The sequence below is a fragment of the Stenotrophomonas maltophilia group sp. Smal13 genome (assembly GCF_030236855.1).
Classification (GTDB): Bacteria; Pseudomonadota; Gammaproteobacteria; order Xanthomonadales; family Xanthomonadaceae; genus Stenotrophomonas; species Stenotrophomonas maltophilia_A.
Window position 1 is genome coordinate 46728 of the sequence record NZ_JASJSQ010000005.1, and the last position, 56063, is coordinate 102790.

At 64.9% G+C, this 56063-nt stretch carries 53 protein-coding genes, 2 tRNA genes and 2 pseudogenes (1 of these 57 only partly in view); 33 read left to right on the top strand and 24 right to left on the bottom strand.

Translation table 11 applies throughout. The features are described from left to right. The 5 genes and pseudogenes from QRO95_RS03210 to QRO95_RS03230 form a co-directional block, all read left to right on the top strand. Nucleotides 1-149 (top strand): annotated as a pseudogene (locus QRO95_RS03210) (ATPase); the annotation flags it as partial. Beyond that, nucleotides 146-409, top strand: a complete 264-nt coding sequence (locus QRO95_RS03215) for a hypothetical protein (RefSeq protein ID WP_033959613.1) — start codon at nucleotides 146-148, stop codon at nucleotides 407-409. The pseudogene QRO95_RS03210 and the gene QRO95_RS03215, both read left to right, overlap by 4 nt. Further along, nucleotides 406-963 carry a DUF2840 domain-containing protein gene (locus tag QRO95_RS03220; RefSeq protein WP_033959591.1) on the top strand — a complete coding sequence of 186 codons (558 nt, stop codon included), beginning with the start codon at nucleotides 406-408 and terminating at the stop codon, nucleotides 961-963. The genes QRO95_RS03215 and QRO95_RS03220 overlap by 4 nt, the downstream gene beginning before the upstream one ends. Further along, nucleotides 960-1559 (top strand): S26 family signal peptidase, encoded by a 600-nt coding sequence (locus QRO95_RS03225; RefSeq protein WP_033959594.1) that lies wholly within the window; start codon nucleotides 960-962, stop codon nucleotides 1557-1559. Before QRO95_RS03220 ends, QRO95_RS03225 begins: the two co-directional genes overlap by 4 nt. A gap of 448 nt (nucleotides 1560-2007) precedes the next feature. Beyond that, nucleotides 2008-4011, top strand: coding sequence for a relaxase/mobilization nuclease and DUF3363 domain-containing protein (locus tag QRO95_RS03230; protein ID WP_000132148.1), 2004 nt, complete (start codon nucleotides 2008-2010; stop codon nucleotides 4009-4011). A 66-nt stretch (nucleotides 4012-4077) separates the two neighbouring features. Here the strand turns inward: QRO95_RS03230 and QRO95_RS03235 are convergent, their stop codons facing one another. The 9 genes from QRO95_RS03235 to QRO95_RS03275 form a co-directional block, all read right to left on the bottom strand. Continuing rightward, nucleotides 4078-4677 (bottom strand): ABC-type transport auxiliary lipoprotein family protein, encoded by a 600-nt coding sequence (locus tag QRO95_RS03235; protein WP_003124411.1) that lies wholly within the window; start codon nucleotides 4675-4677, stop codon nucleotides 4078-4080. Between the two features lie 92 nt (nucleotides 4678-4769). Further along, nucleotides 4770-5699 carry an MlaD family protein gene (locus QRO95_RS03240; RefSeq protein WP_000433686.1) on the bottom strand — a complete coding sequence of 310 codons (930 nt, stop codon included), beginning with the start codon at nucleotides 5697-5699 and terminating at the stop codon, nucleotides 4770-4772. Nucleotides 5700-5790: 91 nt separating this feature from the next. Further along, nucleotides 5791-6612: an ABC transporter ATP-binding protein gene (locus tag QRO95_RS03245; protein WP_023093371.1), complete on the bottom strand. Its 822-nt coding sequence runs from the start codon at nucleotides 6610-6612 to the stop codon at nucleotides 5791-5793. After that, nucleotides 6609-7766, bottom strand: coding sequence for an ABC transporter permease (locus tag QRO95_RS03250; RefSeq protein ID WP_000063629.1), 1158 nt, complete (start codon nucleotides 7764-7766; stop codon nucleotides 6609-6611). The genes QRO95_RS03245 and QRO95_RS03250 overlap by 4 nt, the downstream gene beginning before the upstream one ends. Next, entirely contained in the window at nucleotides 7763-8383 is a 621-nt protein-coding gene (locus QRO95_RS03255) for a DUF3313 family protein (RefSeq protein WP_000837791.1), read from the bottom strand. Before QRO95_RS03255 ends, QRO95_RS03250 begins: the two co-directional genes overlap by 4 nt. 15 nt (nucleotides 8384-8398) lie before the next feature. Then, nucleotides 8399-8746 carry a multidrug efflux SMR transporter gene (locus tag QRO95_RS03260; RefSeq protein WP_038421338.1) on the bottom strand — a complete coding sequence of 116 codons (348 nt, stop codon included), beginning with the start codon at nucleotides 8744-8746 and terminating at the stop codon, nucleotides 8399-8401. An 80-nt stretch (nucleotides 8747-8826) separates the two neighbouring features. Further along, nucleotides 8827-11931, bottom strand: a complete 3105-nt coding sequence (locus QRO95_RS03265) for an efflux RND transporter permease subunit (protein ID WP_003092293.1) — start codon at nucleotides 11929-11931, stop codon at nucleotides 8827-8829. A gap of 24 nt (nucleotides 11932-11955) precedes the next feature. Further along, nucleotides 11956-12987 (bottom strand): efflux RND transporter periplasmic adaptor subunit, encoded by a 1032-nt coding sequence (locus tag QRO95_RS03270; RefSeq protein WP_225984323.1) that lies wholly within the window; start codon nucleotides 12985-12987, stop codon nucleotides 11956-11958. Between the two features lie 131 nt (nucleotides 12988-13118). Continuing rightward, entirely contained in the window at nucleotides 13119-13760 is a 642-nt protein-coding gene (locus tag QRO95_RS03275) for a TetR/AcrR family transcriptional regulator (RefSeq protein ID WP_285301643.1), read from the bottom strand. A gap of 100 nt (nucleotides 13761-13860) precedes the next feature. Here QRO95_RS03275 and QRO95_RS03280 point away from each other — a divergent pair, with 100 nt between their 5' ends. The 4 genes from QRO95_RS03280 to QRO95_RS03295 all read left to right on the top strand — a co-directional run bounded on the left by QRO95_RS03280 (nucleotide 13861) and on the right by QRO95_RS03295 (nucleotide 16935). Beyond that, nucleotides 13861-15264 carry an efflux transporter outer membrane subunit gene (locus tag QRO95_RS03280; protein ID WP_000078291.1) on the top strand — a complete coding sequence of 468 codons (1404 nt, stop codon included), beginning with the start codon at nucleotides 13861-13863 and terminating at the stop codon, nucleotides 15262-15264. 93 nt (nucleotides 15265-15357) lie between these two features. After that, on the top strand, nucleotides 15358-16263 hold the full coding sequence (locus tag QRO95_RS03285) for a LysR family transcriptional regulator (RefSeq protein WP_000405670.1): 906 nt from the start codon (nucleotides 15358-15360) through the stop codon (nucleotides 16261-16263). Nucleotides 16264-16295: 32 nt separating this feature from the next. Beyond that, a complete protein-coding gene (locus QRO95_RS03290) occupies nucleotides 16296-16559 on the top strand; it encodes an EexN family lipoprotein (protein ID WP_000717310.1) in 264 nt (87 codons plus the stop codon). 58 nt (nucleotides 16560-16617) lie between these two features. Further along, complete coding sequence (locus tag QRO95_RS03295; protein WP_000539741.1) at nucleotides 16618-16935, top strand: multidrug efflux SMR transporter; 318 nt, start codon at nucleotides 16618-16620, stop codon at nucleotides 16933-16935. 228 nt (nucleotides 16936-17163) lie between these two features. On the opposite strand, the pseudogene QRO95_RS03300 reads toward QRO95_RS03295, so the two are convergent. The 3 genes and pseudogenes from QRO95_RS03300 to QRO95_RS03310 all read right to left on the bottom strand — a co-directional run. Beyond that, nucleotides 17164-17343, bottom strand: a pseudogene (locus QRO95_RS03300) (integrase core domain-containing protein); the annotation flags it as partial. Between the two features lie 101 nt (nucleotides 17344-17444). Then, complete coding sequence (locus QRO95_RS03305; protein WP_000043569.1) at nucleotides 17445-17975, bottom strand: hypothetical protein; 531 nt, start codon at nucleotides 17973-17975, stop codon at nucleotides 17445-17447. A 281-nt stretch (nucleotides 17976-18256) separates the two neighbouring features. Next, on the bottom strand, nucleotides 18257-19162 hold the full coding sequence (locus QRO95_RS03310; protein WP_023093368.1) for a LysR family transcriptional regulator: 906 nt from the start codon (nucleotides 19160-19162) through the stop codon (nucleotides 18257-18259). Between the two features lie 305 nt (nucleotides 19163-19467). Here QRO95_RS03310 and QRO95_RS03315 point away from each other — a divergent pair, with 305 nt between their 5' ends. The 13 genes from QRO95_RS03315 to QRO95_RS03375 are packed head-to-tail and all read left to right on the top strand — an operon-like array spanning nucleotide 19468 to nucleotide 31797. Next, on the top strand, nucleotides 19468-21465 hold the full coding sequence (locus tag QRO95_RS03315; RefSeq protein WP_001163195.1) for a conjugal transfer protein TraG: 1998 nt from the start codon (nucleotides 19468-19470) through the stop codon (nucleotides 21463-21465). Then, complete coding sequence (locus QRO95_RS03320; RefSeq protein ID WP_000085131.1) at nucleotides 21462-21938, top strand: ribbon-helix-helix protein, CopG family; 477 nt, start codon at nucleotides 21462-21464, stop codon at nucleotides 21936-21938. The genes QRO95_RS03315 and QRO95_RS03320 overlap by 4 nt, the downstream gene beginning before the upstream one ends. Continuing rightward, entirely contained in the window at nucleotides 21935-23005 is a 1071-nt protein-coding gene (trbB, locus tag QRO95_RS03325; RefSeq protein ID WP_023093367.1) for a P-type conjugative transfer ATPase TrbB, read from the top strand. The genes QRO95_RS03320 and trbB overlap by 4 nt, the downstream gene beginning before the upstream one ends. After that, nucleotides 23002-23388: a TrbC/VirB2 family protein gene (locus QRO95_RS03330; protein ID WP_000150010.1), complete on the top strand. Its 387-nt coding sequence runs from the start codon at nucleotides 23002-23004 to the stop codon at nucleotides 23386-23388. The genes trbB and QRO95_RS03330 overlap by 4 nt, the downstream gene beginning before the upstream one ends. Then, entirely contained in the window at nucleotides 23385-23654 is a 270-nt protein-coding gene (locus tag QRO95_RS03335) for a VirB3 family type IV secretion system protein (protein WP_003092280.1), read from the top strand. Before QRO95_RS03330 ends, QRO95_RS03335 begins: the two co-directional genes overlap by 4 nt. A gap of 12 nt (nucleotides 23655-23666) precedes the next feature. After that, nucleotides 23667-26117 (top strand): conjugal transfer protein TrbE, encoded by a 2451-nt coding sequence (trbE, locus tag QRO95_RS03340; protein WP_000933135.1) that lies wholly within the window; start codon nucleotides 23667-23669, stop codon nucleotides 26115-26117. Further along, on the top strand, nucleotides 26114-26857 hold the full coding sequence (trbJ, locus tag QRO95_RS03345) for a P-type conjugative transfer protein TrbJ (protein ID WP_003092277.1): 744 nt from the start codon (nucleotides 26114-26116) through the stop codon (nucleotides 26855-26857). Before trbE ends, trbJ begins: the two co-directional genes overlap by 4 nt. Nucleotides 26858-26869: 12 nt before the next feature. Next, a complete protein-coding gene (locus tag QRO95_RS03350; protein ID WP_014603538.1) occupies nucleotides 26870-27196 on the top strand; it encodes a hypothetical protein in 327 nt (108 codons plus the stop codon). After that, nucleotides 27193-28560 carry a P-type conjugative transfer protein TrbL gene (gene trbL, locus QRO95_RS03355; protein WP_001000746.1) on the top strand — a complete coding sequence of 456 codons (1368 nt, stop codon included), beginning with the start codon at nucleotides 27193-27195 and terminating at the stop codon, nucleotides 28558-28560. Before QRO95_RS03350 ends, trbL begins: the two co-directional genes overlap by 4 nt. Nucleotides 28561-28578: 18 nt before the next feature. Beyond that, nucleotides 28579-29283: a conjugal transfer protein TrbF gene (gene trbF / locus QRO95_RS03360; protein WP_001211312.1), complete on the top strand. Its 705-nt coding sequence runs from the start codon at nucleotides 28579-28581 to the stop codon at nucleotides 29281-29283. Continuing rightward, nucleotides 29280-30272 carry a P-type conjugative transfer protein TrbG gene (gene trbG, locus QRO95_RS03365; protein ID WP_000776560.1) on the top strand — a complete coding sequence of 331 codons (993 nt, stop codon included), beginning with the start codon at nucleotides 29280-29282 and terminating at the stop codon, nucleotides 30270-30272. The genes trbF and trbG overlap by 4 nt, the downstream gene beginning before the upstream one ends. Before the next feature lie 2 nt (nucleotides 30273-30274). Beyond that, nucleotides 30275-31555 carry a TrbI/VirB10 family protein gene (locus QRO95_RS03370; protein WP_003092274.1) on the top strand — a complete coding sequence of 427 codons (1281 nt, stop codon included), beginning with the start codon at nucleotides 30275-30277 and terminating at the stop codon, nucleotides 31553-31555. Continuing rightward, the gene (locus tag QRO95_RS03375) at nucleotides 31552-31797 is read left to right on the top strand and encodes a DUF2274 domain-containing protein (protein ID WP_000108283.1); all 246 of its coding nucleotides are present in this window, start codon (nucleotides 31552-31554) and stop codon (nucleotides 31795-31797) included. Before QRO95_RS03370 ends, QRO95_RS03375 begins: the two co-directional genes overlap by 4 nt. 813 nt (nucleotides 31798-32610) lie before the next feature. Here QRO95_RS03375 and QRO95_RS03380 read toward each other — a convergent pair. The 3 genes from QRO95_RS03380 to cysS are packed head-to-tail and all read right to left on the bottom strand — an operon-like array spanning nucleotide 32611 to nucleotide 35737. Next, on the bottom strand, nucleotides 32611-33858 hold the full coding sequence (locus QRO95_RS03380) for an MFS transporter (RefSeq protein ID WP_032129395.1): 1248 nt from the start codon (nucleotides 33856-33858) through the stop codon (nucleotides 32611-32613). Then, a complete protein-coding gene (locus tag QRO95_RS03385; protein WP_049423936.1) occupies nucleotides 33855-34307 on the bottom strand; it encodes a SufE family protein in 453 nt (150 codons plus the stop codon). The genes QRO95_RS03380 and QRO95_RS03385 overlap by 4 nt, the downstream gene beginning before the upstream one ends. Nucleotides 34308-34360: 53 nt before the next feature. Then, nucleotides 34361-35737 carry a cysteine--tRNA ligase gene (cysS, locus tag QRO95_RS03390; protein ID WP_285301644.1) on the bottom strand — a complete coding sequence of 459 codons (1377 nt, stop codon included), beginning with the start codon at nucleotides 35735-35737 and terminating at the stop codon, nucleotides 34361-34363. A 188-nt stretch (nucleotides 35738-35925) separates the two neighbouring features. Here cysS and QRO95_RS03395 point away from each other — a divergent pair, with 188 nt between their 5' ends. From QRO95_RS03395 to QRO95_RS03445, 11 genes are all read left to right on the top strand, one after another. Then, the gene (locus QRO95_RS03395; protein ID WP_032129397.1) at nucleotides 35926-36495 is read left to right on the top strand and encodes a hypothetical protein; all 570 of its coding nucleotides are present in this window, start codon (nucleotides 35926-35928) and stop codon (nucleotides 36493-36495) included. Between the two features lie 318 nt (nucleotides 36496-36813). Further along, nucleotides 36814-37824: an N-acetylornithine carbamoyltransferase gene (locus tag QRO95_RS03400; protein ID WP_032129398.1), complete on the top strand. Its 1011-nt coding sequence runs from the start codon at nucleotides 36814-36816 to the stop codon at nucleotides 37822-37824. Between the two features lie 119 nt (nucleotides 37825-37943). Then, entirely contained in the window at nucleotides 37944-39140 is a 1197-nt protein-coding gene (locus tag QRO95_RS03405; RefSeq protein WP_285301645.1) for an argininosuccinate synthase, read from the top strand. A 137-nt stretch (nucleotides 39141-39277) separates the two neighbouring features. After that, complete coding sequence (locus tag QRO95_RS03410) at nucleotides 39278-40366, top strand: acetylornithine deacetylase (RefSeq protein ID WP_285301646.1); 1089 nt, start codon at nucleotides 39278-39280, stop codon at nucleotides 40364-40366. Nucleotides 40367-40441: 75 nt separating this feature from the next. After that, nucleotides 40442-41770, top strand: a complete 1329-nt coding sequence (locus tag QRO95_RS03415; protein WP_032129401.1) for an acetylglutamate kinase — start codon at nucleotides 40442-40444, stop codon at nucleotides 41768-41770. A gap of 3 nt (nucleotides 41771-41773) precedes the next feature. After that, the gene (locus tag QRO95_RS03420; protein ID WP_049401159.1) at nucleotides 41774-42376 is read left to right on the top strand and encodes a GNAT family N-acetyltransferase; all 603 of its coding nucleotides are present in this window, start codon (nucleotides 41774-41776) and stop codon (nucleotides 42374-42376) included. Then, entirely contained in the window at nucleotides 42373-43326 is a 954-nt protein-coding gene (gene argC, locus QRO95_RS03425; RefSeq protein ID WP_032129402.1) for an N-acetyl-gamma-glutamyl-phosphate reductase, read from the top strand. Before QRO95_RS03420 ends, argC begins: the two co-directional genes overlap by 4 nt. Before the next feature lie 20 nt (nucleotides 43327-43346). Beyond that, on the top strand, nucleotides 43347-44642 hold the full coding sequence (gene argH, locus QRO95_RS03430; RefSeq protein WP_049461415.1) for an argininosuccinate lyase: 1296 nt from the start codon (nucleotides 43347-43349) through the stop codon (nucleotides 44640-44642). After that, nucleotides 44642-44905 (top strand): YciI family protein, encoded by a 264-nt coding sequence (locus QRO95_RS03435; RefSeq protein WP_032129404.1) that lies wholly within the window; start codon nucleotides 44642-44644, stop codon nucleotides 44903-44905. The genes argH and QRO95_RS03435 overlap by 1 nt, the downstream gene beginning before the upstream one ends. Nucleotides 44906-44916: 11 nt before the next feature. Further along, nucleotides 44917-46074, top strand: a complete 1158-nt coding sequence (proB, locus tag QRO95_RS03440; RefSeq protein WP_285301647.1) for a glutamate 5-kinase — start codon at nucleotides 44917-44919, stop codon at nucleotides 46072-46074. Continuing rightward, on the top strand, nucleotides 46071-47342 hold the full coding sequence (locus tag QRO95_RS03445) for a glutamate-5-semialdehyde dehydrogenase (RefSeq protein ID WP_285301648.1): 1272 nt from the start codon (nucleotides 46071-46073) through the stop codon (nucleotides 47340-47342). The genes proB and QRO95_RS03445 overlap by 4 nt, the downstream gene beginning before the upstream one ends. A gap of 107 nt (nucleotides 47343-47449) precedes the next feature. On the opposite strand, the gene pgaD is transcribed toward QRO95_RS03445, so the two are convergent. The 9 genes from pgaD to cydB form a co-directional block, all read right to left on the bottom strand. Beyond that, nucleotides 47450-47920, bottom strand: a complete 471-nt coding sequence (gene pgaD / locus QRO95_RS03450) for a poly-beta-1,6-N-acetyl-D-glucosamine biosynthesis protein PgaD (protein WP_121505063.1) — start codon at nucleotides 47918-47920, stop codon at nucleotides 47450-47452. Continuing rightward, entirely contained in the window at nucleotides 47917-49173 is a 1257-nt protein-coding gene (pgaC, locus tag QRO95_RS03455; protein WP_285301649.1) for a poly-beta-1,6-N-acetyl-D-glucosamine synthase, read from the bottom strand. Before pgaC ends, pgaD begins: the two co-directional genes overlap by 4 nt. 1 nt (nucleotide 49174) lies before the next feature. Next, a complete protein-coding gene (pgaB, locus tag QRO95_RS03460; protein WP_285301650.1) occupies nucleotides 49175-51061 on the bottom strand; it encodes a poly-beta-1,6-N-acetyl-D-glucosamine N-deacetylase PgaB in 1887 nt (628 codons plus the stop codon). Between the two features lies 1 nt (nucleotide 51062). Further along, nucleotides 51063-53090 (bottom strand): poly-beta-1,6 N-acetyl-D-glucosamine export porin PgaA, encoded by a 2028-nt coding sequence (gene pgaA, locus QRO95_RS03465; RefSeq protein WP_197616052.1) that lies wholly within the window; start codon nucleotides 53088-53090, stop codon nucleotides 51063-51065. 343 nt (nucleotides 53091-53433) lie between these two features. Beyond that, nucleotides 53434-54639, bottom strand: coding sequence for an MFS transporter (locus QRO95_RS03470; protein WP_032129410.1), 1206 nt, complete (start codon nucleotides 54637-54639; stop codon nucleotides 53434-53436). A 222-nt stretch (nucleotides 54640-54861) separates the two neighbouring features. Beyond that, nucleotides 54862-54938, bottom strand: a tRNA-Pro gene (locus QRO95_RS03475). A 140-nt stretch (nucleotides 54939-55078) separates the two neighbouring features. Beyond that, a tRNA-Pro gene (locus QRO95_RS03480) sits at nucleotides 55079-55155 on the bottom strand. 56 nt (nucleotides 55156-55211) lie between these two features. Then, nucleotides 55212-55325 carry a cytochrome bd-I oxidase subunit CydX gene (cydX, locus tag QRO95_RS03485; protein ID WP_032129411.1) on the bottom strand — a complete coding sequence of 38 codons (114 nt, stop codon included), beginning with the start codon at nucleotides 55323-55325 and terminating at the stop codon, nucleotides 55212-55214. A gap of 54 nt (nucleotides 55326-55379) precedes the next feature. Further along, a protein-coding gene (gene cydB, locus QRO95_RS03490; RefSeq protein WP_049401140.1) for a cytochrome d ubiquinol oxidase subunit II crosses the window boundary here: on the bottom strand, nucleotides 55380-56063 show its 3' portion. The gene runs 471 nt beyond the window's last position; the window shows 684 of its 1155 coding nt (coding positions 472-1155); its start codon lies beyond the right edge, outside the window; it ends in the stop codon at nucleotides 55380-55382.

Here is a 56063-nt window from a genome sequence, read left to right on the forward strand (position 1 = left end):
TGTGGGCGCTGCGTTCGTGGGGCCACTAGCGCATCGTCTTCGCCGACAGCGTGGCCGCTGGCCGGCTCGCCCGCGAAACCGCGCCCGACAGCGCCGCCGCCCGCGAGATCGCCGCGCTCACCGATGAACTGCTGCGGTGGCCGACATGAGCGGCCCACGCAGCAAGCGCGTCGGCATCGGCGCGCGTCCGCCCGCGAATCCGCACGCCGAGGCGTGGATTCGCCAGGGCGATGCCGATGCGCTCAACAAAGGCGACCTTTACACGGCTCGCCTGACGCTCGACGTGACGCCCGCGCTGCGCGCGCGCATCAAGATCGCCGCCTTCGGCCAGGGCGTGACCGTGGCCGAACTGTTGCGCGGCCTGCTGGAACGGGAGTTTCCCGACAAGCGCACGGAGAACCTGCCATGAACGTATCCGCCTTGCCTGCCGCTCACGCGGCGACGGCTGCACCGGCCGCTGCGCCGCTGCCTTCGCTTTCGACGCTCGTCGGCCAGGCTGGCAGCGTGCCGCTGACTCGCGTATCGCTCGCCTACATCGAACCGCGCTTCAAGCTCTACCTGCGTTTCGGCGAGCCGGCGCGCACGCTGCGGCTCGACCGCTGGCGGCGCTGCGCGGTGTTCCTGCCGCGTGCAATGTTCTGCCGTGTGCGCTGGGAGGCAAACGACTACGGCACGATCCGCTGGCAGCTCATGGTGATGCAAGCCGCCACGCCGCTGGACGACATGCAGCGCATCCCCGGCGTGCGGCCGGGCGCACGCCTGCTGCTGCACGCCGAAGGCGAAAACGCGGTGCGTGCCGTGCTGGAACGCATCGACGGCATCGAAGGGCAAAGCATCGCCGCCATCGACGTGTCGCCCGCGTACTGGCGTACGCTGGGCAACCGTCTGGCGGCCCGCCTGGCGCTGCCCGAATACACCGCCGAGCGGCACGCCGCCTGGCTGGCCGGAAGGGCGCTGCCATGACGACCCAATCCAACACCACATGCACGCACGAAGCCGCGCCGCATCCTCGCTCGCGCCTGCGCGTTCGCATCGTGCTGGCGGGCTTCGCCGCCGTCGGCCTCGCTGCGCTGGCCTGGGCGGCTTTCGTGTCGCCGCTGCCGCGTCTGACCTACAACCCGTCCGACAGCGTGGCGGTCGGCTGGTATCGCATCGAACCGTTCGACCCGCGCACCGCCTCGCTGCCACGTCCGCTGTCCGTGGACAGCATCGTGCTGGTGCCGCTGCCCGACAGGGCCGCCATGCTGGCTGCGCAGCGCGGCTACCTGCCGACCCGCGTTCCGCTGCTCAAACGTGTGGGCGCGGTCGCGCCGCAACACGTTTGCATCGTCGCCGGGCAGGTACGCATCGACGGCGTGCCTGCGGCCGCCGCGCTGCTTGCCGACCGGCTGGGCCGGCCGCTGCCATCCTTGCAGCTTTGCCGCCGCCTCGAACCGGGCGAGCTGTTCCTGTTGAGCGTGACCAATCCGGCGTCGTTCGACAGCCGCTATTTCGGCCCGGTCAGCGCATCCGCCGTGATCGGCGTCGCGCACCCGGTCTGGCTGGAGGCACGTCCATGATGGCCGCCGATTCGCTGCACGTTGCCGTGCCTCTCATCGTGCCATCGGGCATGCCGTTCCAGTGGCTGCCGCCGTGTCGTCGCGCGTGCAGCGCGGGCGCATTCGCGCCGCGCCTCGCGCAACATCCGGCGCAGCCGTCCAGCGTGCAGGCGTCTTGCCTCGAACGCGCCCGGCCTGCGGCCATTGGCGCGTTCGCCGACGGGCTGGCTGCAAGCAGCGCAACGCCGCCGGGCCGCCGACGCCCGGAGCGACAGCGAGGGGCAAAGGCGGAAGGCAAGACAAAAGGGTTCGGCACTCTGCCGCCCGCAAAGCCAGTCTGCACGTGGGGGTGGCGCGGCACGGCGCGGCTTCGCCGCCGTGCCGCGTGGGGCGCGAGGCACGCGCCGATGCAGGCATGTCCGCGTGCTTCGCACGCTCGGACACGCCGGAGCTTGCAGGGAGCACAGCCATGACCGACCGCGGCGACCATGATTTCTGGGTGCGCCCTGGCGCGCCGAAGAACCGAGGCAAAGGCCAGGGCCAGAGCTTCGTTTCCAAGGTGCTCAAGCAGGCTGGCAAGGCCAGCGGCGGCAAGTCGGCGGTGCGCCGTCCTACCGCTGGCGGGAGCGGCCAGCACGCCGGCCAGCGGCCCGGCTCACGGCTTGGACGCGGCCATACGGCGGCGCGCTTCGCAGGCGCAAAGCTGACCCCTATGTCACGGCGCGTGACCATCAAGACGCTGCTGGTCAACCAGCGCAACGCCAGTCCGCAGTCGCTCGCCAAGCACCTGCGCTACATCGAGCGCGACGGTGCCGGCCGGAACGGCGAGCCGGGCCGTGCCTACGGGCCGCAGACCGACGAAGCCGACCTCGATGCCTTCAAGGAACGCTGCCAGGACGACCGACATCATTTCCGCTTCATCGTCTCACCTGAAGACAGTGCGGAGCTGGACGACCTGCGCACCTACACCCGGCACCTGATGAACCGGATGGAGGCCGACCTGGGGACGCGGCTGGATTGGGTGGCGGTCGATCACTGGAACACCGACAACCCGCACACGCACCTGATCGTGCGCGGACGCGACGATACCGGCAAAGACCTCATCATCGCGGGCGACTACATCGCCCACGGCTTCCGCCATCGCGCCGCCGAGCTGGCGACGGAATGGCTGGGGCCGCGCACCGAACTGGAGATCCAGCAGACCTTGCAGCGCGAGGTGGAGCAAGAGCGGTGGACGAGCCTCGACCGCACGTTGCAGCGCGAGGCCGGCGAGGATGGCCGGGTGCAGATCGAACGCTTCAACGAACCCCGGCTGCAACGCCAGCGCCTGCTGCTGATCGGCCGCCTGCAACACTTGCAGCGCCTGGGCCTGGCCGACGAGGTGCAGCCCGGCACCTGGGCCGTCCATGCGGACGCGGAGAAGACCTTGCGTGCCCTGGGCGAGCGTGGCGACATCATCCGAACGATGCAGCGGGCCATGAGCGGCAAGCCTCGCGAGCTGGCGGTGTTCGAGCCGGGCGACGACGGCCGCACTATCGTCGGTCGCGTGGCTGCTAAGGGTCTGGCCGACGAGCTGCACGACCGCGGCTATCTGGTCATCGACGGGTTGGACGGCAAAGCCCACTACGTCGCGTTGGACGCCCGCGACGAGCTGGCGAACTATCCCATCGGCGCGGTGGTGGAGGTACGCGGTTCCGCCGAGGTGCGGGCGGCCGACAAGAACATCGCCACGCTGGCGAGCAATGGCCTGTACCGCACCGATCACCACCTGGCGATCGAGCAAGGCCGAGCCAAGCCCGGCCGCGACCCGCAAGAGGCTGTGGCGGCCCATATCCGCCGGCTGGAAGCCCTACGGCGGGCCGGCATCGTGGAGCGCGTGGCCGAGGGGTTATGGAAGGTGCCGGACGACTTGGCCGAGCGTGGCCGCCAGTACGACGCGCAGCGGCTGGGCGGCGTGGCGGTCGAACTGAAATCGCATCTGCCGATTGAACGGCAGGCCCGCGTCATCGGCGCGACCTGGCTGGATCAGCAGTTGATCGGCGGCGGCAAGGGACTGGGCGACCTGGGCTTTGGCGGCGATGCTAGGCAAGCCTTGCAGCAGCGCGCCGACTTCCTCGAAGAACAGGGGCTGGCCCAGCGGCGCGGGCAGCGGCTGATTCTCTCCCGGAATCTGCTGGAAACGCTGCGCAATCGGGAGCTGGCGCAGGCCGCCCAGCACATTGCCGCCGATAGCGGATTGGAGCATCGGCACGTCACAGACGGGCAGCGCGTAGCCGGCATCTACCGGCGCTCGGTCATGCTCGCCAGCGGTCGCTATGCGCTGCTCGATGACGGCATGGGATTCAGTCTGGTGCCTTGGCGGCCGATAATCGAGCCACGACTGGGGCAGCAGATCGCCGCGACTGTACGCGGCGGCGGTGTGTCATGGGAGGTTGGACGGCAAAGAGGTCCTGGGATTGGATCGGGGCCGTAGGCTGTCGTACCGAGTTAAGGTGTCGAGCAGCGTTTTGGCCCTAGCTTCTGTGCTCCGTTAAGACGACTAGTCTGTGCTTATCGACGACGCTGTGGGTGCATGGTTGCTTGCCAATTCCGGTGCAACTCGCAAACGCGCTGCCCCGACCTGAACTGCCCATTCAACGATCTGCCCGGCCAATATATCCGTGGCGACACCGAACGCGCTCACCACATCGGCCTCTCGCTTGCTGCCTGTGGCTTGGATTGCTTCGAAGCGTCTACTGGCAATAGCAGTCCGTTTGGCCGGATCGACCAGTTGCACATCGAGCCGAACCGCGGCGATCGCTTCAGTGCCGCGGTATTCGAGCTGGAACGCCCGCAGCGTACTGCGCAACTCCATATCGGCGCTCATTGGGGTGCTATCGGTAATCACGGAAGTCGACCGCCCATCGCGCATGAAGGCTTCGACGATTCGGTCACGCAGCAGCACCGGTGCGGGGTCGGCCCAACGCACTCCTTGCCAAGCCGACAAGCGACCATCGGGCTGCGCAATGAACAGCCGCTCCGAATCCAGGACGCGACTACTCTCAGGGGCGTAGACGCGCAGCGCCCCGGGTCCCGGAACGGCGCGCGGCGTACTCTCCGCCTGGGCGATGTGATAGTCGGGCAATTTGTAGGTGACCATTGGAGCTGCTTTGGGAAGCACACTGCACGCGGACAAGCCGAGTACTAGCGTCATAGTCACGGCAGCGACGGGAATCATCCTGGCGGAAGTGTTCACGGCTTGGTTTCCTCAATGTTCTCTCCACCGAGCAGGTATTGCGCCGGATTGCGATCCAGTCGGCGCAGCACGGTGTTTAGATTGGCCAGCGCCTGCTGGAGTTCGTGCATGGCAGGACCTGTGGCGGCCAAGCCCTGGTTCAGCGATTCCTGATTGTTTTGCAGTAGCGTCTCAACCCTGAAAGCGGCGCGTTCGAGGGATGCCGTTGCATCACGCGTGTTCACCATGATTTGCTTACCATCGTTATTTAGTAGCAGGTTGGCATCGCGAAGAGTGCTATTTGCTTGGCGCACGGCAGCTGTCGATTCTCTGCTTGCTTCGGTCAGATTGCTGATTAACGTCGCGATCTCGGCCCTCTGGTCAGCGACCGCGCCCGTGGTCTGTTCAAGATTCACCAGACTGCGGTGCACAAGAGCCAAATTCTCCTTCGACAGTAACTCCTGCGTGCGCAGCAAGATGCCGTTGAGTGTCGTCATGCTGTTCCCCTCACCGGAGACCAGGGATGCCATCGCCGAACGTGGTGCGAGGATCAACGGTTCCTCGTCCTCTCTCCGATCCAGCAATGGCACGTTTGGCCCACCGTCGCTCAACTCGATCACCGCGTTGCCGGTAATTCCCGTGATGACCAATTCAGCGCGGGTATCCTGCCGGACCGGGATGGTGGCATTGATGCGTACGCGCGCTATCGCCCGCCTTGGGTCTCGCGGTGAAAGAGAAAGTGCAACGACTTCGCCAATCGTGATTCCGCTGTACTGAACCTGGCTGCCGGGCGTAAGCCCGGTCACTGGCTCATCGAACATAATCCGGTAATACTGGTAATCGTGGTCGGAACGTGTGTCGCTGAGCCAAAGCGCGAAGCCAATACCAATCGCACCGAGCAGCACGACGAACAGACCAATGAATACATGATGGGCACGTGGTTCCATGATCAGACCACCTCGTTCTCAGAGTTTAAATATTGCGTGCGCCCAGCCCAATGCGTGCGCGACGGAAGAATGATGCAGATGCGGAGGGGTTTCATGGCTGCGTCTCTTGGCTGGAAGCACCAGTGGCCTGTGCGGCCGCACGGCCACGGGGGCCGTGAAAGTATTCCTGTATCCACGGGTGCTTGAAGCGCTCGACTGCCTCGATGCCGTCGTTGATGAGTACCTTCTGGTTCGCCAGGACCGCGACACGGTCGCATATGGTGTACAGCGTATCGAGGTCGTGGGTTACCAGAAACACCGTGAGGCCCAGTGCATTGCGCAGGGTCAGAATCAATTGGTCGAAAGATGCAGCCCCGATTGGATCCAGTCCTGCGGTGGGTTCGTCAAGAAACAGGATGTTCGCATCAAGCGCCAAGGCTCTCGCCAGTGCTGCTCGTTTCACCATGCCTCCGGACAACGAGGCCGGATACTTGTCTCCCGCTCCGGCAGGCAACCCCACCAAGCCCAGCTTGCTTCTTGCCAAACGCTCGGCAAGAGGCCGCGCCAGACCGACATGCTCGATCAAAGGAAGAGCGACGTTCTCCAAGACGGTCAGCGATGAATACAACGCGCCCTTCTGGAACAGAATGCCGAACCTTCGCTCCATACGCGCGCGCGCAAGCCATTGGGCTCGCAGTAGGTCGCGCCCCCCGATACGGACCACGCCCGAATGCGGCTTCTGCAGCCCGACGACGCTACGCAAGAGCACGGATTTCCCGGTGCCTGACCCTCCCACCACGCCAAGGATTTCCCCGCGCCGCACGTCCAGGTCTAGGTCCTGATGGACCTGCTGGGTTCCAAACCTGTTGTCCAGGCCGCGCACTTCAATAGCGTGTCGCACACCGTTGTCGGTGTCTTGCTTCACCGCGCTCACCAGCCCATCTCCATGAAGAACAGTGCAGCGATGGCGTCTATCAGGATCACCATGAAGATTGATTGCACGACACTAGACGTCGTGTGGTCGCCTACCGACTCAGCGCTACCGGCGACCTTGAACCCTTCATGGCAGCCGATAGCGGCGATCATCACCGCGAAGAGCGGGGACTTGCTCATTCCGACAAGAAAATGGCGCACCTCGATTTTTTCCTGCACGATGGCAAGGAACTGTGCGGGAGGAATTTCCAAGCTCAGTGCGCATACGGTGGCGCCGCCCGCAATGCCAGCCAAGATGCCTACTAAGGTGAGCAGTGGCAAGGACACAAGAAGCGCCAGCACGCGTGGCAGCACCAGTAACTCGATGGGGTCGAGCGCGTTGGAGCGAAGCGCATCGATCTCTTCATTTGCCTTCATCGAACCGATTTGGGCGGTGTACGCGCTTGCGGTACGGCCTGCAATCAATATGGCCGGGAGCAGCACTCCGAACTCGCGCATGAACGAGAAGGCGACCAGATGCACCGAGAAGATGCTCGCACCGAAGTTGGCCAGCACCGTTGCTCCCAGGAACGCCACCACCATTCCTACCATGAAGCTCAGTAGCGCCACGATGGGAATGGCGTCCACCGCTGATCGCTGGATTTGAGCGATCACCGAGGTCGCGCGCCAGCGACGCGGGTGACGAACGGTACGGCTCCATGTTTCGATGATCTGGCCCACGAACCCGGCCAGACCAAGACACGCACGACAGCCCTGTTCCAAGGTCAGGCCTATGCGTCCCAGACCGCGGAGCAGAGGATTCCCGCTCACCGCTGCTTTCTCCGTCTTCTGCTGATCGGTAGCAGCGGCGGCCAGCGCTCTCATTAGGGCGAGGCGATCCGAGGACAGATTTGGAGCTGCCTCCGGCCGGTCGAGTATCGAGTCTGGCCCGAGAATTTCCACCAGCAGAGCCGCGCCGGCGGTGTCCAGTCTCTGGACTTGCGTCCAGTCGAGTAAGGGAGTGGCGTACCCCTCGGCATGACTGATGCGGGCGGCGGACACGGATTTTGCCAGACTGGCGTAGTGCTCTATCGTCCAGTCGCCACCCGCCAGCCATTTGTGATCACCGCCGACCATGGCATCCTGCCGGAGCCAAGCCTGTGAAGCGTTGCTCATGGCTGCGTGTCCCGCCAAGCGCTGTCGATGCGCTCGATGCAGTTCGTGATCGCCGCTTTGGCATGACCCAGCAATGTGTACGAACCGGCGAACTCTTTAATGACGTTGCCGCGCTCGAAGCAACTGGCGGCAGCAACCCGGCGTCCCGTCCTTAAATCGACTGCTTCGAACTCTAGGCTGGCACCACCCGTCGTCACGGGTCCAACCAGCAGGGTCGTCATTGCATTGACTGCCCGATTCGGTGTCTGCAGTTCGGTGACCGCTACACGCACCCGAACCTGTCCCGCGCCACCTGGGGGGGCGGGACTTTTGCCTTCCTGGCGTTTCAGTTCGCTCGTCACATGGTCTAGCACTTCGCGCTGCTGCGCGTCATCGAGCCCATCGATGCGACCCGAGGCGGTCTTGATCTGCGCTTCTTCCACCACGACAGCGGCATAACGCTTGGGCTCGAATCCCGCTGCGCGGTACATCAGTACGTTCTCGTATCGTGTCGGCGATAACTTCTCGTAGTCGCCGAGAAATCCGGAGCGCGTCATGCTGTTGGTCGCGCATCCAGAGAGCGCGCCTGCTACGCAAAAAAAGATGCCGCCGCGGATCAATGCAGTTTTGCTCTTCATAATGGGTCTCCTTGATCAAACGAAACTAAGACAGGCAATGCCTGCTGCGATGAGGGCGGTGCCAGACCAGCGCGTTACCGATGCGACATCGCCTAGTAGGAGGGCGCCGACGCCCAAGTTTCCAAGTAGCCCGATTCCTGCCCAGGCTGCAGAGGCCGCGCTGATCGGAATCCGCTTGAGCGCGAACCACAAAAGTGCGCCGCTGGCCGCCATGCACGTCACTGCCACACAGAGGCCGACCCAGCGCATCGGACCGCCCGCCGTGATGGCCCGCAGGCCCAGTGGATAGCCCGCTCCTAGAACCCCTGCGGCAATGACAATCGACCAGGATTTCCAGATCAGCGGATGGGTGCTGAATCGCATAAGCCTAGCGAGACATACGCATGAAGCGTGGGTGCATACGAATTCTGAGAATGCGCAGCACGCGGCGGCTCGCAAGAGACTCATGAGCGATCTCCATGCGCGGTGGCGACACTCAGGTTCCACGGCCCAATTCGCTTGATTCCAAACAGGACTTCGTAAAGCAGCGGAATCAAGCCCAACGTCACCAGCGTTCCGAGTGCCAGCCCACCGATCATCGCGATCGCCATCCCTTTCCATAATGGTCCGGAGAAGAGCATGAGTGGCACCAGTCCCGAAATGCAGGTGACCTTGGTCATCACGATTGGACGAAGCCGTTGTATCGCGGCCCCAACCAAGGCTTCATGGCGTGGCAGGCCTTCCGCTAGCCCCTGGTCGATGCGTTCCAGCAAGAGCACGGCGTTGTTGACAATGATCCCGAACAGGGCCAGTACGCCGAAGGTCGCCATGAAGCTGAAAGGTGTGCCGGTCAGCTTCAGAGCCAATACCACGCCGATAAGCGTGAAAGGGATCGTCGCGAGGATCACACCGAGCTTGCGGAAAGAATTGAACTGCCATACGAACAGCATCAGCATCGCCAGAAATGCGAGGGGCATGTAGGTCGACAGCGCGGCGTTCGATTCGGCGGCTTCCTCGATCTCGCCGCCAAGTTCAACCGAGTAGCCCGCGGGCAGGTCCAGGGCAGCGACGCTAGGCGCCAGGCGGTTGATGATCTCCTGGGCGGTGTAAGAGGTGTTCTGTCCTTGCACGGTGATCGTGCGGATGAGATTGCGCCGTTGGATGACCGAGGGCTCGCTCGCGAGCGATACGTCTGCGACCTGAGCCAGCGTCACCGCTGGACCGCCGTTGGTGGGATAGATGAGCGTCGCGCCTACGTCTGCCGTGCTGCGACGCTCGCTTACGATACTGCGCAGGACGATCGGGACGGAGGTGTCACCGTCGCGAATAACCGAGATCGATCTGCCGCTGTAGCGGACATCCAGCCCGCCAGCGATGTCTTCAGTCGTCACGCCCGCCCGACGCGCGCGGTCCTGGTCGACCCGTACGTCGATGCGGCCAACGCGCGTATCCCAATCGTTCTTGACGTTGATGGTGCCGGGCAGCTTGCGCAGCGCTGCTTCGATTTTGGACGCGGCCCCCAACAATACCTCCTCATCCGGACCGCTGACGCGATAAATGGCAGTCCCTGACTCGGTCGCACCGAGCGAGAAACGCTTGGGCTCGGCGCGCACGTCGCCATGTGCTTGCGCAAAGTAGCTGCGGGTGCGGGCGAGGACGGCGTCGATGTCGCTCTTCGGCTTCAATGTGACAACGAAGTACGCGATGTTCGATGCCGGCAGTGGTGGATTCAGGCTAAGGATGAAGCGCGGGCCACCATCGGCGACGTAGCCGATGTGATCGGAGACTTCTGGATTGATGTTCGTGTCGCCCAGCCAACCACTGATCTGCTTCACGCGGGCGAGCGTTTCGCGCGAGTCGGTACCGGGGGCGAGCTGCACCGGAATCTGGAACTGAAGCCGGTCGGACTTGGGCATGAAATCGTACGGCAGGGTGGTGAAGCCATACAGCGCAATGGCAAGCGCCGCGATCATCGACGCTACATAGACCGCCTTATGGTGGAGCACCCACTCCAGTACGCGCCGGTAGCCACGGTAGAAGCGGGTGTCATAGGCGTCGCCCTGCTCCTGCTTGTGATGGGGTTTGGCGAAGTGGTAGCACAATAGGGGCGTGACAGTCAGGCACAGCAGCCACGAAGCGAACAACGTCAGTGCCAGCACGACCACGAGATTGTGCAGATACTCGCTCGTGGCGTTCTGGCCAAAAAAGAACGGCGAGAACACGATCACGATCACGAGCGAGGACGTGAGCAGCGGAATGGCGAGCGTGCGGCCCGCCTCGAGGCAGGCATGCTTACGATCTTCGCCACCGGCCAGGCGGCGTTCGATGTCTTCGGCAATCACAATGCCGTTGTCCACCAACAAGCCGAGCGCAATGATGATGGCGCCCATCGAGACGTTCTGAAGCTCGATGTTCATCGCGCGCATGACGATGAGTGCACTGAGGATCGTCAACGGCACGATCATGCCCACGATGATCCCGGTGCGCCAACCGAGAAATAGCACGACGACACCGAGGACGACGATGATCGTCTCCATCATGACGTGGTTCATTTTGCCCATCTCGTGCTTGACGACATCGGCCTGGAAAGTGACGTATGACAGATCGAAACCCGCCGGCAGCAGCTTCTCCTGGTCTGCAACCCGTGCTTTGAGCGCTTTTCCGAACTGCTCCACGTTCTGACCGGAGGCCATCGAAACCGCCATGACGACAGCGGGCTGGCCTTTGTAGATGGCAGCAGATTCCGGCGGATCGGCTGGCCGCACACTCACCTGCGCCAGTTCACCCAATGCGATCGTCGGCACGGGCGCCGTACTACTTTGCGGTCGTGGCAGCGCGATCGGCATTGCTCGCAGGGAGGGAGCGTCACGCACTTCGCCACTGACCGCCAAGGTTGCATTGATGCCGCCGACAACAATTTGTCCACCCGAAGCGACGACGTTCTGTTTGACGAGTTGGTCGATCACCCCCTGTGGTGTCAGCTCCAATCGCGCGAGCCTAGGCCGATCGAATTCGAGATAGACGCGCTCTTCCTGCAGGCCGTAGAAAGTGATGCGCTCAATACCAGGCACGGTGTACAGGCGGTCGCGCATCTGCTTGAGCGCGACGCGCATCTCGCTCATGGAGTAACCTGGTGCAGTGACCGCAATCGAGGCAACCGCGACGCGGCCGAAGTCTTCGTCGACGAAAGGCCCCATCGTGCTCTGTGGTAAGGCATCCTTCGAATCGGCGACCTTGGCCCGGACGCGCTGCCAGATCGGTGCCAAGTCGGTGTAGCGGTCCCAGATCGTGACCTGGATCATGGCGCTGCCTGCGCGCACGGTGCTCGTCACGCGCTTGACCTCTGCCAGTTCGCGCAAGCGCTCCTCGATCGGCCGGGCAATGAGTTGCTCAACGCGTTCGGCGGGCAGCCCCGGGTTCAACGCCGTGACCATCGCATCGCGGACCGTGACAGTCGGCTCCTCCTGAGAAGGAAAATTCAGGAAGGTCGCGATGCCGGCGACGAAAATGATGAGCGCTACAAAGTAGGTAAGTCGACTGGCGCGCAGCGCCATCTCGGTGATCTTCATGATGAAGTAACCTGGTGGATCGCGTTAGCGCTTGGTCAATTGAGTGGTGGCTTCCAGTGGTGTCACTGGCTGTCCATCGGTGAGCCATCCTCCTCCGGCGGCAACCACCGTCTCGCCGGGCTTGAGTCCAGCGAGGACGCGCGCGCTGTCTCCTTCCTGTACCGGCGTGAAGCGCACCGCGCGACGGTGCACCTTCTTATCTTCAGGGGTGTAGACGAAGACGGAAGCCTCGCCCGGCTTCGTGCCGAGCACCAGCGAGGCATAAGGTATGGATACAGTCTCGGGCCGAGAGGTCTTGGAGGTTGCCGCAGGTGCGTCGAGCACGACCTGTACGGGAATACCTGGCCGAAGTGCGCGCGCTTGCGCGTTATCTTCAGGCACTAGCACCACGGGTAGGAGCGAGCCATTTTCGGCGCGCAGACCGACACGACGTACCACCGCTCGGATTGGTTGTTCGGCTCCGCTCCAGCTCAGTTCTGCGCGTTGGCCGACATCTATGTGAGGTGCCTGTGTAGTAGACGCGTTCGCGATGATCTCAGTGCCACTGCGCACGCCGTCGACCTGAAATACCGGCGCACCAGCAGCAATGTCGGTGAACGCCAAAGCCAGCTTTTCCGCCACGACACCATCGAAAGGAGCGACGATCATCGTGCCACGTTGTGCTCGTTCGGCCAGGCCAAGCGCCGCCTTGGCAGTGCGCGCTTGACCCTCTGCGACCGCTAGCTGCGCCTTCGCGCTCTCGAACGCAGCAGGGGAGATGACTTCGCTTTCGAGCAACCGGCGCTGTTGATCTGTCTGTACACGTCGATCCATCAGGCCGGCTTCGGCGGCCGCCAGGGATGCTTGCGCTTGTGTCACGCGAAGCCGGTCAGGTTGCGCATCAAGTTCTGCCAGGACTTGGCCGCGGGAGAACCGTTCACCCACGTCGACGTTCAACTTGGCGATCCGTCCTCCTGTTTCAAATCCTAGGATGCTGCGCTCGGTTGCTCGCGCCGAGCCAGTCAATTCGATGCGAGAGCTATGCGGGAGATCCGACTGCGCGGCGGCGAGCTTCACTGCGCGCGGAGGCTCGGATACGGTGGATTGCGAGTTTCCGCACCCTGAGAGCAGAGTCGAAATGGATAGTGTGCAAGCAACCGCCAAGGAGCGCGGTGCGCACGCGGTCATGACACCGCTACGGACGCGACTCATGTGCGTCCTTTTGCCGGGACAAGTTCGAGATGGCCCGAGGCGAGATCCTGGAGCGCCCGAAAGAAATGCCGCCGCTCTGCGGGTGCGAGTATTGGCAAACCCAGAAGATCGGCGAACAGGGCGCCATCCAATGCCAGCATGATGAGTGCCGCGGTCTCGGTGCCACGCGGGGATCGACGCACGCGTTCGTACTGCACGCGGTACCACTCGCGCAGTGGGTCGAGAAGTGTTGGATCTTCCGCAGCTGCCGCGAGCAGCGCTGCGCCCATCTTCTGCATCTCGTCGTCGGGCATCGCTTCCACCTGGCTCGACAGCCAGGGGTCCGGATCTCCGGCAAACCTGCGCTCGTGATTGGCTTGTACCGCGTCGAACGCCCGGATCATCTCGTCGATCAGTGTCACGAACAAATCGCGTTTGGTCTTGAAGTGATAGAGAAACGCCCCTTTGCTCAACCCGGCCCGCACAACGACGGCGTCCAGTGTCAAGCGACTGGCACCTTCCTCCAGCACCAGTTCGCGGGCGGCCTGCAGGATGCGGTCGCGAGTTCGCTGGACTCCTTGCTGGAGGCCGGGCTGCGCATCGGCGCTGCTATGGGCAGTGGACGGGGGGGGCAACTTTGTTTTCGCGCGGGGCGGCATGGTCGTGCTCCAAAAAAGCTTGAGTCATATACAGTCCAGACGGTATAGTAGAAGCCATACAACAGTCCGTCAAGACTTTTTCGGAACGCAAGGAGCTGCCATGTCTCAAATTCTTGAACGCTATCGCCTCATTGCCATGATTTCTCCGCTACTGCTTCTTGCGGCCTGCAGCCATGCCCCGCACTCTGCCGATCCACCTCGCCTGGATGTACCGGCCCATTTCTCAAATGAAGAGGGAGGTGAAGGCATCTTGGACAAATCGTCCCGCCGTACTCTTCCCGTCGATTGGTGGACGGCCTACGGCGATCCGCACCTCAATGCCTTGGTCCGGGCGGCGCTGGAGCGCAATACCGAACTGACGATTGCGCGAGCGCGCGTGGACGAGGCATCGGCCGCCACGCGGCGAGCACGGGCCTCCCTGCTCCCCTCGTTGTCCGCGGGCACGCAGGCAACTCGAGGACGCGACTATTCAGAGAACGTTGCAATCGGCAATGATGGCCGCGCCACGTTGTCCGCATCGTGGGAGGCAGACCTGTCGGGACGGCTTTCGCAGGCAGCAGAAGGTGCGCGCCTGGATGCGGTGGCAGCCGAACAAGCGTGGGTTGCCACGCGGTGGCAGGTCGCGTTTGAAACAGTGTCGGCGGCTGTGCAGCAGCGCCAAGCCAGTGAGCTCGAAGCGCTAGCCGCGGCGCGGCTGGCATCCGCAGAACGACTCGTCTTGCTGATGCAACGGAAGTTCGAGGCCGGACAAGCTACCGGCTTCGACATCGAGCGTACCCGCGCCGGCGTCGTCGCACTGCGCGTGGAGCAAGAGCAACTGCGGCGTGCGCGCGGCGAGGCGACGCATGCACTCGATGTACTAGTGGGACAAACGCCCGGAGCGCCTGCAGCTTCCCCAACTCTTGCGTCGCTCGCCGTCCCGGACTGGACACCGACACGCATACCTGCGGACCTGCTGAGTGAGCGGCCCGACGTGCGCGCCGCCGAAGCGAAGTTCGCCGCCGAAACCGCGCGCTGGAACGCAGCCGAAGGCGAACGCTTCCCCAGGCTGGTGTTGGACCTGAGCGGCGGACGGCAGCGCGTAGAGAGTGTGGGAACCCGCATCACTGGAAACATTTTTTCACTTGGGGCCGGGGTGTCGTTGCCGATCTTCGATGGTGGCGCGATCCGTGCCGGCATCGAGACCGGAGAGGCGCGCAGCCGAGCTGCCCGTGCGGAGTTCGAGCGCACTTTGTTGAGTGCTTTGCAGGACGTAGAGAACGCATATCTCGGTTGGCATACGCAGCACGCAGCACTGGAGCATCAGGCCGAGGGTGTCGCAGTCGCGGAGCGTCAGCTCGATCGCAGCCGACGTCTGTTCGAGGCGGGACAAGTGGACGCCACGGTGGTGGCCGAGGCTGAGGCCGGGGTGCTGTCAGCGCAGGCTTCGCTGATCCGCACGCGGGCCGAGACAGCCATGCAATGGGGCGTCCTGGCAAAAGCATTATCCGGCTCTCCTGTTTGATCGCAGAAACATGCTGGAGCAGCTTGCGAAGGCTAGCTAAATAGCGTGACGCAAGGCGAAGGTGGTGAGGCCTGAGTGATGAGGAATGCGAACATGGAAATTCGACACCTGCGCTACTTTCTGGCGGTGGCAGAGGAGCTGCACTTTGCCCGAGCCGCAGAGCGCCTCCACATAGAGACATCGCCGCTGTCGCGCGCCATCAAGGAACTTGAGGAAGAGTTGGGCGTAGCGCTATTTGCGAGAACCACTCGGAGCACCCGCTTGACTCGTGCGGGCAGGCTCTTCTTTGAGAGCGTGCCGCGTGTCTTCGCAGCTTTGCAGCAGGCGCGCGACAGTGTGAACGCCGCAGCCAATGGCTTTCATTGCCAGCTCCGTATTGCATTGTCTGATGGAATCACGCCATCGCGCCTGCCTGCGTTGTTGGCGCTCTGCCGGCAGGAAGAGCCGGAAGTGGAAGTTCGCTTCTTCGAGGTGCCTTTGGCACAGCAAATCAAGGGATTGTGTGGCGAACTGTACGATCTCGGCTTCGCTCAATCGGATGAAGTCGGCGAAGGCATCATCGCCGTGCCGGTGTGGAGTGACCCTCTGATGGTAGCTGTGCCCGCACGGCACCCCTTGCTATCCCACAAACAGATTCCCCTAGAAGAGCTGTTGCGGTATCCGCTGGTGCTCTGCGACGCGGTGGCGTGTGAGGGCCATGCTCGGCAAGTTGAACGGGTGCTACGTCGCGTGGACATAGAGCCACTGATTGCCGAACGCGTGACTTCCAGCGATCTAATGATGGTCCTGGTTTCGGCGGGACTTGCACTAGGCCTCACAGGAGGCGCGCATATCACAGCCAGCAGGGAACAGGGGGTGGTCGCACGGCCGCTGACTGGACGTTCGCCAATGCTCACGACCTATCTACTACGGCCGGCCAGCGAGCCGTCAGAAATGCTGACTCGCTTCATGGAACGCGTTCATTCGATCAAATCTCCAGATGCCAAAGGTCGGCGGTAAACCATCACACAATCTCCCAAAGAAAATTAACCATGAAGAAGATTGCTCTCATATTGCTTTCCTCGACATTGGCAGCCTGCAGCCCATCTGGGAAACCAGATAAAGCCAACCTTCCGACAGTCGATGAATTAGCGCTCAATCCTGAGCGTCTGAAAGAGTTGCGCAAGCAATGCAAGTTGGATCGACCAATGCTGGGCGACCAACTATGTAACCGGGTTGCCGAGGCTACGCGAAAGCGCTTTTACGAAGATGGCGATGTGCCCCACACCACGCCTAAAGAGCCGCCGAAGTTCTAAGCTGGTGGTCATGCCGGAGTATGTATGCCGGATATGAAAAATTTGAAGGAGAATCGCAATGGGTTGGATCTATCTTGTTTTGGCTGGATTGTTTGAAATCGGATGGCCGGTCGGGCTGAAAATGGCGCAAGAGCCAACATCGCGTTGGAGTGGGGTCGCAGTAGCCGTCTCTTTCATGACAATTAGCGGCGCCTTCCTATGGCTTGCTCAGCGTCAGATACCGATTGGGACTGCTTATGCGGTGTGGACGGGTATCGGAGCGGCGGGAACTTTCTTAGTCGGAATTCATTTCTATGGCGACCCAACCTCCCTGATGCGATACCTTGGCGTGGCGTTGATCATCCTGGGCGTTATCACGCTCAAGTTATCGAGTTGATCGCTAGCTCCATTGGTAGCGTAGTCGCTAGGCGACCCAGCTCCCAGAGTGGATCGGGCGCTGGGAACTCGTACGGTCACCTCCTCTCTCTAGTCGCTATGTGACGAGCTTGCCGGCGCCTCGGGAGAGTTCGAGCCAGTGCGCGTAAGGCGGTGGGAGCACCCATTCCGGGTGGCTCCACCTTCAGTGCCTGCGCCAAGGTGACCTGAGTACGAACTTTGTAGCCAGTCAGGCAGTGAGTTCGGAGGGGATGCTATCGGATTGGATCCAGTTGCGCCGGATCGTCGCCGGCGGTTTGTAAGCATGCGCGCTATGCGGCCGCTGCTCGTTGTAGAACTGTCGCCAACGTTCGATCAGCACCTTCGCTTCGGTCCGACTGCGGAACCATTCGCGGTTGAGCAGTTCGTCGCCCATCGTTGCCTGCGAAGTCAGGACCAGCAGAATCCTGAGGGGAGTTCTCATCATGGTTTTCTCCGTTCAGACGCTTGGGATCAAGCGGCCGGAGACCACTACGCCTGCTTGGCTTTGCGCGCTGCCTCGACCAAGCTGTCGAGCCAGTCCTGATGGCCGTTGATCATCGGGTTGGGTTTGGCGTTGTGCAGCTCCTCGGCCGGTTTGCCCTTCTGAGTTTCCTGCGTGAGGATGCGCACGCGCCTGCCGTCCAGGTTCTCAACCAGCCAGGCGTGATGCACATCCAGGCGCGTATCTGTGCCTTCCTCGCCGGACCAGCCGTGCCAGGCCACGCGGCCGGGTTGCCCATCCGCAGGTGGCACGTATTCGTTGCACTGCCCCTCTACCGGGAAGCCGAAGGTCTCGAAGTAAAACCGATCGCCGTCGGCCAGTACCGGGCCTTTGCCGTCATGAAAGCACACGTTAGCCGAGTTGGCGTAGTAGCTTGGCCACAGCGATGGTGTGACGAGTAGAGGCCATACGTCGGCCGCGCTCAAGCCGGCGGCGATGATCTCATTGGAGGCGAAATTCTCAGTAAAGCCCGGCGTGTAGCCTTCGGGCCAGAGGATGGCGTTCTGTTGCTTGCTCATATCGAAGCTCCTTCACAAAATGTCGATGACGCAACAGGGGTGGCTGCGTCATTCAAGTGGTCATGGAGCAAATCATGAGCCTCCATCTGCAATAAGTGAAATCCTAAGTTTCTATTTTTGATATCATAAAATATGATATCAAGGCCTAGGTTCTGCCATCCACCGACTAGGCTATCTCGCAGCGGCGCTACGAAAGGGCGCGTCTCCAATTGAGCCGACTGATTGCTTATTTGTAGTGCGAGGTAGAGTTGTGCTGAGCATGACGATAGGAGCGATCTTGCCTACTTGTTGTTAGCACAGGAAGTGAACAGCAGTGCTCGTATCCAGCGATGTGCTGGATCGTGATGGGTGCGTTCGTGCCAAGCAGCCGTCTTGGTGAACCCCGGTATCTTCACCGGCGGCAGGGAGATAGCCAGCTTGTCCATACCGGCGACCAAGCGGCTCGGCAAGATCGCAACCATGTCACTGGCACGCAGGATGTCTGGCAAGATCAGAAAGCTCTTGACCGACAGTGTGACGCTGCGTCGTTTGCCCAACTGTTCTAGCGCATCGTCGGTGACGCCGCGGAAACCTCCACCATCGTAGGAAACAAGCGCATGGTCGAGAGCACAGAACTGTTTAACGGTCAGCTTGCGCCCCATAGCCGCAGGATGGTCTTCCCGCAGGACACACACATAGTGTTCCTTGAACAGCTCTCGGGCATGCAGATTTGGCGGAGTGATCTCTGGCGTCAGGAGGGCTAAATCGATCTGACCGCGCTCAAGCTGGTTCTGTAGCTGCCCGCTCTCGACTGGCACTAATGAGACTCGTACACGCGGTGCGTGCCGTTTAAGTGCCGATAGAAATGGGACAGCAACGGCACGCAGCGCATAGTCCGTCGCGGCGATGGAGAAGGTCAGTTGTGCGGTGGCCGGATTGAAGGAAGGTGGCTGGAGCAGCGCGTCGATTTCGGCGAGCACCTGCTTGACAGGCATCCCTAGATCCAGCGCCCGCTGCGTTGGAACGATACCCCGCTGCGAGCGCGCGAAAAGCGGGTCACCGAAGCTCTCGCGCAACCGCGTCAGCATGCCACTCAAGGCCGGCTGGGTTAGTCCCAGACGGGCCGCCGCCCGTGTCACATTGCGTTCGTCTAACAATGCGTCCAGCGCCTTGAGCAAGTTGAGATCCATACTCTTGATATTTTTCATTTTTATTCCAATCTTAAATATCATCGTTTTTCATGATATCTAAATATTGCCTATGAGTGGAAGCAAGGCCCATTGACGGCTTTTTTTGGGTAACTTGCTTGGAACTCTGTATGCGCCGCAGTGCGCTTTCGCTTGCGGCGCTTTTCTTTGACTCGCCACCGCGCTCATTCTTTCTTTTCCCTCGACCATTGTGCTGCGAACGGTCTTTGACCGGCACTAGCCCAGAACCGATCCTGACGCCTGCGACACCCCCTGTGCAACGCTTTCAATGAGACACCAGCGCAGGAGAAATCGGAGGACAGGTCATGCAAGGGACGAACGTTCTGTTCGGCCAGATCGCTGTGGTAATCGGCATCGTGATCGCCGGCGTCTGGGGCGCCACACAATGGACAGCAGCGACCCTTGGCTATCAAGTACGCCTCGGATCGCCCTGGTTCGATCTTCTAGGTGTACCGGTTTATCACCCGTGGCGCTTGTTCGAATGGTGGTTCTTCTTTGATGCCTACGCGCCGCACGTCTTCGACACAGGCGGTGCGATTGCGGGTGGTAGCGGTTTGTTCGCTTTACTCGTCGCCATCGCCATGTCGGTATGGCGTTCTCGGCAGTCGCGGCTGGTTACGACTTATGGTTCGGCACGCTGGGCCGATGCCGTCGACATCCGCAAAGCTGGACTGACCCTCCCGGCGGGCGTCTTCCTCGGCCAACACGACGACCAATACCTCCGACATGAGGGGCCGGAACATGTCCTGAGCTTCGCACCCACGCGCTCGGGCAAGGGCGTGGGCTTGGTGGTGCCTACGTTGCTTTCGTGGCCGGCGTCCGCCGTCATTCACGACATTAAGGGAGAGAACTGGAAGATCACGGCGGGCTGGCGTTCGCGCTTTTCGCACTGCCTGCTTTTCAACCCCACCGATAGGCAGTCGGCCGCCTACAACCCGCTGCTTGAAGTCCGGCGCGGCGCACATGAAGTGCGCGACGTGCAGAACATCGCCGACATTCTGGTTGACCCTGAAGGTGCGTTAGAGAAGCGCAATCATTGGGAGAAGACCAGCCACGCGCTACTGGTCGGTGCAATCTTGCATGTTCTGTACGCAGGCGAGGACAAGACGCTGCGCGGCGTCGCCAACTTCCTCAGCGACCCGGCGTGTCCGTTCGAGCTGACGCTGCACCGGATGATGACGACGAAGCACCTGGGCGATGCGCCTCACCCGGTTGTCGCATCCGCTGCCCGCGAAGTGCTCAACAAGTCGGACAACGAGCGATCGGGCGTGCTCTCCACCGCCATGTCGTTTCTCGGCCTGTACCGCGACCCGACCGTGGCCGAAGTCACATCGCGCTGCGATTGGCGCATCGCCGACCTGATTTCCGCCGAGCACCCGGTATCGCTCTATCTGGTGGTGCCGCCCTCCGACATAAGCCGCACCAAGCCGCTGATCCGGCTCATCTTGAACCAGATCGGGCGGCGGCTGACCGAATCGCTCGACGGCAGCGATGGCATCGCGCGCCGGCACAAGCTGCTGCTGATGCTGGACGAGTTTCCGGCGCTGGGTCGCCTCGATTTTTTCGAGTCCGCGCTTGCCTTCATGGCCGGCTACGGCATCCGCAGCTTTCTCATCGCTCAAAGCCTGAACCAGATCGACAAGGCGTATGGGCAGAACCATTCCATCCTCGACAACTGCCATGTCCGGGTGACTTTCGCCACCAACGACGAAAGGACGGCGAAAAGGATTTCCGAAACCCTCGGCACCGCCACCGAGCTTCGCGCGCAGCGCAACTACGCGGGCCACCGCCTCGCTCCGTGGCTGGGGCACCTGATGGTGTCGCGTCAGGAAACTGCACGTCCGCTGCTGACGCCCGGCGAGGTGATGCAGCTTCCACCTGAGGACGCCGTAGTCATGGTGTCCAGCGTTGCCCCGATCCGCGCGAAGAAGCTGCGTTACTACGTCGACGCCAATTTCAAGGATCGCGTCCTGCCACCGCCCGTGCTCGCAGTCGGGAGGTACGCCGACGCGCCGCCAGCCCGCCCCGACGACTGGAGCGGCTTGGCGATCCCGGCCGTACCTACGGCGCCGACCTCGGTATCCGCCGATGGTCCGGGCGGCACCGATGACGGCGGCCCGCGCCGCCAGCTCGAACTCTCCGAAACCGTCGCCTACGAGCCCGAGTTGGACGCGTGTGCGAACGACCTGGAGCTGCTCGATGACGACGACCTGGCGCTCCCGCTTCCCGGCCAGCTCGACCCGGCCATGCAGCGCACGGCCCGGCTGGCTTCTCTCGACCCCAACGACGGAATCGACCTATGAGCCAATACCGCCTCAATCTTTTCATCCAGCCCGAGCACGCCAAGCGCCTGGATGAACTTGCCGCCAAGAAAGGCGTGTCCAAGTCCTCCATCGTCGCAGCGGCCTTGGCGTCCTGGCTGTCACCCGATGCGGGCGACCAGCGTGAGGCCGCCATTGCCAAGCGGCTGGATCGACTGTCGCGGCAGACCGAACGCATGGAGCGCGACCAGAACATCCAGATCGAAACGCTGGCGCTGTTCATCCGCTATTTCTTGACCATCAGCACGCCGGTGCCAGAAGCCCACAAGGACGCGGCCCGCGCCCAGGGCAAAGCGCGCTTCGAGCAGTTCGTCGAGCAGTTGGGTCGCCACCTGCTGCGTGGCCGCAGTCTGGTGCGCGACGTGGTGGAGGAACTGCACCCCGATCCGATGCGGATGGATGACGCAGCAGCGATGGCGTCCGCCGATGAGCGAGCTGCAGAGCGTGCGTCATGAGTGCCGTTCCGCAGATTCCGCCTGAATCTCGCTCATCCGCCGCGGCGTCCCAGGATCGCCGCATCCAGATGCTGCGCACGGCGATGGGGCCGCTGATCGCCGCTGCGCTCGAAGATCCGGATGTTGTGGAAATCATGCTCAACCCCGATCGCACCCTGTGGGTGGATCGGCTGTCGTCGGGTCGCTCGCCGCTGGGCGTGGAGATGCCCGAGGCCGATGGTGAACGCATCATCCGCCTGGTCGCCGCGCATGTCGGCGCGGAGGTGCATCGCGGCCAGCCGCTCTTGACCGCCGAGTTGCCGGAAACCGGCGAGCGTTTCGAGGGCATCCTGCCTCCGGCCGCCCCGGGGCCAGCCTTCGCGCTACGCAAGCGGGCCGTGAGCATCATCGGCCTGGATCGCTACGTGGCCGACGGCATCCTGACCGCCGGGCAGGCCGAGTTCCTGCGCCGCGCCGTGCGCGAGCGGCAGAACATCCTGATCGCCGGCGGCACCAGCACCGGCAAGACCACGCTGGCGAACGCGCTGCTGGCCGAGATCGCCGCCACAGGCGACCGCGTGCTGGTGCTCGAAGACACCATCGAGCTGCAATGCGCGGCCCGCGACCATGTGCCGCTGCGCACCCGCGCCGGCGTCGTCACAATGACCGAGCTGGTGCGGGCCACGATGCGCCTGCGGCCTGACCGCGTGATCGTCGGCGAAGTGCGTGGCGGCGAAGCCCTGGACTTGGTGAAGGTCTGGGGCACCGGCCACCCCGGCGGCATTGCCACCATCCATGCCGGCTCCGCCTTGGGCGCACTGCTGCGTCTGGAGCAACTGATCCTCGAAGTGGCAGTGAATCCGCCCCGCGCCCTGATCGCCGAGGCGGTCAACGTGGTGATTCACATCGCAGGCCGTGGCCGCAAACGTCACGTCGAAACCATCTCCCGTGTCGTCGGCTTCGACGGTGCGGGCTATCGCCTGACAGATGCGCTGGAAACGCCGTTTCCCGAGCTGCCGCCGGTTCCTCTTGCAGCCGCTGCCGCTGCGCCTTCCTCGACCCCTGACCAACCTGGAGAACTGCCATGACGCACGTTGATGCTTTCCGTCTTTCCGTAAATCCTATTTCTCGCCTGTCCAGCATGGCGCGGCTGCGCCACCTGGCCCGTCCCGCAGGGCAAGGGCTGCTGCTGGCCGCGCTGATGCTGTTGCTGGCGGGCACGGCGCAGGCCGCCGGTTCCTCGATGCCGTGGGAAGGGCCGCTGACCTCCATCCTCGAATCCATCCAAGGGCCAGTCGCCCGGATCGTGGCGGTGATCATCATCATCTCGACGGGGCTTGCGCTGGCGTTCGGTGATACCAGCGGCGGCTTTCGCAAGCTGATCCAGATCGTGTTCGGCCTGTCCATCGCGTTCGCCGCGTCCTCGTTCTTCCTGTCGTTCTTCAGCTTCTCCGGAGGGGCCGTCGTATGAGTAAGGCCACCGATCTTCCGGGCTTTGAAGTGCCGCTGCATCGCTCGCTGACCGAGCCGATCCTGCTGGGCGGTGCGCCGCGCACCGTGGCGATTGCCAACGGCACGCTAGCCGCCGCCGTCGGGCTGGGCCTGCAACTGTGGATTCCCGGCGTGGTGCTCTGGATCGTCGGCCACTCGCTGGCCGTATGGGGTGCGCGCGTCGATCCGCAGTTCATGCAGGTCTTCGCGCGGCATATCAAACACCGCCCGCTTCTGGACGTGTGAGGGGAGGACGCCATGCTGAACCTTGCCGAATATCGTCAGCGCCCGGCCTTGCTTGCCGACTGGCTGCCCTGGGCCGGGCTGGTCGCGCCGGGCGTTGTGCTGAACAAAGATGGTTCGTTTCAACGCACGTTCCAGTTTCGCGGCCCCGACTTGGACAGTGCGACACAGGGCGAGCTGATTGCCACGTCGGCGCGGCAGAACAACGCGCTTCGCCGTACCGGGTCTGGCTGGGCCTTCTATATCGAGGCCGAGCGGATGCGGGCATCGAGCTATCCGCAATCCTCCTTTCCCGAACCACTGTCCTGGCTGGTGGATGAGGAGCGACGCGCGGCGTTCGAGGAGTCGGATGGCCATTTCGAGAGCGTCTATCACTTCACGTTGCAACACCTACCGCCGCAAGAGTCTCGCGCCCGTGCGGCTGGGATGCTGTACGAGAACCGGCCCACTGAGGGTGTGGACTGGCGTGGTCGGCTTGATTCCTTCGTGGCAGAGACCGATCGCGTGTTCGACCTGCTCGATGGTGTGATGCCGGAGATTGCCTGGCTGGACGATAGCCAGACGCTGACCTACCTGCATGCCACAGTCTCCACGCGGCGCTATCGCGTCGGCGTGCCCGACGTGCCGTTCCATATCGACGCACTGCTGGCCGATGCCGCGCTGGTCGGCGGCCTGGCGCCCATGCTGGGCGATCAGCACCTGCGCGTGGTGTCGGTACGAGGCTTCCCGACCTCGACCTGGCCGGGGATCTTGGACGACCTCAACCGCCTGGGCTTTGCGTATCGCTGGAGTACGCGCTTCCTGTGCCTGGACAAAGCCGAGGCGGAACGGGAATTGGGGCGCTTGCGGCGCCAATGGTTCGCCAAGCGCAAGAACGTCATCGCGCTGCTGCGCGAAACGATCTTTCAGCAGGAAAGCCCGCTGGTCGATACCGATGCCAGCAACAAGGCCGCCGACGCCGATGCCGCCTTGCAGGAGCTGGGCAGCGATCAAGTCGCCTTCGGCTACCTCACCGCCACGGTGACGGTGCTCGACGCCGACCCGGCCGTGGCCGACGAGAAGCTGCGCATGGTGGAGCGCGTCATCCAGGGCCGGGGTTTCGTGACCATCCCCGAAACCCTCAACGCAGTCGATGCCTGGCTGTCGTCCGTCCCCGGCAACGCATACGCGAACGTGCGTCAGCCCATCGTTTCGACGCTGAACCTGGCGCACATGATGCCGATGTCAGCGGTATGGGCTGGGCCGGAGAAGAACGAACACCTCGATGGCCCGCCGCTGATCGTCACCCGCACCGATGGCGCGACGCCGTTCCGGCTGGTGACGCACATCGGCGACGTGGGGCACACCCTTGTCGCCGGGCCGACCGGCATGGGCAAGTCGGTGCTGCTCGCCATATTGGCCATGCAGTTCCGGCGCTACTTCGGCTCGCGGATCTTCGCCTTCGACATGGGGCGCTCGATGCGCGCCACCATCCTCGGCCTTGGCGGTGAGCACTACGACCTCGGTGCCGATGGCGGCATCGCCTTCCAGCCACTCGCGCGAATAGCCCACGAGGGCTACCGCACCTGGGCCGCCGAATGGGTGGAGGGCCGGCTGCTGCACGAAGGCGTGACGGTCGGCCCGGACGAGAAGGCTGCCATTTGGTCGGCGCTGCGAAGCCTTGCCGGTGCGCCAGTGGAGCAGCGCACCATGACCGGCTTGTCGGTGTTATTGCAGTCCAACGCGCTGCGCCAAGCGCTCGCGCCCTATGTGTTGGGCGGCGCCCACGGCAAGCTGCTGGACGCTGACCACGACCGGCTGGGCATGGCCGACGTGCAGGGCTTTGAGATGGAAGAACTGATGCACAGCCCCGCCGCCGTGCAAGCAGTGCTGCGCTACCTGTTCGCCCGCTTCGACGAACGTTTTGACGGCGCGCCCACGCTGCTGATCCTCGATGAAGCGTGGCTGTTCCTCGATGAGCCGTCCTTCGCGGCCCGCATCCGGCAATGGCTCAAGACGCTCAGAAAAAAGAACGTCAGCGTCATCTTTGCCACGCAGTCGCTGGCCGACATCAAGGACTCGACCATCGCGCCAGCCATCATCGAAAGCTGCGCGAGCAGGATCTTCTTACCTAACCCGCAGGCCACCGAGCCGCAGATTCGCACGATCTACGAAGGCTTCGGCTTGAACAGCCGCCAGATTGAGATCGTGGCGACCGCACAGCCCAAGCGCGATTACTACTACCAGTCGCGCCTCGGCAATCGCCTGTTCGACCTCGACCTGGGGCCTGTCGCGCTCGCATTCGCGGGCGCATCCACCCCTCAAGACCAACGCGATATTGACCGCGTGCTGACGCAGGCCGGCGCTCCCGGCTTCGCCGGCGCGTGGCTGCGCCATCGCGGCCTCGGCTGGGCCGCCGACCTGCTGCCGTCCGCTCCGGCGGCAGCTTCCTTTCTCGCTTCTCAACCGCTGGAGGTTTCACCATGAAGACCAAGCCCCGTTTGCTCTCTGTCTCACTCGCTGCCGTGCTGTCGGTATCGCTGCTGGCCGTGCAGCCCGCATCCGCGCTGACGGTGTTCGACCCGTCCAACTTCGTGCAGAACACGCTGACCGCCGTGCGCACGCTGGAACAGATCAACAACCAGATCAACCAGCTTCAGAACGAGGCGCAGATGTTGATGAACCAGGCCAGGAACCTGGCAAATCTCGACTTCAACATCGTCAACCGCCTGCGCTCGACGCTCGCCACCACCGAGCGCCTGATCGCCGAGGCGCGCGGCTTGGCCTACGACGTGCAGAGCATGGATGCCACGTTCGCCCGCCTGTACCCGGAACAGTACGCCGCCACCATCAGCGGCGACCGCATGGCACAGGACGCCCGCGAACGCTGGCAGAACACCTTGAACGGCTTGCACACCGCGATGCGGATGCAGGCGCAGGTGTCGCAGAACCTCGCCCAAGACGAAAGCGCGCTGGCCGATCTCGTGAGCCAGAGCCAGTCGGCCACCGGCGCGCTGCAAGCGATGCAGGCGACGAACCAGCTCCTGGCTTTGCAGGCCAAGCAGTCGATCCAGGCGCAGCAGCTCCAGATCACGCAAGACCGGGCCGCTTCACTGGAACTGGCGCGGCAAGCGGCGGCTATGGAGCGCGCCCGCGAAGTGCGGCGGCGCTTTCTGGGCACCGGCACGCCGTACACGCCGCAGTCCGTCAACTTCTATAACAACTGACCGGAGGCGGCCATGCGATGCGCTTCCGTCCTGATGGCCGTGCTGCTGACCGCGTGCGGCCAGCAGCCGGCCGAGAACCTGGCCGACGCCCTGGCCGCAGATCCGGTGCGGCTCAAGGCGTTGCGCGGGCAATGCGCGGCCGACCGGCAGGCCGTGGGCGAGGATGCCTGCCGCGCCGCCGCTGAAGCCTTCCGGCGGCGCTTCTTCGCCGGCCATACCGGGCCGGATGAATACAACTCGCTGGCTGAACTCCCGCCGATTCCGCCGAGCTTCGATACGCCCGCAGATGAATTGCCAGAGGGCGCCGTTCCGCTCACTCCGCCCGAGGATTCGCCATGAACGACGTGACCATCATCGACCGTTTCCTCGATACGTTCTCGCGCTACATCGACTCGGGCTTCGGCTTATTGCAGGGCGAAGTGGCATTTCTCACCGCCACGCTCATCGTCATCGACATGACGATCGCTGGCCTGTATTGGGCCATGAGCCACGCCACCGGCCAGGGCGACGACGTGATCGCCAAGCTGCTGCGCAAGGTGCTCTGTGTCGGCGCGTTCGCCTACATCATCGGCAACTTCAACTGGCTGGCGAGCATCGTGTTCCGCTCGTTCGCCGGCTTGGGAATTACCGCTACCGGCTCGGCCATCACGATGGAGAACTTCCTTCAGCCGGGCCGGCTGGCGAAGACCGGCATCGACGCAGCCGCGCCGATTCTGGAACAGATCGGGGACATGGCTGGGTTCCCCGAGGTGTTCGTGAACATCGACCCTATCGTGGTTCTGTTCATCGCCTGGCTGGTGGTGATCCTCTGCTTCTTCGTGCTGGCCGTACAGCTTTTCATCACGCTGATCGAGTTCAAACTGACTACGCTCGCCGGCTTCGTCTTGATCCCGTTTGCACTCTGGAACAAGACCTCGTTCCTCGCGGAAAAGGTGCTAGGCAACGTGGTGTCGTCAGGCATCAAGGTCTTGGTGCTGGCCGTCATCGTCGGCATCGGTTCAGGCCTGTTCGCCGAGTTCCAGGTGCATCCCGACGAACCATCCATCGACCACGCGCTGGTCGTGATGCTGGCCTCGCTCGCGCTGCTGGCGCTGGGCATTTTCGGCCCCGGTATCGCCACCGGCCTGGTGTCCGGTGCGCCACAGCTTGGTGCGGGCGCGATGGCTGGTGCTGCGGTCGGGGCTGTCGGCACCGGCGTTGCCATCGGCGCCGCCGTAACGGGCGTGGGCGGCGCCGTCATGGCCGGGGCACGAATGGCCCCGGCGGCCGCAAAGCTGGCCGGTGCCGGTGCGCGTGCCGCGACTTCGGCGGCCGGCAGTGCCCGATCGGCGTTCCAGGCCGGTTCCGCTGCGGCCGGCGGCGGTGCCAAGGGCGCGGCGGCTGGCCTCGGCAATGTCGCCAAGACTGGCGCACAAGCCGCAGGCCGCAGCGTCACCTCTGGTGCTTCCGCTGTTGGGCAGAAGGTGGCCGACTCCTTCCGCGCTGGCTGGAACGGCACAGAAGCCGGCAGCGACGGTGCTGGCCCCGGCCAGACCGCAGACGGCACCGCAGGCTCGCAGAAGCAAGAGCAACCGGCCTGGGCCAAGCGGATGCACCGCCGCCAGCAGGCTACCCATGCCGCGACCACTGCCGCCCACACGCTGCGCGGCGGCGACGGCGGCGGCTCCGGGCAAGGCCCGAGCCTGCGGGATTCCGATACCTAACCTTCAAGGAGAACACCCATGCGATTCAAACGACCGCAGGTGCGCTACGCCGATACGCCGCAGCCTGCCACCCCGTATCAAGCCGCCGCCCAGGTGTGGGACGACCGTATCGGCTCCGCCCGCGTGCAGGCGAAGAATTGGCGCCTGATGGCCTTCGGCTGCCTAGTGCTCGCGCTGTTGATGGCCGGCGGCCTGGTGTGGCGCTCGGCGCAGTCCATCGTGACGCCCTATGTCATCGAGGTCGATCAAGCCGGGCAGGTGCGCGCCGTGGGAGAGGCCGCCACGCCGTACCGGCCCGGCGACGCGCAGATCGCGCACCACCTGGCGCGCTTCGTGACGCTGGTTCGCTCGCTGTCCATCGACCCCATCGTGGTGCGGCAGAACTGGCTCGATGCCTACGACTACACCACCGACAAGGGCGCGGCGGTGCTCAACGACTACGCCCGCACCAATGACCCATTCGCCCGCATCGGCAAGGAATCGGTAACGGTGCAAATCACCAGCGTGGTTCGCGCGAGCGACACGTCTTTCAACGTGCGCTGGACAGAGCAGCGCTATGTCAACGGTGCGCCCGCCGGCACCGAACGCTGGAACGCCGTGCTTTCGACCGTCCTGCAAACCCCGCGTACTGAACAGCGCCTGCTCAAGAACCCATTGGGTATCTACGTCAACGGCCTGTCATGGAGCCGCGAACTGGATTCTTCCGAAGGAGCCAAACCATGAAACTTCGTTTCCGCCTTTACGTTGTTCCTTTGACGCTGCTGGCCCTCGCGGGCTGCGCCTCGCAGGGGAAGCCGCCGCCATCCATCTCGCTCGACGAGACGGTGCTGGCCCAGCCGTTGCCCGAACCGCCCAAGCCCGTCGAAGTCGTCGCCGTCCCTGAACCGCTGGCGCTGCCGGCGCAGTTGAAGCCCCTGCCGGAACTCGATGAGGCCCCCGTTGCGCCGGAGCCGGCCGACGAAAAGGTGCGCGTTTCCCGTGCCAATGCAGAAGCGCGTATCGCGCCTACCCGTGAGGGCTACGTCAACGCGATTCAGGTGTGGCCGTTCACCGATGGCGCGCTTTATCAGGTCTATGCGTCGCCGGGGCGCGTGACGGTGGTTTCGCTTCAACCGGGCGAGGAACTGGTAACGGTCGCCGCCGGCGATACCGTGCGCTGGATCGTGGGCGACACGTCCAGCGGCGGCGGGGCCGATCTGCGCGTCAATGTGCTGGTCAAGCCTATCCGCTCCGGTCTGAAAACCAATCTCGTCATCACCACCAGTCGGCGCACCTACCTGCTGGAGCTGACCTCGACCGAGAGGGCATGGATGGCGTCGGTGTCCTGGGACTATCCGAAAGACCGAATGCTCGCGTTGCAGCGCCAGGCGCAGGCAGCGCAGGCAACAACGCCTGTCGATACGGGCCTGTCGCTGGACAAGATCCGCTTCCGCTACGCGGTATCGGGCAGCAACCCGCCGTGGAAGCCTCTGCGCGCCTTCGATGATGGAGAGAAGGTCTATATCCAGTTCCCGCCGGGCATCGCCCAGGGCGAGCTGCCGCCGCTGTTTGTCATCGGCGCGCAGGGCGACGGGCAACTGGTGAACTACCGTTTTCGCTCGCCGTACTACGTCGTGGATCGCCTGTTCGGCGCGGCCGAACTGCGGCTGGGCGGCGATGGCGGCGACGTGGTGCGGATCGAGCGCACCGATGGTGTTGCACGGAGGAACTGACCATGAGCCAGGATGACACTCCCGACCTTGCCGCGCCGCAGGCGGACAAGGTGGCGCCGGAGGCAGTGGCGCTGCGCGCCCAGCCGCGTCCAGTCACACGCCTGAACCGGCGCTCGCTGGCCATCCTTGCCGGCGTCCTAGCGGTCGCCGTGCTCGGCGCGCTGATGTGGTCGCTGCAACCTCATCGACGCAGCACAGGCGAGCAGACCGAGCTTTACAACGTCGATCGCGTGTCAAAGTCGGAAGGACTGGATGCGCTGCCGACGGACTATTCCAAGCTGCCGCCGGCGTTGCTGCCTGCCGTTCCCGAACTAGGGCCACCGCTGCCGGGCGATCTTGGCCCGGCTATCGTGAAGTCGCAGCAACCGGCGACGGCTGCCTACGCGGCCCCCGGTCACGACCCGAACGATGCCCTGCGAAAAGAAGCCGAGGCGGCCGCGGCCTCGTCCGTGTTCTTCCGCTCGGGTGGGCAGAATGCGGCGCCGGTAGCGCAGACACAGGTGGCCGCTGCGCCGGGCTTCGCCGCCAATGCGGCGTTTGACCCGCTGGCGGCCGGGCCGGCCTCCACGGCGGCCCAACCTGCTGACCCGACAGCGGTGCAAAACCGGCAAGACCAGAAAGAGGCTTTCATGAAAGCTGGCCCCACTGAAACCCGTAATTCCGGCAATCTGACTCTGCCAATTTCGCCGTATCAGGTTATGGCCGGAACAGTGGTCGCAGGTGCCTTGGTGACGGGCATCAAGTCGGACTTGCCCGGCGACGTGATCGCCACGGTGACGGAGCCGGTCTATGACACAGCCACCGGGCGCTTCCTGCTGATTCCGCAGGGTTCGCGCATCCTGGGCAAATACAACAGCCAGGTCAGCTACGGGCAGAGCCGCGTTCAAGTCGTCTGGAACCGGATCATCCTGCCGGACACGTCTTCGCTCACGCTCGACAACCTGGCCGGCACCGACCCAGCCGGCTATGCCGGGCTGGAGGACGATGTGGACTACCACTGGGGCCGCATCTTTGCCGGTGCGGCACTCACCACGCTGCTGGGCGTCGGTGCCGAGCTGGCCGCGCCGGAGAACCGGCAGGATGGTGATCGCGTCATCATCGCTGGGCGCGACAGCGCGCAGGACAGCATCAATCAGGTCGGCCAGGAGATGACCCGGCGCAACCTCAACATCCAGCCGACCTTAACGCAACGGCCGGGCCTGCCGGTTCGCATCATCGTCAACCGGGATCTGGTGCTGCGGCCGTACCAGCCGCTGTTCTTCAACCGGGGGACTTCACGATGAGCACGACCAAGAAGCTGCGGCTCGGCCCGCTGCCGAAGACCGAGAGCACCAAGCTGACTTTCGTTTGCCCGACCAGCTTGAAAGTCGACCTCGACCGCTACGCCGCGCTACACGCGCAGGCGTATGGCGAGGCCGTTGATGCGGCGACGCTGATCCCGCATATGCTGGAAGCGTTCATGGCGGGGGATCGAGGATTCAGGAAGGGCACGGCGACCCGCAGCACACCACCGAAGCCGCCATGATTGCACCGCATGCTATTCAACGGCATCCATCGAACGCGCAGCCCAGGCTGCGCGTTCTTCATTCTGGATGCCGCCGAGCCTGTTGGGCTATGATGATGCGACAGGCCCGCCGTTCCTCGGCAATCCAGCACTACACAGTGCGATGCGGCTTTCTCTCCCAACGCTCCTATGTCGCTCCTAGCCGACAACGCCGCTCTTCTTCTAAGCGGCCCCGAAAGGAGCTAACCTACTGTCCCATATACGGTTTCAAGTCCTTCTTGATTTGCGCGAAAGAATTGACACCGGCACTTTTTTGTTGGGTGTGGTTGGCTGGGTAGAACGGCGCCTTCCGGGTATCGGACCCACCTGCAGGCTCTCGACGGTTTCCTGCGTGCGCGGTTGCTGTAAAGCCGAGCCCATGCTCGGCTCAGGCCGAAGCCGGAGGGCAAGGAAGAGCAAAAGCAAAAGCAAAAGCAAAAGCAAAAGCAAAAGCAAAAGCAAAAGCAAAAGCAGCCAAGCATGGCTTGGCTCTACCAAGGGCGGTCATGCGTGCGCTCGCGGCTGTTGGGTCCGCCTTGTAGCGAGCCGAGCACCGCAGGGGAATCAGGGGCGAAGAGGCGCCGCTGTTTGAGCGCAGCGAGTTCGGCGCCGTCCCCTGATTCACCGAGGAGCACAGGGCACCGGCGCGCAGCGCCGGCTCGCGGATGGCGGCGCGTTTCTTTTGGTTACTTTTCTTTTCGCGCGAAAAGAAAAGTGACACCCCACCGCAGTCACGGAAAGAGCCCGCCGGGCATGGCCCGGCGCTACCGGCGCGTGGGCGCGCGGAAATCCGCTCTATTGCAGGTCGCGAAGATTCAGCTTCCGCAACGTCGGGTTCTTCCACGCGGTGATCCCGGCCACGCTCAGCACCGCGAACCCACCCAGCACCACTGCCGGCACCAGGCCGAGCAGCTTTGCCATCGTGCCGGCATAGAACGCGCCCAGCTCGTTGGACGAACTGATGAAGATGCCGTTGATCGACGACACCCGGCCGCGCATTTCTTCCGGCGTGGCCAGCTGCAGGATGGTCGAGCGGATCACCACCGACACGCCGTCGAAGGCCCCGTAGAACAGCAGGATCAGCGCGGACAGCCAGAAGTGCTGCGACAGCCCGAAGCTGATCACGCACAGGCCGAAGCCGGCCACCGCGAACAGCAGCACGCGGCCGGCATTGCGGTGCAGCGGGTGGCGCGCCAGCCACAGGCCAACGCAGACCGAGCCCAGCGCCGGCATTGCGCGCAGGATGCCCAGGCCTTCCGGACCGTGGTGCAGGATCTCGTGCAGGAACGCCGGCAGCATCGCCACCACGCCGCCCAGCAGCACCGAGAACATGTCCAGGGCCATCGCCCCGACCATGATCCGGTTGCCGACCACGAAGCGCGCGCCTTCAGCGATGCTCTTGAAAATCGGGGCGGCCGGACCGGTATGCACCGGTTCTTCCACCTTCAGCGTGGCCAGGCAGGCCATCGCCACCAGCGCGAAGCCCGTGGCCACCGCGTAGGACAGGCCCTTGCCGCCGAAGCCGACCAGCACGCCGCCCAATGCCGGACCGGCCACCATGCCGGCCTGGAACACCACGGCGCCGAGGCCAGCGCCACGTGCGAACTGGTCACGGGCCAGCACGCGGGCGAACAGGGCGTTGTAGATTGGCGACAGGAAGGCGCGGACCATGCCGGTCAGCGCAATGGCCGCATAGATCGGCCACACGCCTTCGAACGGCAGCCAGCCCTTGGCCACGCCGGTCAACACCAGCGCGGTGGCGATCAACCCGGAGCAGGCGACCATGCCGAGCCGGCGGCGCGGCAGGTGGTCGACCAGATAACCAGCGAATGGCGCGACGCAGAAGAACGGCAGCACCTCGGCCAGGCCAACCAGGCCCAGCGAGAACGGATTGCGGGTGACTTCGTAGATGTGCCAGCCGACGGTGACCGCGACCACCTGGTAGGACAGCATCGCGAAGATGCGGTAGGCCAGCAGCTTGGCGAAACCGGGCCGGGACAGCAGCCCCAGCGCGGTGTCTTCGGCCGTGGCGGGTTCGCTCACGACGGGTCGCGCTGCAGCTGGGCCTGCGCGGTCTCGCGGATGAAGGCCAGCATCGCCGCCACGCCGTTGCTGCGGGTGGGTGAGAGGTGGCGGGCCAGGCCGATGTCCTGGATGTAGCTCGGTTCGGTGGCCAGGATCTCCTGCGCCGAGCGCCCGGAGTACACGCGCAGGGCCAGGAAGATCAGGCCGGAAACGATGGCCGAATCACTGATGGCGTGGAAGCGCAGCGACTGCGCATTGCCTTCCGGCACGATCCAGACCATCGACTGGCAGCCGAGCAGGCGGTGCTCTTCGGTCTTCCATTCGTCCGGGAAGGCGGGCAGCTTACGGCCGAGGTCGATCAGATACTGGTAGCGCTCGGACCAGTCGCCGAAGAAGCCGAATTCCTCGGCGATGGCGGTCTGGGCCTCGGCGGCGGTGGGTTCAAGCGGGAACGGAGAGTCGGTCACAACAGTCTCTACAGTGGAGCGTGGCCGGCGGACCGGCCACGGGGCAGGGTGGGTCAGCCGCGCTTGCGCGACCAGCGCACGCCCTGCGGGGTGTCTTCCAGCACGATGCCTTCGGCGGCCAGCTGGTCGCGGATGGCGTCGGAACGGGCGAAGTCGCGTGCCTGCTTGGCGGCGGCACGCTCGTCGATCAGGCCCTGGATGCGGGCATCTTCGCCATCATCGCTGGCCGCGGTGCCGAACCACTGCGCCGGATCGGCCTGCAGCAGGCCCAGGGCCAGGCCGGCACCGAGCAGTTCGCCCTTCAGGCGCGCCTGTTCGGCCGGGTCGGTGGCCCGTCGTGCATCGGCAGCGATGCGGGCCACTTCGGCCAGTGCCTGCGGGGTGTTCAGGTCGTCATCCAGGGTCGCCTCGACCGTGGCCGGGATCGCCACGACCGCCTCGACCGACGCCAGCTCGCGCAGCGTGCCGTACAGGCGGTCCAGGGTGCGCACCGATTGCTCGATGAGGCCATCGGACCAGTCCAGCGGCTGCCGGTAGTGGGCCGACAGCAGGGCCAGGCGCAGCGCTTCCGGCGGGTGCTGGCGGACCAGGTCGTGCACGCGTTCGATGTTTCCCAGCGACTTGCTCATCTTGGCGCCGCCGAAGTTGAGCATGCCGTTGTGCAGCCAGGAGCGGGCGAAGATCTTGCCGCCGTGGGCGCATTCGCTCTGCGCAAGCTCGTTCTCGTGGTGCGGGAACTGCAGGTCGACGCCGCCGGCATGGATGTCGATGGTCTCGCCTAGGTGGGCGGCGGCCATCGCCGAGCATTCGATATGCCAGCCCGGGCGGCCACGGCCCCAGGGAGACTCCCAGCCAGGGAGGTCGTCGCTGGACGGCTTCCACAGCACGAAATCGCCCGGGTCGCGCTTGTACGGGGCCACGTCGACGCGGGCGCCGGCCAGCATCTCTTCCGGGTCGCGGCGCGAGAGCTTGCCATAGCCTTCGAAGCTGGCCACCGCGAACAGCACGTGGCCTTCGGCGGCGTAGGCATGCCCGTTGGCGATCAGCTGCTCGATCATGGTGATGATCTGCGGGATGTGCGCGGTCACTTCCGGCTCGATGTCCGGCGGCACCACGCCCAGCGCGGCCATGTCTTCACGGTAGGCGGCGGCGAACCTGTCGGTGATGGTGCTGATCGGCACGCCCTGCTCACGCGCGGCGTTGTTGATCTTGTCGTCCACGTCGGTGATGTTGCGCGCGTAGCGCAGGCCACCGAAACGGCGTCGCAGCAGATCGGCCAGCACCCCGAACACTACCGGGCCACGGGCGTTGCCGATGTGCACGTAGTTGTAGACCGTCGGGCCGCACACATACAGGGTCGGACAGGCCGGGTCGAGCGGGGTGAACGGTTCGAGCTGGCGAGTCAGGTTGTTGTGCAGGCGCAGGGTCATGGGGCTGTGGCTGGGGGACAAGCCTGTGATTTTAGAACGTGTCGGCCCCCTTTGGGGGCACCGCCTGCCACCGGTGGACGCCGGGTCCAACCAGGGTGGGGTGGGCAGGAGCAGCGTGGACGGGTAATGTTCAGCCCCTTGCGCTCGCCACTGCCTACACTATTGCCGTGTCCTTGCTCCCTTCGCCAATGAAATCCACCGCGTTGCTGACCCTGGCCTGCCTGTCGGCGCTGGCCGCCGTGGCCCAGGCGCAGGAGGCCGAGCCCCGCAACCGGGTGGTGATCGTGGAGAACGTGAAGTTCGACTACGCGCAGGTACTGAACGTCGAACCCGTGTTCCAGACCCTGCGCGCGACCCGTACCGAAGAACACTGCGAGCCGGTCTCGACCCGGACCCTGGCGCCGGTCAATGTCACTGGTGAGGAGCCGGTCGAGGACAAGGGCCGGATCAGCCGCTTCTGGGACTCGGTACGCTCGATGTTCAAGCGCAGCGATGAAGAGGTCTCCGAGGATACCGCCGCCGAGTCACCGGCTCCGGCGCCGGCACCGGCCAACAATGGTCCGATGCTGACCCGCGACTGTCGCATCGTGCCGGTGGGACGTGAATTCCGCCGGCCCATCGCCTACGACGTGGACTACGTCTACAAGGGCACCAAGTACCGCTCGCGGCTGCCGGAAGACCCCGGCAACCGGCTCAAGATCCGGGTGTCGATCACCCCCTGGGTCGGCCCCGAGCAGGGCGCCGCCGGCAATCCCTGATTCTGCGACCCCGGCCCCTTGCGTCGGCCCCGGCCGCATGCAAAGATGGATGACCATGAAGCTCACCGACTTCCAGCACGACAGCAGCGCAGCCCGACAGGCGTCGGGCATGACCTCGCGTGCGCGTCGACCGGAACCCCACATCCTCGCTGGGTAACCGGAGCTTTTTGCTGTTCGTCCGAAAAAAACCCAGCCCGCCGGCTGGGTTTTTTCGTTTCCGCGTCATGAAAGCTGCAACTGCAACCTTTTCGTACCACCTTTGCTTCCTGTTTTCCCTTCCACCGCGTCGAACCCGGCGCCGCTACGCAAGGAAAGATGATGTCCCCCAAGCACTTCCTGAACACCCAGGACTGGAGCCGCAGCGAGCTCGACGCGCTGCTGACCCAGGCCGCGTTGTTCAAGCGCAACAAGCTCGGCGACCAGCTCAAGGGCAAGTCGATCGCGCTGGTGTTCTTCAATCCGTCCATGCGCACCCGCACCAGCTTTGAACTGGGTGCGTTCCAGCTGGGTGCCCACGCGGTGGTGCTGCAGCCGGGCAAGGATGCGTGGCCGATCGAGTTCAACCTCGGCACGGTGATGGACGGCGATACCGAAGAGCACATCGCTGAAGTGGCCAAGGTGCTGGGCCGTTACTGCGACATCATCGCTGTGCGCGCATTCCCCAAGTTCATCGACTGGGCCTACGACCGCCAGGACATCGTCCTCAACAGCTTCGCCAAGTACTCGCCGGTGCCGGTCATCAACATGGAGACCATCACCCACCCGTGCCAGGAGCTGGCCCACATAATGGCCCTGCAGGAGCACTTCGGCACCCAGGACCTGCGCGGCAAGAAGTACGTGCTGACCTGGACCTATCACCCCAAGCCGCTGAACACCGCCGTCGCCAATTCGGCGCTGACCATCGCCACCCGCATGGGCATGGACGTGACCCTGCTGTGCCCGACCGCCGACTACATCCTCGACGACCGCTACATGGGCTGGGCCGAGCAGAACGTGGCCGAGAGCGGCGGCTCGCTGAAGATCAGCCATGACATCGACAGCGCCTACGCCGGTGCCGACGTGGTCTACGCCAAGAGCTGGGGCGCGCTGCCGTTCTTCGGCAACTGGGAACCGGAAAAGCCGATCCGCGACCAGTTCAAGCACTTCATCGTGGACGAGCGGAAGATGGCGCTGACCAACAACGGTGTGTTCAGCCACTGCCTGCCGCTGCGCCGCAACGTGAAGGCCACCGATGCGGTGATGGATTCGCCGCAGTGCATCGCCATCAACGAAGCCGAGAACCGCCTGCACGTGCAGAAGGCGATCATGGCGGCGGTTGCCGGGCGCTGAATCAAACAAGGGGTAGAGCCGACCGTTGGTCGGCTGCTCCCGCAGCGGCGCATCCAACATTTCAGCCGACCAGCGGTCGGCTCTACCGAATTCCCATCCCCCAAGTGGACCTGATCCCCATGAGCAACAAAGACGTCGTTCTCGCCTTCTCCGGCGGCCTGGATACCAGCTTCTGCGTGCCGTACCTGCAGGAGCGCGGCTACAACGTGCACACCGTGTTCGCCGACACTGGCGGCGTGGATGATGAAGAGCGCGATTTCATCGAGAAGCGCGCCGCCGAACTGGGCGTGGCCAGCCATGTCACCGTCAACGGTGGCCCGGCCATCTGGGAAGGCTTCGTCAAGCCGTTCGTGTGGGCAGGCGAAGGCTATCAGGGCCAGTATCCGCTGCTGGTCTCGGACCGCTACCTGATCGTTGATGCCGCGCTGAAGCGTGCCGCCGAACTGGGCACCAACATCATCGCCCACGGCTGCACCGGCATGGGTAACGACCAGGTCCGCTTCGACCTGGCGGTGAAGGCCCTGGGTGACTACCAGATCATCGCGCCGATCCGCGAGATCCAGAAGGAACACACCCAGACCCGCGCCTACGAGCAGAAGTACCTGGAAGAGCGCGGCTTCGGCGTGCGCGCCAAGCAGCAGGCCTACACCATCAACGAGAATCTGCTGGGCCTGACCATGTCCGGCGGCGAGATCGACCGTTGGGAAGCGCCGGGCGAGGGCGCCCGTGGCTGGTGCGCACCGCGCAGCGAGTGGCCGGAGCAGGCGCTGAACGTGACCCTGAAGTTCGTCGAGGGCGAAGCCGTCGAACTGAACGGCAAGGCGTTGCCGGGCGACCAGATCCTGGCCCAGCTCAACAAGCTGTTCGCCCCGTACGGCGTTGGCCGCGGTGTCTACACCGGCGACACCGTGATCGGCCTGAAGGGTCGCATCGTGTTCGAGGCCCCGGGCCTGGTGTCGCTGCTGGCCGCGCACCGCGCGCTGGAAGATGCCGTGCTGACCAAGCAGCAGAACCGCTTCAAGCCGGACGTGGCGCGCAAGTGGGTGGAGCTTGTGTACGAAGGCTTCTACCACGACCCGCTGAAGACCGACATCGAGGCCTTCCTGAAGTCCTCGCAGGCCAAGGTCAACGGCGAAGTGGTGCTGGAAACCCGCGGCGGCCGCGTCGATGCAGTGGCGGTGAAGTCGCCGCACCTGCTCAACACTAAGGGCGCCACCTACGCGCAGTCGGCCGACTGGGGCGTGGAGGAAGCCGAGGGCTTCATCAAGCTGTTCGGCATGAGCTCGACGCTCTTTGCTCAAGTCAACCGTGGTTGACTTGAGCACGAGCCCGCGCATTTCACCTTAACCCTGCGCCGTTGGCGCGCCCCCTTCAACAAGAAGGGGGCTCTCCTCCAGATGCGCTCCGGTAGCGCTGGGCCATGCCCGGCGGAATTCCACAGGATTGTTGATTCATGCTTGAACAGACGCTCGATCACCTGCAGGCCCTGGTGTCCTTCGACACCCGCAACCCGCCGCGTGCGATCACCACCGGTGGCATCTTCGATTACCTGCGCGCGAACCTGCCCGGCTTCAACGTCGAGGTGATCGACCATGGCGCCGGTGCGGTCAGCCTGTACGCCGTGCGTGGTACGCCGAAGTACCTGTTCAACGTGCATCTGGATACCGTGCCGGATTCGCCGCACTGGAGTGCCGACCCGCACGTGATGCGGCGTCTGGACGACCGTGTGGTCGGCCTGGGCGTGTGTGACATCAAGGGCGCCGCCGCTGCACTGGTGGCCGCGGCCAACGCCAGTGATGGCGATGCCGCGTTCCTGTTCTCCAGCGACGAAGAAGCCAACGATCCGCGCTGCATCGCCGCGTTCCTGGCCCGTGGCCTGCCATATGAAGCGGTGCTGGTGGCGGAGCCGACCATGAGCGAAGCGGTGCTGGCGCACCGTGGCATCAGTTCGGTGCTGATGCAGTTCGCCGGCCGCGCCGGGCACGCGTCGGGCAAGCAGGATGCGGCCGCCAGCGCACTGCATCAGGCCATGCGTTGGGGCAACCGCGCATTGGACCATGTGGAATCGCTGGCCTCGGCGCGCTTCGGCGGGCTGACCGGTCTGCGCTTCAACATCGGTCGCGTGGAAGGTGGCATCAAGGCCAACATGATCGCGCCGGCCGCCGAAGTGCGGTTCGGGTTCCGTCCGCTGCCGTCGATGGACATCGATGGCCTGCTGGCGACCTTCGCCGGTTTTGCCGAGCCGGAACCGGCACTGTTCACCGAAACCTTCCGTGGCCCCAGCCTGCCGGCCGGTGACATCGCCGAGGCAGAGAACCGCCGCCTGCTGGCACGCGACGTGGCCGATGCGCTGGAACTGCCGATCGGCAACGCGGTGGACTTCTGGACAGAGGCCTCGCTGTTCTCCGCTGCTGGATACACCACGCTGGTGTTCGGCCCGGGCGACATCGCCCAGGCCCACACCGCCGATGAGTTCGTGACGCTGGAGCAGCTGCAGCGCTACACCGACGCCGTGCACCGCATCATCGCCGCCGGCGCCTGATCGACTCTACAACGCCGCCCGGCCCTGGCCGGGTGGAACTGCAACGCGGCGACCGCCGCCTGTGACGAAACCGAAATGTCTCCTGCCCTCCAGCCCCACCGCCAGACCCGCCAGACCATCGTGCGCCTGCTTTCCAGCATGGCCAGCGCGAAGGAGATCAGCCAGTACCTCAAGCGCTTCTCGCAGCTGGACGCCAAGCGCTTTGCCGTGGTCAAGGTCGGCGGCGCGGTGCTGCGCGACGATCTCGACGCGCTGACCTCTTCGCTGTCGTTCCTGCAGGAAGTCGGCCTGACCCCGATCGTGCTGCACGGCGCCGGCCCGCAGCTGGATGCCGAACTGTCGGCCGCCGGCATCGAAAAGCAGACCGTCAACGGTCTGCGCGTGACCTCGCCGGAGGCACTGGCGATCGTGCGCCGGGTGTTCCAGCAGTCCAACCTGCGCCTGGTCGAAGCCCTGCAGCAGAACGGCGCGCGTGCCACCTCGATCACCGGTGGCGTGTTCGAGGCGGAGTACCTGGACGTGGACACCTACGGCCTGGTCGGTGAAGTGAAGCGGGTCAACCTGGCGCCGATCGAGGCCAGCCTGCGCGCCGGTTCTATCCCGGTCATCACCAGCCTGGGCGAAACCGCGGGTGGCCAGATCCTCAACGTCAACGCCGACTTCGCCGCCAACGAGCTGGTGCAGGAGCTGCAGCCGTACAAGATCATTTTCCTGACCGGCACCGGCGGCCTGCTGGACGAGCAGGGCAGCGTGATCGATTCGATCAACCTGTCCACCGAGTACGACCACCTGATCGCGCAGCCGTGGATCCACGGTGGCATGAAGGTGAAGATCGAACAGATCAAGGATCTGCTCGACCGCCTGCCGCTGGAATCGTCGGTGTCCATCACGCGCCCGGCTGACCTGGCCAAGGAACTGTTCACCCACAAGGGCTCGGGCACGCTGGTGCGCAAGGGCGAGAAGGTGCTGCGCGCCACCGCGTGGAACGAGCTGGACCTGCCACGGCTGAAGGGCCTGATCGAATCCAGCTTCGGCCGCACGCTGGTGCCTGACTATTTCCAGAAGACCAAGCTGCTGCGCGCCTATGTCAGCGAGAACTACCGCACCGCGGTGATCCTCACCGACGAAGCCGAGGGCGTGTACCTGGACAAGTTCGCCGTGCTCGATGATGCACAGGGTGAAGGCCTCGGCCGCGCGGTGTGGAACGTGATGCGGGATGAAACGCCGCAGCTGTTCTGGCGTTCGCGCAATGGCAACCCGATCAATCACTTCTACTATGCTGAATCCGATGGCTGCTACAAGCAGGGCCATTGGAAGGTGTTCTGGTACGGCGCCGATGGCATCGACCGGATCAGCACCTATGTCGACCACTGCGCCCAGCGCGCACCGAGCCTGCAGGGCTGAATGATGGACCATTCCGATCACTGGACTACGATTCCCACCCTGCGCGGCCAGCACGTGACACTGCAGCCGCTGCAGCCCGAGCATGTGCCTGGCCTGCGCGCCGCCGTGGAGGGCAGCGGCCTGGACCAGCTCTGGTATACCCAGGTGCCTTCGCCGGAGCGGGTCGAGCACTATGTGCAGGCCGCGCTGCAGGCGCAGGCAGAAGGCAAGGTGCTGCCGTTCGTGATCCTCGATGCGGCGGGTGACATCGTGGGGACCACCCGCTTCTACGACCTGGATGCCGGCGTGCCCAAGCTCAGCCTGGGCTACACCTGGTATGCACCGCGCGTGCAGCGTACCGGCGTCAACACTGAAACCAAGCTGTTGCTGCTGCAGCACGCCTTCGAAACCATGGGCTGCATCAGCCTGGTGCTGGAAACCAGCTGGTTCAACTTCACCTCGCGCACCGCCATCGCCCGCCTCGGCGCCAAGCAGGACGGCGTGCTGCGCAACCACAAGCGGCACGCCGACGGCACGCCGCGCGACACCGTCATCTTCTCCATCATCGATACGGAATGGCAGGGCGTGAAGCGCCACCTGCAGTACCGCCTGGACAGCCACGCATGAACGATTCGACTTTCACCCTGGGCATCGTCGGCGCCCGTGGCCATACCGGCGCCGAGCTGATCAAGCTGGTGGCCGCACACCCGCGGCTGAAGCTGGCCTTCGTGTCCTCGCGCGAACGCGCCGGGCAGCGCCTGTCCGACCACCATCCGGAATTCCAGGGCGAGCTGCAGTACGAGAACCTGGACGCCGACGCGGTGGCCGCCAAGGGCGTGGACGCGGTGATCCTGGCCCTGCCCAACGGCTTGGCCGCACCGTTCGTGGCCGCACTGGAAGCGGCGAAGCCGGACACCGTCATCGTCGACCTGTCGGCCGACTACCGCTTCGACAACAGCTGGTACTACGGCCTGCCGGAGCTGACCCGCGGCCGCTACAACGGCCAGAAACACATCAGCAACCCGGGCTGCTATGCCACGGCGATGCAGCTGGCGGTGCATCCGCTGCTGGACCTGCTGGCCGGCCCGCCGCAGTGCTTCGGTGTGTCCGGCTATTCCGGCGCCGGCACCACGCCGTCGGACAAGAACAACGTCGAACTGCTCGCCGACAACCTGATGCCGTATGCGCTGACCAACCACGTGCACGAGCGTGAAGTGTCGGTCCAGCTGGGCGTGGCGGTTGAATTCATGCCGCATGTCGCGCCGCATTTCCGCGGCATCACGCTCACCGCCAACCTGTGGCTGAACCGCGTGCAGACCCGCGAACAGATCGTCGAGCGCTTCCAGCAGGCCTATGCGGGCGAACCGCTGATCGAGGTAGTGGATGAAGCGCCGTGGGTCAGCCGCATCGCCGGCCGCCACGGTGCGCAGGTCGGTGGCTTCACCCTGGCCCCGGGCGGCAAGCGGGTGGTGGTGGTGGCGACCCTGGACAACCTGCTGAAGGGCGCGGCCACCCAGGCCATGCAGAACCTCAACCTCGCGCTGGGCATCGACGAACTGACGTCGATCCCGCACTGAACACGTATTCCGGAGCCCCCATGGCAGACCTTCTTTGGCAGAAGCCCGGCGTTGCCGTCGACGCCCAGATCCAGACCTTCCTCGCCGGCGATGACGTGATCCTCGATCGCGAATTCTTCCTGCACGACATCGCCGCCAGCGCCGCGCATGCACAGGGCCTGCAGCACATCGGCATCCTCAGCGCCGATGAACTGGCCGGCCTGCTGCGCGAGCTCGACGTGCTGGCGCAGGACTTCCGTGAAGGCCGCTTCGTGCTGGACACGCAGTACGAAGATGGTCACTCGGCGATCGAAGCGCGCCTGACCGAACGTCTCGGCGATGCCGGCCGCAAGATCCACACCGGCCGCAGCCGCAATGACCAGATCCTGGTCGCCACCCGCCTGTGGCTGAAGGAGAAGCTGCAGCGTGTGGCCCAGCTCAGCGCCGAGGTTGCCAAGGTCGCGCTGGACCGTGCGCAGGCCGAGAAGGATCTGCCGATCCCCGGCTACACCCACATCCAGCGTGCCGTGGTGTCCTCGGCCGGCATGTGGTGGGCCGGCTGGGCCGAGGCCTTCATCGACAACGCCATCCGCGCGCGCGACACCCATGCGCTGGTCGACGCCAATCCGCTTGGCACGGCTGCCGGCTACGGTGTGAACCTGCCGCTGGACCGTGAGCACACCACGGCCGCGCTCGGTTTCGCCCGCATGCAGATCTCGCCGATCTACGCGCAGCTGTCGCGCGGCAAGTTCGAACTGGCCGCGCTGGAAGCGCTGGGCGGCGCCACGCTGGACCTGCGCCGCATTGCCTGGGACCTGTCGCTGTTCACCAGCGCCGAGTTCGGCTTCGTCGCGCTGCCGGCGCAGTACACCACCGGCAGTTCGATCATGCCCAACAAGCGCAATCCGGACGTGATCGAGCTGATGCGCGCGACCCACGCCAGCGTCGCCGCCGCGCGTACCGAGATCGAGCAGCTGCTGTCGCTGCCGTCGGGCTATCACCGCGACCTGCAGTCGTCCAAGGGCGCCATCTTCCACGGCTTCGGTCGCGGCCTGTCGGCGCTGGAACTGCTGCCGGCGCTGCTGGCCAACCTGGAATGGCGCGACGACAAGGTTCGCGCGGCAATCGACTCGGGCATGTACGCCACCGATGTGGCGGTGGAAGCGGCCGTGGCCGGTGTGCCGTTCCGCGAGGCCTACAAGGCTGCTGCTGCCGGTGCCGACAGCGCAGGGCAGGGGCGTACCCCGGAAGGCAGCCTGGCCGCACGCGTATCGCCGGGTTCGGCCGCCGACCTGCGCCTGGACGAACTGCACGCGCGCTGGCAGGCGCTGTCCTGATGGCCGGCACCGTCTACCTGGTGCTGGCCATGCGCCGGCCCGATTTCAACGCCGCCGCCGTGCAGCCGCACCGTGACTTTCTCGATGCGTTGCAGGCACAGGGCAAGCTGCAGCTGACCGGCGGTTTTGCCGATGGCAGCGGTGGCGCCTATGTGCTGTGCAACGTGGACAGCCTGGCGCAGGCGCAGGCCATCGTCGCCACCGATCCGCTGGTGACGATGCAGGCCTCCGCGCTGACCGTGCACGAATGGAACACCCGCTGAGAGCCTGACCGATGATCCAGCACGCTGCCCACGTCGCCTCGCCGTTCCCCGAACAAGCGCTGCCGCCGTGGCGGCGTGCAGTGCTGAAGGTCGGCAGCAGCCTGCTGGCGGCCGATGGGGGCGGCCTGTCGCCACGCCACGCGCTGGGCCTGGCCCAGTTTGTTTCCGCCAACGTCCTGGCCGGGCGCGAGGTGGTGATCGTCTCCTCCGGTGCGGTTGCGGCGGGGCGCGCGATCCTGCCGCGGGCCGATGAACCCGGTGCGGCGATGGCGGCGCGGCAGGCCCTGGCCGCGCTCGGCCAGGCGCAGCTGATCGGGCTCTGGCAGCGCTTCTTCGAGCGCCCTGTGGCGCAGGTGCTGCTGACCCACGACGACCTGCGCAACCGCCGCCGCTACCTCAACGCACGCGCCACGCTCAATGAGTTGCTGCGGCTGGGCGCGTTGCCGGTGGTCAACGAGAACGACACCGTGTCGGTGGACGAACTCAAGCTCGGCGACAACGACAACCTGGCCGCCACCGTGGCCGCGCTGGTCGATGCCGATGCACTGTTCATTGCCACCGACATCGACGGCCTGTACAGCGCGGACCCGCGCACCGTGGCCGATGCGCGGCCACTGCACGACGTGCCGGAACTGAGTGACGAGGTGCTGGCGATGGCCGGCGGCGCAGGGTCGCGCGCCGGTACCGGCGGCATGCGGACCAAGCTTGAGGCGGCGGCCAAGGCGGGTCGTCTCGGCATCGAGACCTACCTTTTCAACGGCCGCAGCAGCGACGTGGTGCGTGCACTGGCGCAGGACCGCCTGTTCGGCACCCGCATCCACGCCGCGCGCAGCCGCGAGGCGGCCCGCAAGCACTGGCTGCGGCATGCACCGCTGACCGAAGGCGCGATCGTGATCGATGCCGGTGCGGCACAGGCCATGCGCGAGAAGGGCGCCTCGCTGCTGCCCGGTGGCATCACCGGTGCGGAGGGCGCGTTCCGGCGTGGCGATATGGTGCAGGTGTGCTGGAATGCACCACTGGGCCGTGTCTGCATCGCCCGTGGTGTCAGCCAGTACGCCGCCGATGATGTGCGCCGGATCGCCGGTCGCCATTCGCGCGACATCGAGGCCGTGTTGGGCTACAACTACGGTGGCAGTGTCGTCCATCGCGACGATCTGGTGCTGCCATGACCGGATTGAAGGACACCCCGATGAGCGAAATCGAAGCGCAGGCGCGTGCCTGCCGTGACGCGGCCCAGATCGTTGCCGGCCTCGACAGTGCGGCGCGCCGCACGCTGCTGCTGGCGATGGCGCAGGCACTGGAAGTGAATGCCGGGCTGATCCTGGCCGGCAATGCGCGTGACCTTGCTGCCGCGCGCGACAAGGGCGTTGGCAGTGCCATGCTCGACCGCCTGGCGCTGGACCCGGCACGCCTGTTCGCGATGGCCGAAGCCGTGCGTGAGGTCGCCGCGCTGCCCGATCCGGTCGGCCAGATCACCCGCGACGATGTGCGTCCAAACGGCATCCGGGTGCAGAAGGTGCGCGTGCCGCTGGGCGTGATCGCGATGATCTACGAAGCCCGCCCGAACGTGACCGCCGAAGCGGCCGCGCTGTGCCTGAAGGCCGGCAATGGCGTGATCCTGCGCGGCGGTTCCGAGGCGATCCACTCCAACACCGCCATCGCCCAGGCGCTGTCCGGCGCATTGAAGGCCATCGGCGTACCGCCGGCTGCGGTGACCGTGCTGACCGACCTGCGCCGCGAAGCGATGCTGGGACTGCTGCAGTTGCATGAGCTGATCGACCTGGCCATTCCGCGTGGCGGCGAAGGCCTGATCCGCTTCGTCGCCGAGCATGCGCGGGTGCCGGTGATCAAGCATTACAAGGGCGTGTGCCATCTGTTCGTGGATGCCAGCGCCGACCTCGGCAAGGCCATTGACCTGCTGGTGGATGGCAAGTGCAGCCGCCCTGCAGCCTGCAACTCGCTGGAAACGCTGCTGGTGCACCGCGAGGTGGCCGAAGCGTTCCTGCCGCGCGTGGCGCAGGCGCTCGGCGAGCGCGGCGTGCAGCTGCGCGCCGATGCGCAGGCGCAGCCGCTGCTGCCGGGCAGCATGTTGGCCACTGAAGACGACTATGCCGCCGAGTTCCTCGATCTGGTGCTGGCGGTGCGCGTGGTTGACGATCTCGACGCTGCCATTGCGCACATCCGTGCCTACACCTCCGACCATACTGAAGTGATCGCCACCGAAGACGCGGGCAACGCCGAGCGCTTCGTCACTGCGCTGCGCTCGGCGGTGGTGATGGTCAATGCGTCCTCGCGTTTCTCCGACGGCGGCCAGCTGGGCCTGGGCAGCGAGATCGGCATCTCCACCACGCGCCTGCACGCGTACGGCCCGATGGGGCTGGATGCACTCACCGTCGAACGATTTGTCGTGCGCGGTGAAGGGCAGACCCGCACGTAGATCCACGCCATGCGTGGATGCTCTTCGCGGTAGCCCCCGGTGCCGACCAAGGTCGGCACCCACCAGAGAGAACGCCGACCAAGGTCGGCATCTACCGGGCAGCAGGGCTACACCACCTCGCGGCGGATGCCGATCGGCCGCGCGTGATCGTCCATGTGCAGCGTGGCGGCCTTGCAGCCCAGCAGGCGCTCGGCCAGCCCGGTGCTGGCCCCCAGGTCGGCGGCCACTTCGTTGAGGCTGGCCAGCGGCCGCGGCAGGCGCCGGTCGTGGCCGCGGAAGCGCGCGCGGTTGTACTCGGCCCAGCCGATCAGCATTACGCTGGCGCACAGCAGCATCAGCGGCAACGCCACCAGCACATAGGGGTCGAACTGGCTTTGCCGTTCGTACAGCTGCTGCCAGGCCAGCTGGCCGCCGACCAGCCACGACACCAGGGTGACCAGTGGGGCCCACAGGTAGAAGTAGAACCCCCAGAACGCGAGGGTGACGAAGCCCCAGGCGGTGCGCTGGAAGCGTGGTTGGCGATGCGGCTTGCGGATCATCCGCGAGTCGAAGCGGTTGGACGGGCGTTGTGCGTTCATCGGATCCCCCGATCGGGACTGGTCCAGGTGGCGCGCTTGCTGCGACGGCGCAGCAGGGTTTTCGGCAACGCCACCAGGGTGGTGGAAAGGCTGATCAACCAGTACGCCATCGGGTACCAGATGACCCAGAAGTAGTTGCGTCCAATCTGTGTTTCGTAACGACGGTCGATGATCAGGCTGCTGGCGAACTGCAGCAGGCAGACCAGGGCCAGGATCACGCCATGCCACTCCGGCAGCAGGCTGGCGATATGCAGTTGCGGGGGCAGTTCGATGAACTTGCCCAGCGCCCACAGCACCACGATGAACAACATGGTGTAGGCCCAGATCACGCTGAGCACGTACTCCAGCAGTACGCCCCACATGCGCCGCTCCTTCCAGTGCAGCAGCGAGCGGGCGTGGCGCAGCATCACCTCCACGCCGCCCTGGGCCCAGCGCAGCCGCTGCCGCCACAGTCCCTTCAGGGTTTCCGGCATCAGGATGAAGCATAGTGCGTTGGGTTCGTAGCGGATGTCCCAGTGCGCGCGCTGCAGCCGCCAGCTGATGTCGATGTCTTCGGTCACCATGTCATCGGACCACCAGCCGACCTGGTGCAGGGCGGTGCGGCGGAAGCCGGCGATCACGCCGGAGATGGTGAAGATGCGCCCGTACACCCGCTGCGCGCGCTTGATCATGCCGATGATCGAGGAGAACTCGGCCACCTGCAGGCGTCCGAGCAGGGTGGAGCGGTTGCGGATGCGCGGGTTGCCGGTGACCGCGCCGACCCGGTTGCCGCTGACCAGGTGCCAGATCATCCAGTGCAGCGCGTGTTCTTCCAGCATCGCGTCGCCGTCGATGCACACCAGGTATTCCGAGCGTGCGGCGAGCGCCCCCATGCGCAGCGCATTGGCCTTGCCGAGGTTGCGGTCCAGGTGCAGCACGCGCAGCCGTGGGTGCTTTGCCGCCAGGGCGTCCAGCCGCGCACCCGTGTCGTCGCTGCTGCCGTCGTCGATGGCGATCACCTCATAGTCGGCCGGGTAGCGCTGGGCCAGCGCCGCGCCGAGTGTGTCGTCGAGGTTCGCCGACTCGTTGTGGCAGGGAATCAGCAGGCTCGCGAACGGTGGATCGAGCATCAGCGGCGGGTCGTTGCGTGGGCGCGAATGGCGTTCGCGCCGGAAGTAGTAATACAGGCCGCCCGACATCCAGAAGAATGCCATCACCATCGGGTAGTAGAAGGCGAACTGGAACAGGACCTGCAGCAACGGATGCATGTCCATGTCACTTCTCCGGGTACGGGAAGTTGCCGGCGGACATTGCCGCGCGGGCATCGCGGGTGGAGGGCTGGTCGGCGATGAAGTCGTCCGGGTACCAGGCGAAGTGGTGCACGCCCTGCGCCTGCAGCTGGCGGATCTGCGCGCGCAGGCGCTCGGCAGGAATCGGTTGCCCGCTGCGCCAATCGACGGTCTGCAGTTCGAACAGGGTGTGCTGCAGCTGTGGGTCATGTGCACGCACCGCGGCCAGCAGCTGGTCGAGCCAGCGTTCCGGATGCTTGCTGCCTTCCATCCACGGCATCGCCATCAGTGCGGTCTGGTCGTAGGCCTTGTTGAACAGGTCCAGGCGCTGCGCGAACCAGGCTTCGCTCTGCGGGCGCAGCACCGGCTCCGCGTACAGGTTGCGCACCGTGGCCAGCTTCGGCCGCCAGCGCTGCGCGCTGTTGCGCAGCGCCAGGGTGAAGTCGATCAACGCCTGCGTGCGTGCGCTGCCCCCATCGCCGGCCGCCAGCGTGGGCAGCTCGGTATCGCGCAGGTACCCATCGTCATGGAACAGCAGGCCCTCGAAGTAGGAGTTGACCGCCAGATCCTCGTAGAGGTCGAGCATGACCTGGCGCGCCTGGGGATTGGTGAAGTCCAGCCGGTACATGCCATCGGCATCGCCGTTGCGGATCGCCAGCGCCTTGCGCTGCACCGGGTCGGGCAGCTCGAAGCCGAGTACCGGCAGCCATGCGTAGACCTTCACCCCCGCACGCGATTTCAGCTGCCAGGCGACGCGACTGAACAGGTCCGCGCGCATCGGCATGTGGCGGTTGGGGAAGTACAGTGCATCGGCGGTGTTGTTGCCGTCCGGATCGGCGAACGCCTGCAGGTAGACGTGCGTCGGTGCGATGCGCTTGACCCGCTCGATCAGTGCATCCAGATTGCGCGCCTGCTGTGCGGGCTCGGGGTCGTAGACATCATCCAGGTCGATCTGCAGGGCACGGATGCCATCGAGCGCGACGTCGCGGCGCAGCTCGTAGGCCAGCCCTTCCACGGTCGGGTTGTCGCTGACCAGGAAGCGCGCCAGGCCATGCAGGTCGCTGGCCACCGGCGTGCTGCGGCCCTCCAGATCGAAGGACACCGGCATGCCCAGCTGCTCGGCGATGTCGTTGCTCAACTGGTTGTAGGCCGCGTATGGCCAGACGATGGCGCGCGGGCGCACGCCCAGATGCTGCTCGATGCGCTGCACGCTGCGCGAGAGATCGGCGCGCAGGCGTTGCGCGTACTGCGCCTCGCTCTCATAGCTGCGCGTGGCGGGGTTGTAAACGCGGGTCACGACAGCCGGGGTGGAGTTCCCCTGTGGGTTGGCGAGCACCCCGTGGTGCAGGTCGTCGGTATGGCTGGCCACTTCGATCAGGCCGCTGTCGTGCATCTGCTTCAGCTGTGCCCAGGTGATGAAGTCGTCGCGGCCGAACGGCCGGTAGCCATAGTCGATGGTGCGGCCAGGTGTCATGTCCACGTAGTCGGTGATCACCGCCACCAGCGCCGGATAGCGGTAAGCCTGCAGCAACGGGAAGGCCTTGTCGTAGACGCTGCGCAGGCCGTCATCGAAGGTCAGCAGTACCGGTTTCGGTGGCAGCGTGGCGCGTCCCCGGGAGGCGTCGATCACCTGCGACAGCGACACCGGGTGGTAACCGTGTGCCCCCAGCCAGTCCAGATGGGCGGCGAAGTTCTGCGTGCTCACCGCATAGGTATCGGCATCCCCCTTGGCTGCGACCTGGTCGCGGATGTCGTGGTAGCTGAGGATCAGCAGGCCGTTGTCGATCGCATCGAGATGCAGGGCCTGCTGCGCGAAGGCCGGCGGCGCAGCCGACAGCAGCAGGAGCACGATCAGGCGCAGGATGCGGGTCATGTCAGTCTCCCCAGCGCAGTGCGGCTTCGAAGCCGATATGGCGTTCGCGATGGCCGTCGTAGACCGGCCGCGACCAGCGCACGCCATACTCGAACACGCGGCCCTGGCCCAGCTGCCACTCGTGCATGTATGACACCGACGGCACCAGTGCACTGCCGAAGCCGTCCTGCCAGTAATCGCCCAGCGAGACGGTCAGCCGGTGGCGGAAGTGGCGTTCGTAGTGGCGCCACAGCTGCTGGTCGATGCGCAGGCCGATCTCGACCATGCGATCACGCTTCGGGTTGAAGTAGGGAGCATCATCGCGGCTGCCGCGACTGGTGTATGCACTGCCCAGGCCATCGATCAGCCACCGTGGGCGTGTCAGCAGCCGCTGCTCGACGCGGGTGCTGAACAGTTCGCGATGGTTGCCATCGTCGTAGCGGAAGCGGCTGGCGCCGAACATCCAGTGCGTGCGTTCGCTGCGCCGGTAGTCGACCTGCGCGCTGACGCTGTCGGCAGTGATGCCGGCCACGCGCGCCTGCATTGATGCATCCGGATCATTGCGTGCGGCGGTCAGTCCGGCATGCCAGTGGTCGTTGAACTGCCAGCCCGCGCCGACGCGCAGGCCGGTATCACCGATGTGGTCGTTGGCGCGCAGCACTGCAGCTTCCGCATCCAGACGGCCGAATCGGTAGCGTACGCCCGCGCCCAGCCACAGCGGGTCGATGCGCTGGTCCTGGAAATCGACCGAGCGCCGGTCGGCGAAGGCGAACAGCCGCCAGCGATCGTCGAGTACGGGTGTCTGGACTTCCATGCCATAGCGGCGGTCGTCGTTGCCCAGTGGCGAGGTGCCACCACCGCCGGAACTGCGTCCGATGTCGGTCCATGCCTTCAGCTGCCAACCGCGGTGCGCGCGCCAGGCCTGGTCCATGCGTTCGACGGCGGGCTGGGTGGGGTAGCGCGCGACCAGATCGTCGTGCAGCGGTCGCGCCAGGTCATCGCGCTGCAGGGCGACGTAGGCTTCCTGCATGCCCAGCCGTGGCTCGATGTCGCGCGGGTCCAGCGCATGCGCCATCTGTTGCCGTTGCAGCGCCCTGCGTGGCCAGCCGCGCATCATGTACACGCTGCCCAGCGCGCTCTGCAGGCCGCCGTTGCCCGGTGCGATGTCGACCATCGATTCCAGATCGCGCTGCGCGGTGGGCAGGTCACCGCTGTAGGCGCGCACCATCGCCAGGTTGAGGTCGGCTTCGTAGCGCGACCAGTTTGGATACGGCGACTTGCCGTTGCTCCAGCGCCAGGCAGGTTCCTTGTCGCGCCACGCCTGCAGCAGGTCGACGGCCTTTTCCTGCTGCTCGCTTTCCAGGTAGGCGTAAGCCAGTTCCGAATGCGAGGCGTCGCGCGTCGGATCGCCTGCGACGGCCGCCTGCAGCACCGGAATGGCTTCTTCCGGATGCAGCGTGCCCATCAGCGAATCGCCGACCGCAGGCAGAACATAGTCGGGCAGGGCATGGCCTTCAGCCTGCAGTGCGCGGGCTTCCTCTCGCACCTGCGCATGGCGGCCCAGCCGGTTGAGCAGGATCAGCCGGTCCATGCGGATGCGCAATGGCGCCTGCACAGGTGGGGTGCCTTCGCTGCCCAGATAGCGCTGCATGCGCGCCAGGGTCGATTCGGCTTCTTCCAGCCGGCTGTCTTCGCTGCTGCTGTAGGCCAGGCTCCAGACCACCAGCTTGGCCAGGTAGTCGCCTTCGATGCGTTGCTTCTGAGCAGCGTCGAACAGTTGCGGGCGCTGCTGGTACAGCTCCCAGGCGCGCCAGGCATTGCCGATGTCGCCCAGGGTCAGGACGCGCAGCTTGAACAGCAGGTCGTCGTTGGGCTGCTGCTGGCTGGCGCGCTCGATCGCGCCGAGCGCATCCAGCCAACGGGCCTGGTCGCGGTAGCGGCCGATCTCGGCCAGGGCCGCCTCGCGGTCAGGCGGGGCAGCGCTGCTGGCCCAGGCCAGGGCGGTACAGGCAAGGCCGACGCAGAGCGCCAGCCGGCGGTGGACAACCATTGGGGACCCCCTTGGCTTCCGAACCAGACAACCTGAAAAATGTGACGCACATCACATGCCAGATTTTGGGATGGCCGTGGCCTGCGTCACTCCCCTCGCGAACTCCCATCCAGCAGGGATGGGCGAAACCAGGACAGCGACCTGCAATGTCTTGTCTGAAACGAGAGTCCCCCGCACACCGAGTGGTGGCCTGGGCGGCGCTGCCGCCCCCATGCCCGATGCCGGCACGCGGCAAGGATGGGCATTCGTGGGCACTATCCGCCCGGAATTGTCAGCCCGGCGTCAAAATGCGCAGACGGGCTGACGAGCGGTAGGTGGGGCCGGTTGCGAGGCCCCACGTGGCTTACCAGAGGTCTTCCAGCTTGCGCGGCTTGCAGGCCACCCAGGAGGCGCACAGCATCAGGGTGGCGCAGCCGAACAGGAAGCTGAATGGGATCGTCCAGCCGTCGCTGACGGTGTGCAGCCAGCCGACCAGGAACGGCCCCAGGCAGCTGAAGCTGTAGCCCACGCCCTGCATGAACCCGGACAGCGCGGCCGAGCCGGTGGGGGTGCGGGTGCGCAGGTTGATCAGGGTCAGCGCCAGCGGGAAGGTGGACGGACCGACGCCGAGCAGGCAGGCCCACAGCAGCGGCGCCTTCATCGGGGCCACAAGCAGGCCGGTGAAGGCGATCACGAACGAGAAGAAACCGATCAGCACCAGCGGGAACGGGTTCTGCAGGCGCACCGCCATCGACGGAATGACCAGCGACGGCAGCAGGCCCAGTGCCGAGAACACGGCGACCATCACGCCGCCGAACGCGGGCGTGCCACCGGCCTCGACCACGATGCGCGGCAGCCAGGTGAACATCGAATAGGTCATCAGCGAGGTCATGCCGAACATGAGCGTCATGCTCCAGCCCAGCGACGTGCGCCAGACCTTGCCGTGCGGCTGTGCGGTGGGATCGGTGGCGTCGGCCTGCGGCTTCGGTGCGCGCCTGGCCAGCAGCAGCCACGGCAGGGCGGCGGCCAGCGCCAGCAGCGCCCACATGCCCAGCGACACGCGCCAGCCCGCAGCATTCGCCACCGGCACTGCCAGCAGCGCCGGCAGCATCGTGCCCAGCTGCAGCACGCTGATGTACAGCGTGCTCATGGTGCCAACCTTGTTGGCGAAATAGCGCTTCACCAGCGGCGGCACCACCACGTTGCCGATGCCCATGCCGGCCAGTGCAACCACCGAACCGAGCAGCAGCGTGCCGACGTTGCCGGCGCTGGAACGCAGCAGCAGGCCGGCCATCGCCATCACCATCGCCAGCAGCGTGGTGCGTTCCAGGCCCAGGCGCCGCGCCAATGCCGGCGTGGCCACGCCGAACAGCGCGAACGAGGCAGTCGGCAGCATGCCCAGCACGCCGGTCATGGTGGTGCCGAAGCCGAACTGCTGGCCGAGCACGTCCAGCAGCGGGGTGATCGAGGTGACCGCAGTGCGCAGGTTGACCGCTGCCAGCAGGATCGCGGCAAACGCGAGGACACGGCCGTGCAGCAGCGACGGCGAATCGGAAGGGGAGGAACTCATCGGTGGTCCTTGCAGGTGTCGCACGCCGCAGCAACGGCATGCAGCGCCGGCATCGGTCTACGCCGAAGCGGCAGGTGGGGGTGGGGGCTGCAGGAGGGCCGGCAGCGCGGCCATTGTACGTGCGCTGCGCGGCAAGGTCCCGTCACGCGGGCGGCCTGGCGCTTGATACAAAAAAACCCGGAGGACAGTGATGTCTTCCAGGCTTCTTGGTGACCACCGAAGTGGTCGGGGAGACAGGATTCGAACCTGCGACCTCTACGTCCCGAACGTAGCGCTCTACCAGACTGAGCTACACCCCGAAGGGAGCCGCCTATTCTAGCGATTCACCCCGATGGCGGCAAGGGGTGAATGCTGTTTTCTTCACACTGCCGAAGCAGTGCCACTTCAGGGAACAAAAAAGCCTGGACGACTTCACCAGGCTTCAATGCGACCACTTGAGTGGTCGGGGAGACAGGATTCGAACCTGCGACCTCTACGTCCCGAACGTAGCGCTCTACCAGACTGAGCTACACCCCGAAGGAGCCGCCTAAGATACCGTGTGAAGGCCCTGTCGGCAACCCTTTTTTACAGTTTCAATGCACGTCGTTGTCGGTGCGGGCGCTTTCGCGCGCTTCGAACCACATCCCGTTGAGGATGGCCACGACCGAGGCCAGTCCGGCACCGAGAATCCAGGCGAAATACCACATGGTCAATCTCCTATGTTCAAGGGATGTGCCGACCGTAGGCCGGCACACCGGCAATCAGTAAGCGTTGGGGTTGTCGCCCATTTCCTCGACCGTCGTCTTGCCCTTCAGTACGCGGTACACCCAGGTGGTGTAAGCGATGATGATCGGCAGGAAGATGGCCGTAGCCAGCAGCATGACCCACAGCGTCAGATGGCTGGACGAGCTGTCCCAGACAGTCAGGCTGGAGGTGGGCTGGCTGGAGGACGGCAGCAGGAACGGGAAGATCGCAAAGCCGACGGTCAGGATGATGCCGGCGATCGAGGCGCCCGAGGCGATGAAGGCCAGGCCACCACGACGTGCGCGCAGCAGTACCGCGCTGGCCAGTGCGCCCAGCAGGCCCAGCACCGGGAACACCAGCGTCGCCGGCATGGAGCTGTAGTTGCGCAGCCAGCCACCGGCGGCCGTGCCCAGTTCGGCGGTCTTCAGCAGCGGATTGGTCGGGCCATCGGTGACCACCTGCGAGGTGATCTGGTAACCCGGCAGGCCGAAGGCCACCCAGGCACCGGCGACAGCGAACAGCACGAAGCTGATGATGGCGGCGACGCTGCCGTAACGTGCGGCACGTTCGGCCACCGGGCCGTCGGTCTTGATCACCAGCATGGCCGCACCATGCGAAACCAGCATGGCCACGCTGATCAGGCCGGCGATGAGCGCGAACGGGGTGAGCAGGCCGAAGAACGAACCGGTGTAGGTCACGCG

Excerpts from the sequence above, each read along its gene's own strand:
- proB (WP_285301647.1), top strand. The coding sequence starts at position 44,917 with ATGATCCAGCACGCTGCCCACGTCGCCTCGCCGTTCCCCGAACAAGCG.
- trbL (WP_001000746.1), top strand. The coding sequence starts at position 27,193 with ATGAACGACGTGACCATCATCGACCGTTTCCTCGATACGTTCTCGCGC.
- trbE (WP_000933135.1), top strand. The coding sequence starts at position 23,667 with ATGCTGAACCTTGCCGAATATCGTCAGCGCCCGGCCTTGCTTGCCGAC.
- QRO95_RS03315 (WP_001163195.1), top strand. The coding sequence starts at position 19,468 with ATGCAAGGGACGAACGTTCTGTTCGGCCAGATCGCTGTGGTAATCGGC.
- trbB (WP_023093367.1), top strand. The coding sequence starts at position 21,935 with ATGAGTGCCGTTCCGCAGATTCCGCCTGAATCTCGCTCATCCGCCGCG.
- QRO95_RS03305 (WP_000043569.1), bottom strand. The coding sequence starts at position 17,975 with ATGAGCAAGCAACAGAACGCCATCCTCTGGCCCGAAGGCTACACGCCG.
- QRO95_RS03405 (WP_285301645.1), top strand. The coding sequence starts at position 37,944 with ATGAGCAACAAAGACGTCGTTCTCGCCTTCTCCGGCGGCCTGGATACC.
- QRO95_RS03295 (WP_000539741.1), top strand. The coding sequence starts at position 16,618 with ATGGGTTGGATCTATCTTGTTTTGGCTGGATTGTTTGAAATCGGATGG.
- pgaB (WP_285301650.1), bottom strand. The coding sequence starts at position 51,061 with ATGACCCGCATCCTGCGCCTGATCGTGCTCCTGCTGCTGTCGGCTGCG.
- QRO95_RS03255 (WP_000837791.1), bottom strand. The coding sequence starts at position 8,383 with ATGAAGAGCAAAACTGCATTGATCCGCGGCGGCATCTTTTTTTGCGTA.
- QRO95_RS03220 (WP_033959591.1), top strand. The coding sequence starts at position 406 with ATGAACGTATCCGCCTTGCCTGCCGCTCACGCGGCGACGGCTGCACCG.
- QRO95_RS03420 (WP_049401159.1), top strand. The coding sequence starts at position 41,774 with ATGGACCATTCCGATCACTGGACTACGATTCCCACCCTGCGCGGCCAG.
- QRO95_RS03285 (WP_000405670.1), top strand. The coding sequence starts at position 15,358 with ATGGAAATTCGACACCTGCGCTACTTTCTGGCGGTGGCAGAGGAGCTG.
- QRO95_RS03290 (WP_000717310.1), top strand. The coding sequence starts at position 16,296 with ATGAAGAAGATTGCTCTCATATTGCTTTCCTCGACATTGGCAGCCTGC.
- QRO95_RS03370 (WP_003092274.1), top strand. The coding sequence starts at position 30,275 with ATGAGCCAGGATGACACTCCCGACCTTGCCGCGCCGCAGGCGGACAAG.
- QRO95_RS03375 (WP_000108283.1), top strand. The coding sequence starts at position 31,552 with ATGAGCACGACCAAGAAGCTGCGGCTCGGCCCGCTGCCGAAGACCGAG.
- argC (WP_032129402.1), top strand. The coding sequence starts at position 42,373 with ATGAACGATTCGACTTTCACCCTGGGCATCGTCGGCGCCCGTGGCCAT.
- trbG (WP_000776560.1), top strand. The coding sequence starts at position 29,280 with ATGAAACTTCGTTTCCGCCTTTACGTTGTTCCTTTGACGCTGCTGGCC.
- trbJ (WP_003092277.1), top strand. The coding sequence starts at position 26,114 with ATGAAGACCAAGCCCCGTTTGCTCTCTGTCTCACTCGCTGCCGTGCTG.
- QRO95_RS03225 (WP_033959594.1), top strand. The coding sequence starts at position 960 with ATGACGACCCAATCCAACACCACATGCACGCACGAAGCCGCGCCGCAT.
- QRO95_RS03445 (WP_285301648.1), top strand. The coding sequence starts at position 46,071 with ATGACCGGATTGAAGGACACCCCGATGAGCGAAATCGAAGCGCAGGCG.
- pgaC (WP_285301649.1), bottom strand. The coding sequence starts at position 49,173 with ATGGACATGCATCCGTTGCTGCAGGTCCTGTTCCAGTTCGCCTTCTAC.
- QRO95_RS03350 (WP_014603538.1), top strand. The coding sequence starts at position 26,870 with ATGCGATGCGCTTCCGTCCTGATGGCCGTGCTGCTGACCGCGTGCGGC.
- QRO95_RS03435 (WP_032129404.1), top strand. The coding sequence starts at position 44,642 with ATGGCCGGCACCGTCTACCTGGTGCTGGCCATGCGCCGGCCCGATTTC.
- QRO95_RS03240 (WP_000433686.1), bottom strand. The coding sequence starts at position 5,699 with ATGGAACCACGTGCCCATCATGTATTCATTGGTCTGTTCGTCGTGCTG.
- QRO95_RS03400 (WP_032129398.1), top strand. The coding sequence starts at position 36,814 with ATGTCCCCCAAGCACTTCCTGAACACCCAGGACTGGAGCCGCAGCGAG.
- cydX (WP_032129411.1), bottom strand. The coding sequence starts at position 55,325 with ATGTGGTATTTCGCCTGGATTCTCGGTGCCGGACTGGCCTCGGTCGTG.
- QRO95_RS03260 (WP_038421338.1), bottom strand. The coding sequence starts at position 8,746 with ATGCGATTCAGCACCCATCCGCTGATCTGGAAATCCTGGTCGATTGTC.
- pgaD (WP_121505063.1), bottom strand. The coding sequence starts at position 47,920 with ATGAACGCACAACGCCCGTCCAACCGCTTCGACTCGCGGATGATCCGC.
- QRO95_RS03235 (WP_003124411.1), bottom strand. The coding sequence starts at position 4,677 with ATGGTCACCTACAAATTGCCCGACTATCACATCGCCCAGGCGGAGAGT.
- QRO95_RS03280 (WP_000078291.1), top strand. The coding sequence starts at position 13,861 with ATGTCTCAAATTCTTGAACGCTATCGCCTCATTGCCATGATTTCTCCG.
- QRO95_RS03330 (WP_000150010.1), top strand. The coding sequence starts at position 23,002 with ATGACGCACGTTGATGCTTTCCGTCTTTCCGTAAATCCTATTTCTCGC.
- QRO95_RS03250 (WP_000063629.1), bottom strand. The coding sequence starts at position 7,766 with ATGAGCAACGCTTCACAGGCTTGGCTCCGGCAGGATGCCATGGTCGGC.
- QRO95_RS03470 (WP_032129410.1), bottom strand. The coding sequence starts at position 54,639 with ATGAGTTCCTCCCCTTCCGATTCGCCGTCGCTGCTGCACGGCCGTGTC.
- QRO95_RS03320 (WP_000085131.1), top strand. The coding sequence starts at position 21,462 with ATGAGCCAATACCGCCTCAATCTTTTCATCCAGCCCGAGCACGCCAAG.
- cysS (WP_285301644.1), bottom strand. The coding sequence starts at position 35,737 with ATGACCCTGCGCCTGCACAACAACCTGACTCGCCAGCTCGAACCGTTC.
- QRO95_RS03230 (WP_000132148.1), top strand. The coding sequence starts at position 2,008 with ATGACCGACCGCGGCGACCATGATTTCTGGGTGCGCCCTGGCGCGCCG.
- trbF (WP_001211312.1), top strand. The coding sequence starts at position 28,579 with ATGCGATTCAAACGACCGCAGGTGCGCTACGCCGATACGCCGCAGCCT.
- QRO95_RS03395 (WP_032129397.1), top strand. The coding sequence starts at position 35,926 with ATGAAATCCACCGCGTTGCTGACCCTGGCCTGCCTGTCGGCGCTGGCC.
- QRO95_RS03410 (WP_285301646.1), top strand. The coding sequence starts at position 39,278 with ATGCTTGAACAGACGCTCGATCACCTGCAGGCCCTGGTGTCCTTCGAC.
- QRO95_RS03415 (WP_032129401.1), top strand. The coding sequence starts at position 40,442 with ATGTCTCCTGCCCTCCAGCCCCACCGCCAGACCCGCCAGACCATCGTG.
- argH (WP_049461415.1), top strand. The coding sequence starts at position 43,347 with ATGGCAGACCTTCTTTGGCAGAAGCCCGGCGTTGCCGTCGACGCCCAG.
- QRO95_RS03215 (WP_033959613.1), top strand. The coding sequence starts at position 146 with ATGAGCGGCCCACGCAGCAAGCGCGTCGGCATCGGCGCGCGTCCGCCC.
- QRO95_RS03335 (WP_003092280.1), top strand. The coding sequence starts at position 23,385 with ATGAGTAAGGCCACCGATCTTCCGGGCTTTGAAGTGCCGCTGCATCGC.
- QRO95_RS03265 (WP_003092293.1), bottom strand. The coding sequence starts at position 11,931 with ATGAAGATCACCGAGATGGCGCTGCGCGCCAGTCGACTTACCTACTTT.
- QRO95_RS03310 (WP_023093368.1), bottom strand. The coding sequence starts at position 19,162 with ATGAAAAATATCAAGAGTATGGATCTCAACTTGCTCAAGGCGCTGGAC.
- QRO95_RS03275 (WP_285301643.1), bottom strand. The coding sequence starts at position 13,760 with ATGCCGCCCCGCGCGAAAACAAAGTTGCCCCCCCCGTCCACTGCCCAT.
- pgaA (WP_197616052.1), bottom strand. The coding sequence starts at position 53,090 with ATGGTTGTCCACCGCCGGCTGGCGCTCTGCGTCGGCCTTGCCTGTACC.